Annotated in this window: 58 protein-coding genes (2 of these 58 cut by a window edge); 28 read left to right on the top strand and 30 right to left on the bottom strand. The window is 70.4% G+C overall.

Annotation, left to right across the window (positions count from 1 at the left end; genetic code table 11):
• Positions 1-252, bottom strand: partial view of an ALF repeat-containing protein gene (locus ABD346_RS35480; protein ID WP_344380435.1) — the beginning only. The gene continues 789 nt to the left of window position 1, outside the view; the window shows 252 of its 1,041 coding nt (coding positions 1-252); its start codon is at positions 250-252; the stop codon falls past the left edge of the window.
• 70 nt (positions 253-322) lie between these two features.
• The gene (locus tag ABD346_RS35485) at positions 323-763 is read right to left on the bottom strand and encodes an ATP-binding protein (RefSeq protein WP_344380436.1); all 441 of its coding nucleotides are present in this window, start codon (positions 761-763) and stop codon (positions 323-325) included.
• Between the two features lie 121 nt (positions 764-884).
• Here ABD346_RS35485 and ABD346_RS35490 point away from each other — a divergent pair, with 121 nt between their 5' ends.
• Complete coding sequence (locus ABD346_RS35490; protein WP_344380437.1) at positions 885-1,742, top strand: helix-turn-helix domain-containing protein; 858 nt, start codon at positions 885-887, stop codon at positions 1,740-1,742.
• The gene (locus tag ABD346_RS35495; RefSeq protein WP_344380438.1) at positions 1,739-1,981 is read left to right on the top strand and encodes a DUF397 domain-containing protein; all 243 of its coding nucleotides are present in this window, start codon (positions 1,739-1,741) and stop codon (positions 1,979-1,981) included. The genes ABD346_RS35490 and ABD346_RS35495 overlap by 4 nt, the downstream gene beginning before the upstream one ends.
• 6 nt (positions 1,982-1,987) lie before the next feature.
• On the opposite strand, the gene ABD346_RS35500 is transcribed toward ABD346_RS35495, so the two are convergent.
• The 7 genes from ABD346_RS35500 to ABD346_RS35530 form a co-directional block, all read right to left on the bottom strand.
• Positions 1,988-2,839 carry an SCO4651 family lipoprotein gene (locus ABD346_RS35500; protein ID WP_344380439.1) on the bottom strand — a complete coding sequence of 284 codons (852 nt, stop codon included), beginning with the start codon at positions 2,837-2,839 and terminating at the stop codon, positions 1,988-1,990.
• Between the two features lie 153 nt (positions 2,840-2,992).
• Positions 2,993-3,418, bottom strand: a complete 426-nt coding sequence (locus ABD346_RS35505; RefSeq protein WP_344380440.1) for an RICIN domain-containing protein — start codon at positions 3,416-3,418, stop codon at positions 2,993-2,995.
• A gap of 388 nt (positions 3,419-3,806) precedes the next feature.
• Positions 3,807-5,150, bottom strand: a complete 1,344-nt coding sequence (locus tag ABD346_RS35510; protein ID WP_344380441.1) for a dicarboxylate/amino acid:cation symporter — start codon at positions 5,148-5,150, stop codon at positions 3,807-3,809.
• A gap of 468 nt (positions 5,151-5,618) precedes the next feature.
• Complete coding sequence (locus tag ABD346_RS35515) at positions 5,619-5,915, bottom strand: DUF4229 domain-containing protein (RefSeq protein WP_344380442.1); 297 nt, start codon at positions 5,913-5,915, stop codon at positions 5,619-5,621.
• Between the two features lie 80 nt (positions 5,916-5,995).
• Positions 5,996-6,538, bottom strand: coding sequence for a GNAT family N-acetyltransferase (locus ABD346_RS35520; RefSeq protein ID WP_344380443.1), 543 nt, complete (start codon positions 6,536-6,538; stop codon positions 5,996-5,998).
• Between the two features lie 14 nt (positions 6,539-6,552).
• Positions 6,553-7,716 carry an aminofutalosine synthase MqnE gene (gene mqnE, locus ABD346_RS35525; RefSeq protein ID WP_344380444.1) on the bottom strand — a complete coding sequence of 388 codons (1,164 nt, stop codon included), beginning with the start codon at positions 7,714-7,716 and terminating at the stop codon, positions 6,553-6,555.
• 55 nt (positions 7,717-7,771) lie between these two features.
• Entirely contained in the window at positions 7,772-8,221 is a 450-nt protein-coding gene (locus tag ABD346_RS35530; protein WP_053728817.1) for an Lrp/AsnC family transcriptional regulator, read from the bottom strand.
• Positions 8,222-8,363: 142 nt separating this feature from the next.
• On the opposite strand from ABD346_RS35530, the gene ABD346_RS35535 reads away from it, so the two are divergent.
• Positions 8,364-8,489 (top strand): hypothetical protein, encoded by a 126-nt coding sequence (locus tag ABD346_RS35535; RefSeq protein WP_264199000.1) that lies wholly within the window; start codon positions 8,364-8,366, stop codon positions 8,487-8,489.
• Here ABD346_RS35535 and ABD346_RS35540 read toward each other — a convergent pair.
• From ABD346_RS35540 to ABD346_RS35550, 3 genes are read right to left on the bottom strand one after another with little or no spacing between them, the layout of a single operon-like run.
• Positions 8,486-9,172, bottom strand: a complete 687-nt coding sequence (locus ABD346_RS35540; RefSeq protein ID WP_344380445.1) for a UbiX family flavin prenyltransferase — start codon at positions 9,170-9,172, stop codon at positions 8,486-8,488. The genes ABD346_RS35535 and ABD346_RS35540 overlap by 4 nt on opposite strands.
• A gap of 46 nt (positions 9,173-9,218) precedes the next feature.
• Positions 9,219-10,121 (bottom strand): menaquinone biosynthesis prenyltransferase MqnP, encoded by a 903-nt coding sequence (mqnP, locus tag ABD346_RS35545; RefSeq protein ID WP_344380446.1) that lies wholly within the window; start codon positions 10,119-10,121, stop codon positions 9,219-9,221.
• Entirely contained in the window at positions 10,121-11,578 is a 1,458-nt protein-coding gene (locus ABD346_RS35550) for a menaquinone biosynthesis decarboxylase (protein WP_344380447.1), read from the bottom strand. Before ABD346_RS35550 ends, mqnP begins: the two co-directional genes overlap by 1 nt.
• An 88-nt stretch (positions 11,579-11,666) precedes the next feature.
• Here ABD346_RS35550 and ABD346_RS35555 point away from each other — a divergent pair, with 88 nt between their 5' ends.
• Positions 11,667-12,014: a PLD nuclease N-terminal domain-containing protein gene (locus tag ABD346_RS35555; protein ID WP_344380448.1), complete on the top strand. Its 348-nt coding sequence runs from the start codon at positions 11,667-11,669 to the stop codon at positions 12,012-12,014.
• Between the two features lie 169 nt (positions 12,015-12,183).
• Here ABD346_RS35555 and ccsB read toward each other — a convergent pair whose 3' ends face one another.
• The 7 genes from ccsB to hemL form a co-directional block, all read right to left on the bottom strand.
• The gene (gene ccsB, locus ABD346_RS35560) at positions 12,184-13,272 is read right to left on the bottom strand and encodes a c-type cytochrome biogenesis protein CcsB (protein ID WP_344380449.1); all 1,089 of its coding nucleotides are present in this window, start codon (positions 13,270-13,272) and stop codon (positions 12,184-12,186) included.
• Entirely contained in the window at positions 13,269-14,972 is a 1,704-nt protein-coding gene (resB, locus tag ABD346_RS35565; protein ID WP_344380450.1) for a cytochrome c biogenesis protein ResB, read from the bottom strand. Before resB ends, ccsB begins: the two co-directional genes overlap by 4 nt.
• Before the next feature lie 3 nt (positions 14,973-14,975).
• On the bottom strand, positions 14,976-15,713 hold the full coding sequence (locus ABD346_RS35570) for a cytochrome c biogenesis CcdA family protein (RefSeq protein ID WP_078966737.1): 738 nt from the start codon (positions 15,711-15,713) through the stop codon (positions 14,976-14,978).
• A gap of 31 nt (positions 15,714-15,744) precedes the next feature.
• Positions 15,745-16,353 carry a TlpA family protein disulfide reductase gene (locus ABD346_RS35575; protein ID WP_344380451.1) on the bottom strand — a complete coding sequence of 203 codons (609 nt, stop codon included), beginning with the start codon at positions 16,351-16,353 and terminating at the stop codon, positions 15,745-15,747.
• A gap of 77 nt (positions 16,354-16,430) precedes the next feature.
• The gene (locus ABD346_RS35580) at positions 16,431-17,675 is read right to left on the bottom strand and encodes a polysaccharide deacetylase family protein (RefSeq protein ID WP_344380452.1); all 1,245 of its coding nucleotides are present in this window, start codon (positions 17,673-17,675) and stop codon (positions 16,431-16,433) included.
• Positions 17,676-17,933: 258 nt separating this feature from the next.
• Positions 17,934-18,629, bottom strand: a complete 696-nt coding sequence (locus ABD346_RS35585) for a histidine phosphatase family protein (protein ID WP_344380453.1) — start codon at positions 18,627-18,629, stop codon at positions 17,934-17,936.
• Entirely contained in the window at positions 18,626-19,948 is a 1,323-nt protein-coding gene (gene hemL, locus ABD346_RS35590; RefSeq protein WP_344380454.1) for a glutamate-1-semialdehyde 2,1-aminomutase, read from the bottom strand. Before hemL ends, ABD346_RS35585 begins: the two co-directional genes overlap by 4 nt.
• Positions 19,949-20,122: 174 nt before the next feature.
• Between hemL and ABD346_RS35595 the strand changes: the two genes are divergently transcribed.
• From ABD346_RS35595 to ABD346_RS35630, 8 genes are all read left to right on the top strand, one after another.
• Positions 20,123-20,707 carry a hypothetical protein gene (locus ABD346_RS35595; protein ID WP_189968883.1) on the top strand — a complete coding sequence of 195 codons (585 nt, stop codon included), beginning with the start codon at positions 20,123-20,125 and terminating at the stop codon, positions 20,705-20,707.
• A gap of 209 nt (positions 20,708-20,916) precedes the next feature.
• Positions 20,917-21,312 (top strand): TOBE domain-containing protein, encoded by a 396-nt coding sequence (locus ABD346_RS35600; RefSeq protein WP_344380455.1) that lies wholly within the window; start codon positions 20,917-20,919, stop codon positions 21,310-21,312.
• Between the two features lie 184 nt (positions 21,313-21,496).
• The gene (modA, locus tag ABD346_RS35605) at positions 21,497-22,324 is read left to right on the top strand and encodes a molybdate ABC transporter substrate-binding protein (protein WP_344380503.1); all 828 of its coding nucleotides are present in this window, start codon (positions 21,497-21,499) and stop codon (positions 22,322-22,324) included.
• A 103-nt stretch (positions 22,325-22,427) separates the two neighbouring features.
• Entirely contained in the window at positions 22,428-24,467 is a 2,040-nt protein-coding gene (locus tag ABD346_RS35610) for an ABC transporter permease (protein WP_344380456.1), read from the top strand.
• A 71-nt stretch (positions 24,468-24,538) separates the two neighbouring features.
• Positions 24,539-24,892 carry an ArsR/SmtB family transcription factor gene (locus ABD346_RS35615; protein WP_053728831.1) on the top strand — a complete coding sequence of 118 codons (354 nt, stop codon included), beginning with the start codon at positions 24,539-24,541 and terminating at the stop codon, positions 24,890-24,892.
• A complete protein-coding gene (gene mgtA / locus ABD346_RS35620) occupies positions 24,798-27,458 on the top strand; it encodes a magnesium-translocating P-type ATPase (RefSeq protein ID WP_381224704.1) in 2,661 nt (886 codons plus the stop codon). The genes ABD346_RS35615 and mgtA overlap by 95 nt, the downstream gene beginning before the upstream one ends.
• 100 nt (positions 27,459-27,558) lie before the next feature.
• Complete coding sequence (locus ABD346_RS35625; RefSeq protein ID WP_344380458.1) at positions 27,559-28,383, top strand: DUF6597 domain-containing transcriptional factor; 825 nt, start codon at positions 27,559-27,561, stop codon at positions 28,381-28,383.
• 40 nt (positions 28,384-28,423) lie between these two features.
• Entirely contained in the window at positions 28,424-28,963 is a 540-nt protein-coding gene (locus ABD346_RS35630) for a GNAT family N-acetyltransferase (RefSeq protein ID WP_344380459.1), read from the top strand.
• Between the two features lie 37 nt (positions 28,964-29,000).
• Here the strand turns inward: ABD346_RS35630 and ABD346_RS35635 are convergent, their stop codons facing one another.
• Entirely contained in the window at positions 29,001-29,432 is a 432-nt protein-coding gene (locus ABD346_RS35635; RefSeq protein WP_344380460.1) for a GNAT family N-acetyltransferase, read from the bottom strand.
• Between the two features lie 354 nt (positions 29,433-29,786).
• Between ABD346_RS35635 and ABD346_RS35640 the strand changes: the two genes are divergently transcribed.
• Both ABD346_RS35640 and ABD346_RS35645 read left to right on the top strand, forming a co-directional pair.
• Positions 29,787-30,626 carry an NAD(P)H-binding protein gene (locus ABD346_RS35640; protein ID WP_344380461.1) on the top strand — a complete coding sequence of 280 codons (840 nt, stop codon included), beginning with the start codon at positions 29,787-29,789 and terminating at the stop codon, positions 30,624-30,626.
• A 155-nt stretch (positions 30,627-30,781) separates the two neighbouring features.
• Entirely contained in the window at positions 30,782-31,537 is a 756-nt protein-coding gene (locus tag ABD346_RS35645; RefSeq protein ID WP_344380462.1) for a Mut7-C RNAse domain-containing protein, read from the top strand.
• An 86-nt stretch (positions 31,538-31,623) separates the two neighbouring features.
• Here the strand turns inward: ABD346_RS35645 and ABD346_RS35650 are convergent, their stop codons facing one another.
• Complete coding sequence (locus ABD346_RS35650) at positions 31,624-32,070, bottom strand: MarR family winged helix-turn-helix transcriptional regulator (protein WP_381224750.1); 447 nt, start codon at positions 32,068-32,070, stop codon at positions 31,624-31,626.
• Positions 32,071-32,251: 181 nt separating this feature from the next.
• Positions 32,252-32,833: a TetR/AcrR family transcriptional regulator gene (locus tag ABD346_RS35655; protein ID WP_344380464.1), complete on the bottom strand. Its 582-nt coding sequence runs from the start codon at positions 32,831-32,833 to the stop codon at positions 32,252-32,254.
• A gap of 102 nt (positions 32,834-32,935) precedes the next feature.
• Between ABD346_RS35655 and ABD346_RS35660 the strand changes: the two genes are divergently transcribed.
• On the top strand, positions 32,936-34,456 hold the full coding sequence (locus ABD346_RS35660; protein ID WP_344380465.1) for an FAD-dependent monooxygenase: 1,521 nt from the start codon (positions 32,936-32,938) through the stop codon (positions 34,454-34,456).
• Between the two features lie 46 nt (positions 34,457-34,502).
• Here ABD346_RS35660 and ABD346_RS35665 read toward each other — a convergent pair whose 3' ends face one another.
• A complete protein-coding gene (locus ABD346_RS35665) occupies positions 34,503-35,192 on the bottom strand; it encodes a hypothetical protein (RefSeq protein WP_344380466.1) in 690 nt (229 codons plus the stop codon).
• Between the two features lie 169 nt (positions 35,193-35,361).
• Here ABD346_RS35665 and ABD346_RS35670 point away from each other — a divergent pair, with 169 nt between their 5' ends.
• Positions 35,362-35,697: a YnfA family protein gene (locus ABD346_RS35670; protein WP_344380467.1), complete on the top strand. Its 336-nt coding sequence runs from the start codon at positions 35,362-35,364 to the stop codon at positions 35,695-35,697.
• 124 nt (positions 35,698-35,821) lie between these two features.
• Positions 35,822-36,586: an SDR family NAD(P)-dependent oxidoreductase gene (locus ABD346_RS35675; protein ID WP_189968750.1), complete on the top strand. Its 765-nt coding sequence runs from the start codon at positions 35,822-35,824 to the stop codon at positions 36,584-36,586.
• A 39-nt stretch (positions 36,587-36,625) separates the two neighbouring features.
• Here the strand turns inward: ABD346_RS35675 and ABD346_RS35680 are convergent, their stop codons facing one another.
• Positions 36,626-37,453, bottom strand: coding sequence for an MmyB family transcriptional regulator (locus ABD346_RS35680; RefSeq protein WP_344380468.1), 828 nt, complete (start codon positions 37,451-37,453; stop codon positions 36,626-36,628).
• Positions 37,454-38,053: 600 nt separating this feature from the next.
• On the opposite strand from ABD346_RS35680, the gene ABD346_RS35685 reads away from it, so the two are divergent.
• Positions 38,054-39,094, top strand: coding sequence for a phospholipase D-like domain-containing protein (locus tag ABD346_RS35685; RefSeq protein WP_344380469.1), 1,041 nt, complete (start codon positions 38,054-38,056; stop codon positions 39,092-39,094).
• Positions 39,095-39,580: 486 nt separating this feature from the next.
• Here the strand turns inward: ABD346_RS35685 and ABD346_RS35690 are convergent, their stop codons facing one another.
• Positions 39,581-40,774: an RtcB family protein gene (locus ABD346_RS35690; RefSeq protein WP_344380470.1), complete on the bottom strand. Its 1,194-nt coding sequence runs from the start codon at positions 40,772-40,774 to the stop codon at positions 39,581-39,583.
• 201 nt (positions 40,775-40,975) lie between these two features.
• Between ABD346_RS35690 and ABD346_RS35695 the strand changes: the two genes are divergently transcribed.
• From ABD346_RS35695 to ABD346_RS35705, 3 genes are all read left to right on the top strand, one after another.
• The gene (locus ABD346_RS35695) at positions 40,976-41,821 is read left to right on the top strand and encodes a DUF3558 domain-containing protein (RefSeq protein ID WP_344380471.1); all 846 of its coding nucleotides are present in this window, start codon (positions 40,976-40,978) and stop codon (positions 41,819-41,821) included.
• A 34-nt stretch (positions 41,822-41,855) separates the two neighbouring features.
• A complete protein-coding gene (locus ABD346_RS35700) occupies positions 41,856-42,617 on the top strand; it encodes a DUF3558 domain-containing protein (protein WP_344380472.1) in 762 nt (253 codons plus the stop codon).
• 104 nt (positions 42,618-42,721) lie between these two features.
• Positions 42,722-43,879, top strand: coding sequence for a DUF2637 domain-containing protein (locus ABD346_RS35705; protein WP_344380473.1), 1,158 nt, complete (start codon positions 42,722-42,724; stop codon positions 43,877-43,879).
• Positions 43,880-43,886: 7 nt separating this feature from the next.
• On the opposite strand, the gene ABD346_RS35710 is transcribed toward ABD346_RS35705, so the two are convergent.
• Both ABD346_RS35710 and lysS read right to left on the bottom strand, forming a co-directional pair.
• Positions 43,887-44,111: a hypothetical protein gene (locus ABD346_RS35710; RefSeq protein WP_344380474.1), complete on the bottom strand. Its 225-nt coding sequence runs from the start codon at positions 44,109-44,111 to the stop codon at positions 43,887-43,889.
• Between the two features lie 128 nt (positions 44,112-44,239).
• Complete coding sequence (gene lysS / locus ABD346_RS35715) at positions 44,240-45,970, bottom strand: lysine--tRNA ligase (RefSeq protein WP_344380475.1); 1,731 nt, start codon at positions 45,968-45,970, stop codon at positions 44,240-44,242.
• 157 nt (positions 45,971-46,127) lie between these two features.
• Between lysS and argS the strand changes: the two genes are divergently transcribed.
• Positions 46,128-47,888: an arginine--tRNA ligase gene (gene argS / locus ABD346_RS35720; protein ID WP_344380476.1), complete on the top strand. Its 1,761-nt coding sequence runs from the start codon at positions 46,128-46,130 to the stop codon at positions 47,886-47,888.
• 40 nt (positions 47,889-47,928) lie between these two features.
• Here argS and ABD346_RS35725 read toward each other — a convergent pair whose 3' ends face one another.
• Positions 47,929-49,314 (bottom strand): helix-turn-helix domain-containing protein, encoded by a 1,386-nt coding sequence (locus ABD346_RS35725; protein WP_344380477.1) that lies wholly within the window; start codon positions 49,312-49,314, stop codon positions 47,929-47,931.
• Between the two features lie 339 nt (positions 49,315-49,653).
• Between ABD346_RS35725 and ABD346_RS35730 the strand changes: the two genes are divergently transcribed.
• A complete protein-coding gene (locus tag ABD346_RS35730; protein ID WP_344380478.1) occupies positions 49,654-50,370 on the top strand; it encodes a DUF4232 domain-containing protein in 717 nt (238 codons plus the stop codon).
• A gap of 65 nt (positions 50,371-50,435) precedes the next feature.
• Positions 50,436-51,038: a helix-turn-helix domain-containing protein gene (locus tag ABD346_RS35735; protein WP_344380479.1), complete on the top strand. Its 603-nt coding sequence runs from the start codon at positions 50,436-50,438 to the stop codon at positions 51,036-51,038.
• 38 nt (positions 51,039-51,076) lie between these two features.
• On the opposite strand, the gene ABD346_RS35740 is transcribed toward ABD346_RS35735, so the two are convergent.
• Both ABD346_RS35740 and ABD346_RS35745 read right to left on the bottom strand, forming a co-directional pair.
• Positions 51,077-52,279 carry an aminotransferase-like domain-containing protein gene (locus tag ABD346_RS35740; RefSeq protein WP_344380480.1) on the bottom strand — a complete coding sequence of 401 codons (1,203 nt, stop codon included), beginning with the start codon at positions 52,277-52,279 and terminating at the stop codon, positions 51,077-51,079.
• 67 nt (positions 52,280-52,346) lie between these two features.
• Entirely contained in the window at positions 52,347-52,790 is a 444-nt protein-coding gene (locus ABD346_RS35745; protein ID WP_344380481.1) for an ATP-binding protein, read from the bottom strand.
• A 112-nt stretch (positions 52,791-52,902) separates the two neighbouring features.
• Here ABD346_RS35745 and ABD346_RS35750 point away from each other — a divergent pair, with 112 nt between their 5' ends.
• From ABD346_RS35750 to ABD346_RS35765, 4 genes are all read left to right on the top strand, one after another.
• Positions 52,903-53,727, top strand: a complete 825-nt coding sequence (locus ABD346_RS35750) for a helix-turn-helix domain-containing protein (protein ID WP_344380482.1) — start codon at positions 52,903-52,905, stop codon at positions 53,725-53,727.
• Positions 53,724-53,957, top strand: coding sequence for a DUF397 domain-containing protein (locus ABD346_RS35755; protein WP_344380483.1), 234 nt, complete (start codon positions 53,724-53,726; stop codon positions 53,955-53,957). The genes ABD346_RS35750 and ABD346_RS35755 overlap by 4 nt, the downstream gene beginning before the upstream one ends.
• Before the next feature lie 76 nt (positions 53,958-54,033).
• Positions 54,034-54,795 carry a DUF4253 domain-containing protein gene (locus tag ABD346_RS35760; RefSeq protein ID WP_344380484.1) on the top strand — a complete coding sequence of 254 codons (762 nt, stop codon included), beginning with the start codon at positions 54,034-54,036 and terminating at the stop codon, positions 54,793-54,795.
• Positions 54,796-54,999: 204 nt separating this feature from the next.
• Positions 55,000-55,266: the start of an NAD(P)/FAD-dependent oxidoreductase gene (locus ABD346_RS35765; protein WP_344380485.1), read on the top strand. The gene runs 927 nt beyond the window's last position; 267 of the gene's 1,194 nt are visible here — the first part of the coding sequence; it begins with the start codon at positions 55,000-55,002; the stop codon falls past the right edge of the window.

Below are 55,266 nucleotides of genomic sequence, written 5' to 3' on the forward strand. Positions count from 1 at the left end.
CATGGCAGCCGGACCACCAGAGATGGCCTTGGCCCCCTCTTCCTTGATGCCCGTCCCCGCGCCCTTGGCCGCCATCAGCCGCAGGATCTCCGCCTTGTCGGCTTCCGCCTGCCCGTCGGCCGTCTTCGTCCCCGCGTCCGGCGCCGAGACGGCGGGCGCCTTGGCGTCGGCAGCGTACGCAGGAGAGGCGAGCAGAACAGCCGGCGCGATGGCCGCGGACGCGACGAGCGCCGATATGCGCGTGAACTTCATGTGATTCCCCCGGTTACCCAAGAAAGCCAGAAATAGTCACCCGCATGCTATGCCGCCCTTGACCGTCCCTTTACATGACCCCCACCCCTTCATCACGCGGATGGAGCTCCGCCCAGACGACCTTGCCGACACCGGGCCGCGCCTTCACGCCCCAGGCCACGGCGACGGCGGCCACGAGCAACAGCCCGCGCCCGCGTTCGGAATCCTCCGTGACCGGCCCAGATCCGACGGGCTCGCTCTCTCCGCGCGCGTCACTCACCTCGATCCGCAACAACTCCCCCAACGTGAGCCGCAACTCGAAGTCCCGCCCCGGCACATGACCGTGGGTCACGGCATTGGCAGCGAACTCGGCGACGACAAGAGCGGCGGCATCGGAACGCGGGCTCCCGTAAGGGATCCCCCACGCGTCCAACTGCTGCACAGCCAGCCACCGGGCGAGCCGCGCGCCGCGCCGCGTGCTGCTGACTCTCTGGACGAACTCGGTTGCCGTGACGGCGGATTGGGGATTCATGTCACCGAGCGTGACGAGGTGTGCGTAGCCTGAACAGGGGTACAACCACGACCCCGGCGGGCTGTACGCCCCCGGGCCGGGCGCTGTACGGGACGTCGGCCGTAACCGGGAGGTGCGGGGCATGAACCAGGAGGCTCGACCGGAGCGCCCGGTCGAATCGGACGGCACGGCCCACCTCTTCAAGGCGCTGGGCAAACAGATCAAGGTGCTCCGCGAACAGGCGGGACTGAGCCAACGAGAGCTCGGCGCGATGGTCAGCTACGGGGAGGACCTGATCTCGGCGATCGAGCGCGGCGTACGCACCCCGCAGCCGGAGTTTCTTGAGCGAGTAGACGAAATCCTGGGCGCCGACGGCGTGTTGAAGGCAGCCGTACCGGACGTACGAGAGGCCCTGGCCAGGTCCCGGACCCGACACCCGGACTGGTTCCGGGACTATGCGGAGGCCGAGGCGAAGGCTGTGGCGCTGTATGACTACAGCACGCAGGCGGTTCTCGGGCTGCTCCAAACCGAGGACTATGCGAGGGCAGTCTTCACTCACCGGCGCCCCCTGCTGGATGACGCGACTATCGAGAAGCGCGTTACGGACCGCTTGGCGCGGCAGCAGATCTTCGAGCGCTGGCCTGCGCCTACGTTCAGCTTCATTCTGGAGGAGAGCGTTCTGCAACGACCTATCGGCGGCCGAACCGTCCAAGCAGGACAGCTACGCCAGTTGCTGCGGATCGGAGATCTGAGGACTGTCCAGCTACAGGTGATGCCGACCGATCGCGAGGAACACCCGAGCCTGAGCGGCGCGTTCACCCTGCTCAATCCCAAGGGTCGCCAGCAGGTGGCCTACATGGAGATCCACGGGCATCCGCGCCTGATCACTGAGCCTGAAGAAGTCCGCGTCTTCAGCGAGCGTTATGGGATCATGCAGGCGCAGGCTCTAACGCCCCGGAGATCAATGTCTCTGATCGAGGAGATGCTGAAAGCACTATGAAAACCAAGGAACTTGCCTGGTTCAAGAGCAGCTACAGCGATGGCGAGGGCGGCCAGTGCATCGAGGTCGCCTGCCACTGGCGCAAATCGAGCCACAGTAGCGGAGGTGGCGGCGAGTGCATAGAAATCGCCGCCCACCCCACCACGATCCACATCAGGGACTCGAAGAACCCCCAGGGCCCCCAACTGGCGGTGGCGCCCGCCAGCTGGGCGGCGTTCACCGCCTACGCCAAGCAGTAGGGACGCTCAGCCCTTCGAAAGGGCAGCCATGTACTCGTCCCAGGTGAGGACTGCCGACGCGGGCGGGGCCTCGACCTTGGGGTCGACGCCGTAGTCCGAGTACTCCTCGGTCACGACCTCGTCGCCCTGCTTGCCCTTGCCCGATTCCTGGGACTTCAGGACGAGGTCGTCCTTGCCGACCCACACGTCGAGGACGACCTGTGTCTTGCCGGCCTGCTTGGCGTCGGCGACGTACCCGTCCCGGCTGACGTCGTCCATGGCGGGCCCGTCGTACTTGGCCAGGTCGGCCATGACGACGGTCGCCTGGTAGTGGTCGGCGGGGTGGCCGCCGACGGCCTCGTCGCCGACCCACTTCGTGGCGCTCGTGGCGCCGAGGGCGCCGAGGTAGTCGGGGAGCAGGCCCTCGACCCGGTTCGGATCCGTACCCGCCTTGGTCTCGATCTTGAACCAGCTCTTGCCGGTCGCGGGCACCTGGTCGGTCTTGGTGTAGACGAACCCGCCGGTGACGATGCTGTACGTCTCCTTGCCCGGCGTACCGGGCTTGTTGTCGGTGGCCCTGACGGCGGTGAGCGGCGCGGGCTTCTTGCGCCAGGCCTGCTCGGAGCGCTTGTCGTCCTGAGGATTCTTCGTCGTCCGGACGGTCTTGAACGCCGTCACCTGGGACGTCTTCTTGGCGGCGGCCGAGATCACGGCTTTCGCGTCGCGGCGGTCCGCGCTCTTAGGCGCGCTGCTCGCGGCACTCTTGGCGTCCTTCTTGCCGTCGGCACCCTTGCCGCCGTCCCCGCCCCCGCAGGCCGAAAGGCTCACGGCAAGCACCGCCCCGAGAACCGGTACGGCGTACTTTCCTGCAGTCCCCACCACTTTTTACCTTTGCTCGCTTTTGTATAACCGTGGTGAGGTTACCCGGCGAATTCCGGCCCGGCGAATGGGATTTCCGGAGGTCCGTGCCTGGGCACAACAGCGCGGCCGCACCCCCTTCGGGTAAAGGTGCGGCCGCGCTGTCGGCCCGACTCAGGCCTGCTCGAAGATCCACTTCTGGAAGCGGAGGCCCTCGAAGGGCTGCAGGGTGAGCTGCGTGCCCTTCTGGCCGTCGGGGAGTGTCACGACGCCGTCCATGTACGGGAAGGCGATGCGGTACAGGTGCTCACCGACGGGTTCGATCGACCAGCGCTCCGGGAACGGCTGCACCGCGATGCGCGGCGGGAAGATGCGCAGGGCGCTCAGCGCGAAGAACGCCTCACCGGTGCTGAGCGAGCTCCTGATGTGGAACTCGTTGATGCCGTTGATGCAGGTCAGCCGCCACTTCTGGTTCGGCTCCTTGCTGAGCGGCCAGCCGATGACGGGCGTGTTGGGGTGCGGGCTCCCGCCCGAGACGTCCGCGTACAGGTCTTCGGCCGCGTTCTTGATCAGGTACTCGCCATCGGGCAGGATCGGCATGAAAGCCTCCAGGTCAGGACGGTGTACGGGTCTGATCGAGCTCCCTCACCCTAGGCGTGGAGCGGTCGGAGCGTAACGGATGCGTCCGGCCGATCCGGCACAATTCAACTTGGCCTGGCCATAAGGGATTTGGGTACGTATTTGCGTTCGGCGGCCGCATCGGTACGGCAGGAATCCGGCCCTTCCGCGCTTCCGGATACGGCGTCGCGCGCGGCTTGAGCGGCACACTCATGTCCGTCAAGTGGGCTCCGCGCCAGGGTGCGAGAGGGCGGTCGGGACCGGCCGCCCGGGCGCTTGGCCATCCGCCCTGAAAGGGTCTGAGACACCAGACGCCCGCACCCCGACAAGCGGGGCGCGGGCGTCTCGGAAGCGAGGTCGAGCGAGGTGCTCAGGCCGCGGCCGCGACGGCCTCCTTCGGCTCCGCCTCGCGAACGCCGTAGTCGTCCTCGCCCGGCGAGACGTGCACCGAGTTGAAGGCGTCGTGGTCCAGGATGTTCTCCCGGGCCGACACGATCACCGGCACCAGCGCCTGGCCCGCCACATTCGTAGCCGTACGCATCATGTCCAACACCGGGTCGATGGCCATCAGGAGGCCGACGCCCTCCAGGGGCAGGCCCAGCGTGGAGAGGGTCAGGGTCAGCATGACCGTGGCGCCGGTGAGGCCCGCCGTCGCCGCCGAGCCGATGACCGACACGAAGGCGATCAGGACGTAGTCGCCGACGCCCAGGTGCACGTCGAAGATCTGGGCTATGAAGATCGCCGCCAGCGCCGGGTAGATCGCGGCGCAGCCGTCCATCTTGGTGGTCGAGCCGAACGGCACCGCGAAGGACGCGTACTCCTTGGGCACGCCGAGCCGTTCGGTGACCTTCTGCGTGAGCGGCATCGTGCCGACCGACGAGCGGGAGACGAAGGCCAGCTGGATCGCGGGCCAGGCACCCTTGAAGAACTGGATCGGGTTGACCTTGGCGACGGTGGCGAGCAGCAGCGGGTACACCCCGAACATCACCAGGGCGCAGCCGATGTAGACGTCGGCGGTGAAGGTGGCGTACTTGCCGATGAGGTCCCAGCCGTAGTCGGCGATGGCGAAGCCGATGAGGCCGAGCGTGCCGAGCGGGGCGAGCCGGATGACCCACCACAGGGCCTTCTGGAGGAGTTCGAGGACGGCCTCGCTGAGCGTGAGGATCGGCTTGGCCTTCTCGCCGAGCTGGAGCAGCGCGATGCCGGCGACGGCGGCCATGAAGACGATCTGCAGGACGTTCAGTTCGGTGAAGGGGGTGACCACGTCCGTCGGGATGATGCCCGTCAGGAAGTCCAGCCACGAGCCCGTGTGCTTCGGGAGCTTGCCGTCCTTCGGGGTCAGGCCCGTGCCCGAACCCGGGTTGGTGAGCAGGCCTATGACCAGGCCTATCGCCACCGCGATCAACGACGTGATCATGAACCAGAGCAGGGTGCGCGTGGCGAGCCTGGCGGCGTTGTTGACCTTGCGCAGGTTGGTGATCGACACCAGGATCGCGAAGAAGACGAGCGGCGCGACGGCCAGCTTCAGGAGCTGGACGAAGATGCTGCCTATCTGCTCAAGGGTGTCCTTGAGCCAGCCGACGTCCTGGCTGCGGGCCAGCCAGCCGAGCAGGCCACCGAGCACCAGACCCGCGATGATCTGGGCCCAGAAGGGGAACTTGGACGATATGGAGAAGCCTCGCTTGGGCTTCTCCTGGGCGGTCGCGGAGGACACGGAAACACTCCCTGGTGAGCGAAGACGGGGACGTTCGGACGTTCCGCGCGTGCGGACACGCGGACGTTCGGTTCGGATGAGCGCGGCGCCCGTTCACAAGGGACTGGTCGGCGTGGACCGGTCACGTAACGCTGGGGACACCGCCGCATGATGCCGGGGTCAGACGTCGCGGCAACAGACCGCGGACATGCAGCGGCAGAGGTCGACATGCAGACGCGCCACGAGCGGAACGGCTCCGCCGGTGGGGTGCTGGTGCACAGCTGCTGTCGTCATGTCGAACACGTTAACACTTGAACTTTGAGAACCTCAAAGCAGTTCTTTTACCCCGGGATGACCGCAAGCCACTCCGCAACGGACCGCGAGGGCTGGAAAACAGCGACGGCCCGGGTCCGGAGCGGTGTGCTCCGGACCCGGGCCCGCCGGGGTTGTGAGGTGGCTGACGCGAGGCGTCCCGCCTACCGGTCGCGCCTACTGGACGACGCCGTCCTCCTGCGACCGGTTCGCCTCCAGCTTCGCCTTGGCGTTCTCCACCTTGTTGACGAGCTGGGCGGACATCGCGTCGCGCTGCTTGCGCAGGAGTACGAAACTGAGCGGCGCGGAGATGACGAGGGCGAGCAGGATCACCCAGATGAAGTTGGAGTGGCCGAGCCCCTTCGGCAGCACGCCGAACTGGACCAGCAGGCCGACGAAGACCAGGCTGCCGATGAAGATCCCCACGCGCAGCATGGTGTACCAGATGGTGGCGCTCGGCTTTGCGGCGTTCACGACTGACCTTCTCTCTACGGTGGCCCCTGCCCGACTAGTGAAGCACGCCCACAAATGGATCAGTTCAGCGGGCACGGGCCTCAGGTCAGGGGCAGCAGCATGATGATGTCGTCCCGGTCGTCCCCGTCGGCGACCCGGATCGCGCCGGGCACCCGCCCGACCTCCTTGTAACCGCAGGAGCCGTAGAAGCGGTCGACGCCGGTGCCGCCCCGGCAGGTGAGCCGGATCGCCTCGATGCCGCCGGAGCCGCCGGGCCCGCCGAGCCCCCGTACCGCGTCGGCGGTCGCCGCCATCAGGTCGCGGCCGTACCCCTTGCCCTGGTGCGCGGGATGCACCATGACCGTGTACAGCCACACCCAGTGCGTCATGAGCCGGTGCGTGTTGTACGCGATGAACGCGGTGGCGGCGACCCGACCGGCCTCGTCGAACCCGACGAGCAGCCGCATCCGGCCCTCGGCCATCGCCACGAAGTGCTTGACCAGTTCGGGCCGTACGTCCTCGACGGAGACCGGCGGGACGAACCCGACGGCCCCGTCCGCGTTGGACACGTCGGTCCACAGGCCGAGCAGCCCGTCGCGCAGGGCGGGCGTGACGGGCGGGTCGAGCCGGAACGTGAGTGCCATGGAGGAGAACCGGTTCAGAAGCGCATGGCCTGCGGCGTCTCGCGCAGCTCCGTGTCCGGGCCCGGGTACTCGCGGATGATCTCGTACCGCGTGTTGCGCTCGACGGGGCGGAAGCCGGCCTCGCGGATGAGGTCGAGCAGGTCGTCCCGGGTCAGCTTGTTCGGCGTGCCGTAGTTGTCGGCGTCGTGCGTGATCTTGTACTCGACGACCGAGCCGTCCATGTCGTCCGCGCCGTGCTGGAGCGCGAGCTGGGTGGTCTGCAGGCCGTGCATGACCCAGAAGCACTTCACATGCGGCACGTTGTCGAACAGGAGGCGGGAGACGGCGAAGGTCTTGAGCGACTCGGCGCCCGTCGCCATCGTCGTACGCGCCTGGAGCTTGTTGCGGACCTTGCCGTCCTGCATGTCCACGAAGTCGTGCTGGTAGCGCAGCGGGATGAAGACCTGGAAGCCGCCGGTCTCGTCCTGGAGCTCGCGCAGGCGCAGCACGTGGTCGACGCGGTGCCGCGGCTCCTCGATGTGCCCGTACAGCATGGTCGAGGGGGTCTTGAGGCCCTTCTCGTGGGCGAGGCGGTGGATGCGCGACCAGTCTTCCCAGTGCGTGCGGTGGTCCACGATGTGCTGGCGGACCTCCCAGTCGAAGATCTCCGCGCCGCCGCCGGTCAGCGATTCGAGGCCCGCGTCGATGAGCTCGTCGAGGATCTCGGAGGCGGTGAGCCCGGAGATCGTCTCGAAGTGGTGGATCTCGGTCGCCGTGAACGCCTTGAGGCCGACGTTCGGCAGCGCCTCCTTGAGGGCCTTGAGCGAGCGCGGGTAGTAGCGCCAAGGGAGCGTGGGGTGGAGCCCGTTGACGATGTGCAGCTCGGTGAGGTTGTCGTTCTCCATCGCCTTGGCGAGGCGGACGGCCTCCTCGATGCGCATCGTGTACGCGTCCTTCTCGCCCGGCTTGCGCTGGAACGAGCAGTACGCGCACGACGCCGTGCACACGTTGGTCATGTTGAGGTGACGGTTCACGTTGAAGTGGACGACGTCGCCGTTCTTACGCGTGCGCACCTCGTGGGCGAGCCCGCCGAGCCAGGCCAGATCGTCCGACGCGTAGAGCGCGATGCCGTCCTCGCGGCTGAGCCGCTCACCGGCCCGGACCTTCTGCTCCAGCTCGCGCTTGAGTCCCGCGTCCATCAAGGCCGCCTCCCATACGTGTGTCTTTCAGGCTCCACCAAAGGTACGCCCCGCCCTACTCGGGAAGTTCCCCGACCCGGTTCTCCCACTTCGTGGAGAGCACGATCGTGGTGCGGGTGCGCGAGACGCCCTTGGTCGAGCCGAGGCGGCGGATCGTCTTCTCCAGGCCGTCCACGTCGCCGGCCCGGATCTTGAGCATGTACGAGTCGTCGCCCGCGATGAACCAGCAGTCCTCGATCTCGGCGAGGTCGCGCAGGCGCCGGGCCACGTCCTCGTGGTCGGCGGCGTCGGAGAGCGAGATGCCGATCAGCGCGGTGACACCGAGGCCGAGCGAGGCCGCGTCGACCGTGGCGCGGTATCCGGTGATGACACCGGCGGCCTCCAGCCGGTTGATGCGGTCGGTGACGCTGGGGCCGGAGAGCCCGACGAGCCGGCCCAGTTCCGCGTACGAGGCCCTGCCGTTCTCGCGCAGTGCCTGGATGAGCTGCCTATCGACGGCGTCCATATGCCTGAAGCCTTCCATTGTTCAGCGATACCGCGAGTTTAAGTGTAGAATCTAAGGCATGCAGGGCCAACACCCTGCGAATCATTCAGCTGCTTGCATAATTTTCCAGCAGATCAAAGACGATCTTTCAGGAGTTGTCACCGTGTACACGATCGAGATGGCCTACGCCCGGATGCGCGAGCTTCAGGACCTGGCCAACCGGTCCCGTGCCCACCAGCCCTCCGCGACGAAGCCCCGCGCCGCCAAGCGCACCGCCAAGAAGCGCTAGTTACCGCGAGAGCCTCCACCTAGCTCTCCCTCCCAACGGCGGTACAGGCCGTGCGGCACCCCTGCCGCATCCAGTACGCGCCCCGCGACGAAGTCCACCAGATCCTGGATGTGCGTCGCCCCCGCGTAGAACGCCGGAGAGGCGGGCAGCACCACTGCGCCCGCCTCGTCCAGCGTCACCAGGTGCCGCAGCGTCTGTCCGTTCAGCGGCGTCTCGCGCACCGCGACCACCAGCTTCCGCCGCTCCTTGAGCGTCACGCTCGCGGCCCGCTGCAACAGGTCCTTCGACAGCCCGAGCGCGACCCCGGCCACACAGGCCGTCGACGCCGGCACGATCAGCATCCCCTTCACGGAGTACGAGCCCGACGAGGGCCCGGCCGCCAGATCCCCGGCCGCCCAGTGCCGTACGTCCGACAAGTCGAGCGCCCCGAAGGTGTCCGGCTTTCCGTCCGCGCCCCGCGCCAGCCACGCCCGCAGGTCGTCCTGCCAGTGCGCGTCGCGGAACGCGATGCCGGTCTCGTCGAGCAGCGTCAGGCGCGAGGCGCGCGACACCACCAGGTCGACGCTCTCCCCGGCCGCGAGCAGCGCACGCAGCACCGCCGCCGCGTACGGCGTCCCCGAGGCACCCGACACGCCGACGACCCAGGGCGTGCGCTGCTGACTGTGTACGTTCACGTGCTCCACGTGTCCGAGCCTATCCGGCGGCCCGCCCGCAGGTCTGGGCCAGGTGTCAGACCGTCAGACCTCGCACCAGCAGGTCGAGCAGCGCGCAGAGGAACAGGGCGATCCCGATGAAGCCGTTGACCTGGAAGAACGCCCGGTTGAGGCGCGACAGGTCGTGCGGCTTGACCAGGGTGTGCTCGTAGAGGAACGCCGCGAGCACGATGAGCAGGCCCAGCCAGAAGAAGAACCCGGCGCCGGTGGCGAGGGCGTACCAGACGAGCAGCGCCATCGTCAGGGAGTGGCAGCCGCGCGCACCGTGGATCGCGGCCGGGATGCCGAAGCGGGCCGGGACCGACTTCACGCCGTGGCCGCGGTCGGCCTCGACGTCCTGGCAGGCGTAGATCAGGTCGAAGCCGCCGATCCAGATGCCGATGGAGAGACCGAGGATCACCGCGTCCCACGACCACGAGCCGGTGATCGCGATCCAGGCGCCGACCGGGCCCATCGCCTGCGCGAGCCCGAGAATGGCCTGCGGGAAGTTGGTGAACCGCTTCCCGTACGGATAGACCACCATCGGGATCACCGCCACGGGGGCGAGCGCCAGGCACAGCGGGTTGAGCGCGGCGGCCGCGCCGAGGAACACGACGAGGGCGATGAGCGCGCCCGTCCACGCGGAGCGCACCGACACGGCCCCGGTGACGAGCTCGCGGCCCGCGGTGCGCGGGTTACGGGCGTCGATCTCGCGGTCGATGATCCGGTTGCAGGCCATCGCGAAGGTGCGCAGGCCCACCATGGCGACGGTGACCAGGAGCAGCCGCCCCCAGTGGATGTTCTTGTCGAGCTGGAACATCGCGGTCAGCGCGGCGGTGTAGGCGAAGGGCAGCGCGAAGACCGAGTGCTCGATCATGACGAGGCGCAGGAAGGCTTTGGTGCGGCCCGGCTGCGGGACTGCTGCGGCTGAAGCGCTCACTAGAGCCCGTACTCCTTCCAGCGGCGGTCGACCTTCGCCGCCGTATCCGCGTCCGACTCGACCATCGCCGGCCAGCCGCCGTCGCGCGTGTAGCCCTCCTCGGGCCACTTCGCGGTCGCGTCGATGCCCGCCTTGCCGCCCCAGAACTGCTGGTAGGAGGCGTGGTCGAGGTGGTCGACCGGGCCTTCGACGACGGTGAGGTCGCGGGCGTAGTCGGTGTTGCCGAAGGCCCGCCAGGACACTTCGTGCAGGTTGTGGACGTCGCAGTCGGCGTCCACGATCACGATCAGTTTGGTGAGCGACATCATGTGCGCGCCCCAGATCGCGTGCATCACCTTCTGTGCGTGCTTGGGGTACTTCTTGTCGATCGAGACGATCGCGCAGTTGTGGAAGCCGCCCGACTCCGGCAGGTGGTAGTCCACGATGTCCGGCACGATGATCTTGAGGAGCGGCAGGAAGAACCGCTCGGTGGCGCGGCCGAGGGGGCCGTCCTCCGTCGGGGGCCGGCCGACCACGATGGACTGGAGCAGCGGGCGCCTGCGCATCGTCACGCAGTCGATCGTCAGCGCGGGGAACGGTTCCTGCGGGGTGTAGAACCCGGTGTGGTCGCCGAACGGGCCCTCCGGCAGCATCTCGCCCGGCTCCAGCCAGCCCTCGATGACGACCTCTGCGTTGGCCGGGACCTGGAGCGGCACCGTCTTGCAGTCGACCATCTCGATCCGCTTGCCCTGGATGAACCCGGCGAAGAGGTACTCGTCGATGTCGCCCGGCAGCGGCGCGGTCGAGGCGTACGTGACGGCCGGCGGGCAGCCGAAGGCGATCGCGACCGGCAGCCGCTCCCCCTTCTTGGCGGCGACCGCGTAATGGTTGCGGCTGTCCTTGTGGATCTGCCAGTGCATGCCGATGGTGCGCTTGTCGTGGCGCTGGAGGCGGTAGAGGCCGAGGTTGCGGACGCCGGTCTCGGGGTGCTTGGTGTGGGTGAGGCCCAGGTTGAAGAAGGAGCCGCCGTCCTCGGGCCAGGTGAACAGCGCGGGCAGCTGGTCGAGGTCGACGTCGTCGCCCTTCAGGACGACTTCCTGGACGGGCGCGGCCTCCTGCTTCACCTTCTTCGGCGGCACGTGCACCATCGAGCCGAGCTTGCCGAACGCCTCGCGGATGCCGACGAAGCCCTGCGGCAGCTCCGGCTTGAGCAGCCCGCCGATCTTGTCGCTGATCTCCTCGTACGACGTGAGGCCGAGCGCCTTGAGCAGGCGGCGGTCGGTGCCGTACACGTTCATGGCCAGGGGCATCGAGGCGCCCTTGACGTTCTCGAAGAGGAGGGCGGGGCCGCCGGCCTTGTTGACCCGGTCGACGATCTCGCCGACTTCGAGATACGGGTCGACCTCGGCCTTGATGCGCTTGAGGTCGCCCTCGCGCTCCAGCGCCCTGAGCAGCGATCGGAGATCGTCGTAAGCCATGGGGTCAAGTATCGGGCACCCGATACCCTGGCCGGGTCACCGGGGCCGAGGCACGGCCCGCAACCGTTCCCGGGGGGACCCTCCAACCATGCTCAGGTATCTGCCATTCCTGCTGGTCCTGGCGCTGTGGATCTACGCGTTCATCGACTGCCTGAACACCCCGGAGGAAGAGGTCAAGGGCCTCCCCAAGGTGGTGTGGATCATCATCATCCTGCTCTTCGGCGAGGTTCTGATCGGGCCGGTCGCGTGGCTGGCGGCGGGAAAGGTGCGCGGCGGGAACCCTGGGGGGCGCTGGACCGCCCCCGACGACAACCCGGCCTTCCTTGCCTCCCTCGGGGAGGAGAACAAGAAGGACGAGGCGCTGCTGAAGGACTGGGAGGCGGACCTTCGGCGCCGGGAGGAAGAGCTGAAGCGGCGCGAACGGGGCGAGGAGTAGGGCCGGGTACGAGTGCGCTGGGGCTCCGCCCCAGACCCCGCTTTGGCCCCTCCCCGCCCCTTCCCTCAACCCTCCGGGGGATTCGTTCGGCTGCGGACCGTGGCTGGCTGGGCGCGCAGTTCCCCGCGCCCCTGGCTGCATTGGTGCTGGCCCGCACCGGGGTACCGACTCACACCCCGGCGTAGGAGTGCTTTCCGTTCACGAAGATGTTCACGCCGTAGTAGTTGAACAGCCAGCACCCGAACGCGATCAGCGCCAGCGTCGCCGCCTTGCGGCCCTTCCAGCCGGCCGTGGCGCGGGCGTGCAGGTAGCAGGCGTACGCGACCCAGGTGATGAAGGACCAGACCTCCTTGGGGTCCCAGCCCCAGTAGCGGCCCCAGGCGTCGCCCGCCCAGATCGCGCCCGCGATGATCGTGAAGGTCCAGAGCGGGAAGACCGCCGCGTTGACCCGGTACGCGAACTTGTCCAGCGAGGACGCGGCCGGCAGGCGCTCCATGACGGACGTCGCGAAGTTGCCCGGCTTGCCGCCTTCCGCGAGCTTCGCCTCGTACCGGTCGCGGAAGAGGTAGAGGATCGTGGCGACCGCGCCCACGTAGAAGACCGCGCCGCAGAAGATCGCGGTGGAGACGTGGATCCACAGCCAGTACGAGTGCAGCGCCGGGACCAGCTGGTCGCTGGCGGTGTAGAGGACCGTGACCGCGAGGCCGAGGTCGAGCAGGACCGTGGTGACCAGCGGAAGGCCGAGCCAGCCGACGTTCTTCTTCAGCGCGAGGAGCGTCAGGTACACGCCGACCGCGACCGTGGAGAAGGTCAGGTTGAACTCGTACATGTTGCCCCACGGCGCCCGCTGCACGGACAGCGCGCGGGTGAGCACACCGGAGAACTCGATGAGGAAGGCGAGCACCGTCAGGGAGACGGCGATACGGCCGTAGAGGTCGCCCTTCTCGTCACCGCCGGAGGCACCGGGGCCGTCCGGCACGTCGCGGGTGCCGCTCGTGGAACGCGTAACGATCTTGGGGCGCTCCAGGACGGCGGTGCCGCCCTTGGTGGCGACCTCGACCTTGACGGTGCCCACGTCCTTGGCGTCCTGAGCGCCGCCGGTCAGCGCGGCAGCCGTACGGGCGACCTTGCTGCGACTGCCGAAGAGCCACTCGGCCATGCTGGCGAAGAAGGCCAGCATGTACACGGCCATCGACGAATAGATCAGGTAGTTGCTGGTGTGCGCCAGGCTCTCATTGGTGGTGGCGGCGAGATTCACTTCTCAGCCCCTTCGGCAGGAACAACTGAGGATTCGGGTTGGGGATCCGGCGCGGTCGGCGCCTGCGGGATGAGCGTGACCGCGAGATCGGCCAGCTCCTCGGGAAGCTTCGCGGACTCGCTGCGGCCGAGCCCGGCCATCTCGACGACGGTCACTCCGTCGTCGCCCTTGACGGCCCGGACCCAGACCCGGCGCCGCTGGATGAACAGCGAGCCGGCGAGGCCGGCGATGGCCCCGATCGCGCCGGTGAGGGCGAGACCGTTGGCCGGCTGGTGGGAGATCTGGAAGCTCGCCCACTGCTTGATGGGGCCCTTGTCGAAGGTGATCGACCCGGCGCCGTCGGGCAGTTCGAGGCTCTCGCCCGGCAGCAGCAGCTTCTTCAGGATGTTGCCCTGGGCGTCCTTGAAGGGCTTGATGGAACGGCTGCCGGTGTCCAGCTGGTACACGTTCTTCGGCAGGCCCGAGTCGAGGCCGAGGTCGCCGTGGTACGCGCCGATGTTGAGCACCGGGAAGTCGGGCGCGGGGAACTTCGAGAACATCTGGGTCGCGCCGGTGCCCTTGCCGCCGAAGGTCGGCACGAAGAACGCGGCGAAACCGAGCTGGTCCTTGTTGCCCTTGGCGTCGCGGTAGCCGTCGAGCACCTTGATGGCGCCGCTGGACGTGAGGTTGTTGTCCATCGGCAGCAGCGGCACCGAGCCCTGGAAGACGACCTTGCCCCGGCCGTCCTTGACGGTGACCGTCGGCGCGTAGCCGTGCGAGAGCAGGTAGACCTTGGAACCGTCGACGACGAGCGGCTTGTTGACCTCGACGACCTTCTGCTGCGGCTTGCCGTCGGCGCCCTCGGAGTAGGTGAGGTGCGCCTTGAACTCGCGGGCCGTGCCCAGCTCGGGCCCGCTGCGCTCGTACGACGCGTCGAACCGGTCCAGGGTGAAGCTGAACGGCGCCAGGTCCTCGGTGTCGAACAGCGAGCCCGACTTGAAGTCGTCGTACTGGGTGAGCGTGTTGGAGAACCCGTCGCCCTGGACGATCAGCTTGCCGCCCTCGGACTTGAAGAGCTGGCCGGTGGCGAACGCCACCAGGATCACGATCAGCGAGACATGGAAGATCAGGTTGCCTGCCTCGCGCAGATAGCCCTTCTCGGCGGCAACCGCGTCCCCGCTGATCCGGGAGCGGAAGCGGCGCCTCTTGAGCATGGCGAGCGCGGCCTCGCGGACCTGCTCGGGCTCGGCCTCGGTGCGCCACGTCGTGTAGGCGGGCAGCCGGGTCAGGCGGCCGGGCGCGGCCGGCGGCAGGCCGCGCAGCTGGCCGACGAACTGCCAGGTGCGGGGCACGATGCAGCCGATGAGCGAGACGAACAGCAGGATGTAGATCGCGGAGAACCACACCGAGCTGTAGACGTGGAAGAGGCCGAGCTTCTCGTAGATCGGCGAGATGGTGTCGTGCCGCTTCTGGAAGTCGGCGACCTTCATCTCGTCCACGCTGGTCTGCGGGATCAGCGAGCCGGGGATGGCGCCGAGCGACAGCAGGAAGAGCAGGATCAGCGCGACCCGCATCGAGGTCAGCTGCCGCCAGAACCAGCGGATCCAGCCGAGGACGCCGATGCCGACCGGCCCGTTGGACCGTTCCTCGGTGGGCGCGGTCGAGAGCTGCGCCCCGGCCGCGCCGAGGTCCGGCTCGGGAGTCGATTCGGTCTTGCTCATGCGTCAGACACCCACCTGAAAGCCTTGGGACCAGCCCTGTACCTGCTGGACGAGCTCCGCCCAAGCCCCGGTCAGCAGCAGCACACCGGTCACGATCATCATGCCGCCGCCGATCCGCATCACCCATACGTAATGCTTCTTGACCCAGCCGAAGGCGCCGAGCGCCTTGCGGAAGGCGACCGCCGCGAGCACGAACGGAAGCCCGAGGCCGAGACAGTACGCGACCGTCAGTATCGCCCCGCGGCCGGCGCTCGCCTGGTCCATCGCCAGCGCGTTCACCGAGGTCAGCGTCGGGCCCAGGCACGGCGTCCAGCCGATGCCGAAGAGCGCGCCGAGCAGCGGCGCTCCCGCCAGACCCGTCACCGGCCGCTTGTGGACGCGGAATTCGCGCTGCGTCATCCACGGCATGAGGCCCATGAAGAAGACGCCCATCAGGATCATCAGGACGCCGAGGACCTTGGAGAGCGTGTCGCCGTACTCCTGGAGGTTCCGGCCGAAGTAGCCGAACAGCGCGCCGCCGGACACGAAGACCGCGGTGAAGCCGAGCACGAACAGGCTCGCGCCCGCGACCATGCGGCCGCGCCGCGCCTCGGCCAGATCGGTGCCGGTGACTCCGGTGACGTACGAGAGATAGCCGGGGACCAGCGGCAGTACGCAGGGCGAGAAGAACGAGACGAGGCCGCCGAGTACGGCGACCGGCAGGGCCACCAGAAGGGCCCCGCTGAAGACCGTCTCATTCATTCCGCCGACGGCGGCCAGTGCCATCACGCGATCACTTCTCCGCGATCAGCGGGTCGATCATCTGGTGCAGCTTGGTGTCGTCGAGCGCCATCAGGGCGCGTGCGGCGATCTTCCCGTTCTTGTCGAGAACAATCGTCGACGGAATGGCCTGCGGATTCAGGCTGCCCTTCGGGAAACGCAGAATGAGCTTGCCGATCGGGTCGTACAGGCTCGGATAGTCGACCCCGAATTCCTTCTCGAACTGCTGGGCCGGGCCCTTGTCGGTGTCGCGGGTATTGATCCCGACGAACTCGACGCCCTTGGCCTTCATCTCCTTGGAGACCTTGGCCAGATACGGCGCCTCGGCGCGGCAGGGCGCACACCACGAGCCCCACACATTCAGCACGACGATCTTGCCCTTGAGGGAGGCGACGTCGAGCTGCTTGCCGTCGACGGTCTCGCCGGACAGCTCCGGGGCGTTCTGGCGGTCGCCCTTGGCGACGGTGGCGATGCCGCCGGTACCGGTGACGAACTTGGTGTCACCGGAACCACCGGACGTACCACCGGAACCGCAGGCCGTCAGGGTCAGCGCACCGGCGGCCGCGGCAGCCGCGGCCAGCGTCAGGGTGCGACGGCGTCGGAAGGCAGGACTCACGGACATGTGAAAAGTTTCGCATGGCGGTTTCGGGGATCTTCCGCGCCCCCCTGAGTGCCCGTAAAGCCCCTTGTCAGGAAGGTCTAAACAGCCTTCATGAACGCGTTCCAGCCACCGGCGGGGGCCTCTCCCACACCGAGCGTACGGAGCTTGGCGAGCACCTTCGGGTCCTGTACGTCGAGCCAGTCGCAGTACTGCTTGAAGGAGACGAGCCTCACATCCTTCTTCTCGTCCCGCTTCGCCACGATGCCCTTGAACGCCTCCTCGACGGCGTCCATGTAGATGCCGCCGTTCCACTGCTCGAAGTGGTTTCCGATGTAGAAGGGCGCGCGATTGGTTTCGTAGGCGCGCTTGAATCCGGCGAGATAGGCCTCGGTGGCCTGCTTGCGCCAGCCGGGATAGTTGGCCGGCGGCGCCTTGGTCGAATTCTGCGACTGGTTGGCAAGGATGTTGTAGTCCATCGACAGGACCTGGAAGGAATGCCCGGGGAAGGGTATTTGCTGGAGCGGCAGGTCCCACAGGCCATGTCGCTTGACCGGCCAGACCTGGGTGCCGCCGGGCGAGGAGGCGTCGTAGCGCCAGCCCAGCTTCTGCGCGGTGGGCAGCAGGTTGTCCTGGCCGAGCAGGCAGGGGGTGCGGCCGCCGGTGAGCTCGCGCTTGTAGTCGAACGGCAGCGGGTCCTCGTCCGTCCAGCCCGTGTTGGTCTTCCACTTGGTGACGAAGTCGATCGCCTGGTCTATCTCGCTCTGCCACTGGGCCGGGGTCCAGTGCTCGACGGTGCCGCGCCCGGTGCAGAAGTGACCGTTGAAGTGGGTGCCTATCTCGTGTCCGTCGGTCCAGGCCTGGCGGACGTACTTCAGCGTCTCCTTGATGTGCGGGTCGGAGAGGTAGCCGATGTCGGAGGCGCCGACCGGGTTGTTCGGCGGCTGGTAGAGCCGCTTCTTGCCCTCGGGCAGCAGGTAGAGGCCGGAGAGGAAGAACGTCATGCCCGCGCCGTGGTCCTTGGCGAGCTGGAGGAAGCGCGGGAAGAGGCCGTTGCCGACTTCTCCGGCGCCGTCCCAGGAGAAGACGACGAACTGGGGCGGGGTCTGGCCGGGTTCGAGCGGAACGGGCTTGTCGGGCTGGTGCGGCTGCTTGCCGGTGTCCGAAGTGGAACCGTCGCCTATCAGCTTCGCGTCGGCCTTCTTGGCGGCCTGATCGTCGCCGCCCTTGCCGCCCGATCCGCTACCGCCCGAAGTGCCGCAGCCGGACAGCCCGGCCGCGGCCGCGGCCCCCAGACCCAGTCCCAGCACGCCCCTTCGGCTGACATTCCGGCCGATCTCCCGCATAAGCCCGTCCGTTCCCATCGCTTTGCACCGTCGTCTCGTCGTCCTCGAAGCCCAAGTACGTCACCGCAGTTGGGCAATCTGTGAGATGCCGGGAGGAACAGGGATGGTTCCCCACGGCTCGCACAAATCTTCGTAAACCGTACGAGGTGTGGGGTGCGGGGTGGCGAGGCGGGGGGTGTGCGGGCGGGCTGACCTGCTGGATTCGCTGGGCAGCACGGGCCGGCTGGCCGGCCGGGGACGTCCGGCCGGCCGGACGCGTCAGGCGCCGAAGGCCTTCGACTTGCCCTTGACCGGCTTGGCACCGGCCAGCAGATGCGCCGGTACGAGATCGCGGGCGGGCTCGCTGTAGCCCACGGACACGATCCGGTCACCCTGATAGGTGAAGCTGGTCAGCGAGGCCAGGGTGCACTGCCGCTTGCGCGGGTCGTGCCACAGGCGCCGCTTCTCGACGAAGCTGCGCACGATCCAGATCGGCAGCTGGTGGCTGACGCACACCGCCTCGTGCCCGCGGGCCGCGTCGCGCGCCGCTTCGAGCGCGCCCATCATCCGTACGACCTGCTCGACATACGGCTCGCCCCAGGACGGGCGGAACGGGTTCGTCAGGTGCTTCCAGTTGGCGGGCTTGCGCAGGGCGCCGTCGCCGACCCCGAAGGTCTTGCCCTCGAAGACGTTGCCCGCCTCGATGAGCCGCGGGTCGGTGGCGAGGTCCAGGCCGTGCGTCTTGGCGATCGGGCTCGCCGTCTCCTGGGCGCGCTCCAGGGGGGAGGCGACGACATGCGTGATGTCGCGGCCCGCGAGGTGCTCGGCGACCCGGTCGGCCATCTGCCGGCCGAGCTCGGAGAGGTGGTAGCCCGAACGGCGCCCGTAGAGCACGCCGTCGGGGTTGTGCACCTCGCCGTGGCGCATCAGGTGCACGACGGTGAGGTCGCTCGCGCCGTTGCTGTTCTCGCTCATGCGGTGGCCTCCGCTGCGGCACGGGCGGCGGCGGGCAGCGCGGCCGCGATGCGCTCGATCGCGCGCTCGTCGTGGGCGGTCGACACGAACCAGGACTCGAACGCCGACGGCGGCAGGTACACGCCCTGCGACAGCATCGAGTGGAAGAACCCGTTGAAGCGGAACGCTTCCTGCTTCTTCGCGTCGTCGTAGTCACGGACCTCGTCGGCCGTGAAGAAGACGGAGAACATGTTGCTCGCCGTCTGCAGCCGGTGGGCCACGCCCTCCTTGCTGAGCGCTCCGGTCACCAGCGCCTGGATCTCGCGCGAGACGGCGTCGACCTTCGCGTACGCGGCGTCGTCGAGCAGCCGCAGCTGGGCGAGGCCGGCGGCGGTCGCGATCGGGTTCCCGGAGAGCGTGCCCGCCTGGTAGACGGGGCCCGCCGGGGCGAGATGGCCCATGACGTCGGCGCGGCCGCCGAACGCCGCGGCCGGGAAGCCGCCGCCCATGACCTTGCCGAACGTCATGAGGTCCGGTACGACGCCGTCGACGCCGAACCAGCCCGCCTTGGACGTACGGAACCCGGTCATCACCTCGTCCGAGATGTACAGCGCGCCGTTCTTGGCGCAGGCCGCCTTCAGGCCCGCGTTGAAGCCGTCCGCCGGCGGGACGACGCCCATGTTGCCGGGCGAGGCCTCGGTGATCACACAGGCGATCTCACCCGGGTTGGCGTGGAACGCCGCGTGCACCGCGTCAAGGTCGTTGTACGGCAGCACGATCGTGTCGCCGGCCTGCGCGCCGGTGACCCCGGGGGTGTCGGGGAGGCCGAACGTGGCGACCCCGGAACCGGCGGCGGCCAGCAGCGCGTCCACATGGCCGTGGTAGCAGCCCGCGAACTTGATGACCTTGGCACGGCCGGTGAAGCCGCGCGCCAGGCGGATCGCGGACATGGTCGCCTCGGTGCCGGAGGACACCAGGCGGACCTGCTCGACCGGCTCGACCCGGGCCACGATCTCCTCGGCGAGCGCGACCTCGCCCTCGCCGGGGGTGCCGAAGGAGGTGCCGCGGGCGACGGCCTCCTGCACGGCGGCGACGACCTCGGGGTGCGCGTGCCCGAGGATCATCGGGCCCCACGAGCACACCAGGTCGACGTACTCGCGGCCGTCGGCGTCGGTCAGGTACGGACCCGTACCGGACACCATGAACCGGGGCGTACCGCCCACGGCCCGGAAGGCACGGACGGGGGAGTTCACGCCGCCGGGCGTCACGGCGGACGCGCGGTCGAAGAGGTTCTGCGAAACTGGGGCGTCGTATTCGTACGGATAGCTCACACACGCCATGGTGGCAGAGGGCCGGGCGATCTTGCGGACTGGTGTTTCACCGCACCCGCGCGGGGGAGGTCAATGACACGATGATCCGCAGATGATCGAGTTGCATCGGCGGATGATCGGGTTGCGCGGTGGGGGCCGCGCCCTCTACAAAGCAGTCGGGCTACAAGCAGTCGGGTGAAGGATATGCATCGCGGTGGCGGACTGGGCGAAGGGACCGATGACCGGGGTCCCGAGCGCGCCCACCGTCGGGGACGGCACCGGCGACGCGACGCCCAGGACCGGATCGACCGGGTCGGGGACGGCGCAGGGGCGGGGAACGGAAGTGGCCGGGTGGGGGTGACCTACAAGTACTTCGGCGCCCCGGACGGCGCGACCGCTGCCCGGGTGCCCGTGACCATGCGCCCCGAGGAGCTCGGCGGTGACGAGCTGGGCATGGGCGGCATGTTCACCAAGATCAAACCGGAGACGATGGCCGCGATGGTCCTCACCGGCATCCAGGGCATACCGCTCCACAAGGTCCCGCCGCTGGAACTCGTGGTCCTCCACCCCGACTACGCGGTGGTCAAGCTCCCCATGACGGTGGTCGACCCGCTGCGCGGCGTCGGCGAGGAGACGGTCGGCGCCGCCGCCTTCATCTGGTCCACGGTCCCGGACCGCGGCGGACCGCGCGACGCCTTCAACGTCTATCAGCTCCTGCACGAATGGCAGGACTTCTCGCATCGGCTGCACGAGGCGGGGCACCAGCCGTACTGCCTGGTCTGGCCCTGATCCCTCGCCCGCCCGGCCGGGACGCCCGCCGCGCGGGGCGGGGCACAAGGTCCCGCGGGCCGCGGGCCCACGGCTGAGGCGCCGGGGCGCAGGGCCCACACCGGGCGGGACGATCAGCTTGGACCTTCATCCATTCGGCTCTGCACCTACGGCGTACGTTCCGCCGGACCCTTTGTATATGCGGCGTGAAGCCGCCTATCTTGTCGCACATGCAGTCCTACACCATCGGCCAGGCAGCGCGTCTGCTCGGCGTCAGTCCCGACACCGTGCGCCGCTGGGCCGACGGCGGCCGCGTCGCGACCCATCGCGACGAAGGCGGCCGCCGACTCATCGACGGGCGGGATCTGGCCGCCTTCTCCATCGAAGTCGGCCAGTCCTCCAACAGCGAGGAAGAGGTGCCCTACACCTCTGTCCGCAACGCCTTCCCCGGCATCGTCACCGCCGTCAAGCTCGGTGACGTCGCCGCCCAGGTCGAGATCCAGGCCGGTCCGCACCGGCTGGTCTCCCTCCTGACCCGGGAGGCCGTCGAAGAGCTGGGCCTTGAGGTGGGCATGCAGGCCACCGCGCGGGTGAAGTCCACCAGCGTGCACGTCGACCGCACCTAGGTCGATATCCGGCCACTCACGAACGTCCCCGCGGCGTCGCCCTTCCCCACCCCTGGCTCCTCGCAGGACATCCGGCCAATCGGACATCCGGCCGTCGGACATCCACCGAGGGCAGCAAGCAGGGGAAGCCCTCACCTCCGGCGCGGCTCGTCAAGCATCCGAAGGAGCACCATCCATGTCTGTCATGGCTCTCAGCACCAAGCGCCGCCGCGCCGCCACGGCCGTCGTCTCCGCCGCCCTGCTCATCCCGCTGGCCGCCGCGTGCAGCAGTAGCAGCAGTAGCGGCAAGGACAGCGGAAGCGACAAGACCGCGTCCCCGTCCGGGAGCTCCGGCTCGGCGCCGAAGGCGGCCCAGCTCACCGTCCTCGCGGCGTCCTCGCTCACCGACGTCTTCAAGGCGGCGGGCGCGGCCTACGAGAAGGAGCACCCGGGCACCCACGTGAAGTTCTCCTTCGCCGGTTCGCAGGAGCTCGCCGCCCAGGTGAAGCAGGGCGCGCCCGCCGACGCCCTGGTGACCGCGGACACCAAGACCATGGACGGCCTGAAGGCCGACGTGAACGACTCGTCGATCATCGCCAAGAACCGTCTGGTCATCGCCACCGGCAAGGGCAACCCGAAGAAGGTCGAAGGCCTCAAGAACCTGTCCGACACCAACCTGAAGGTCGTCCTCGCGGCCCCCGAGGTGCCGGTCGGCCGCTACAGCAAGCAGGTCCTCGACGCCCAGAAGATCACGGTCAAGCCGGTCTCCCAGGAGCCGAACGTCCGCGCCGTACTCAGCAAGGTCGAGCTGGGCGAGGCCGACGCGGGCATCGTCTACAAGACCGACGCCGCCTCCGCGAAGGGCAAGGTCGACACGGTCGACATCCCGGACGCGCAGAACGCCGTCGCCAAGTACCCGGCCGCCACCCTCAAGACCTCGAAGAACGCCGACGCCGCGGCTGCCTTCGTGAAGTGGCTGTCCACCCCCGAGGCGCAGAAGATCCTCCAGGACGCCGGCTTCCAGCAGCCGTAACCCCTGCGGCTCCCTCGTCCGCAACCGCTCCAACTCCCTTGCGGGGCCTGCCTGTTCGCGCCGGACGGGCAGGCCCCGCGCCCTCAGGCCACCGGGGACCTCCATGACTCGCAGCCGTTCCCGCACCCGCCAGCGCCCACCCGCCGCGCTGGCCCTGCCCGCGCTGCTCGCCATCGCGTTCCTGCTGATGCCGCTCCTCGGCATCCTGGCCCGCACCTCGTGGGGCGAACTCGGCACGCACCTGACCGGCCCCGATGTCACCGAAGCCCTGCGGCTCTCGCTGGTCGTCTCGTTCTGGGCGCTCGGCCTCTCCCTTCTTCTCGGTGTGCCCCTGGCCTGGCTGCTCGCCCGCGTCGACTTCCCCGGCAAGGCCCTGGTGCGCTCGCTCGTGCTGCTGCCGATGGTGCTGCCGCCCACGGTCGGCGGCGTCGCCCTGCTGCTGGGCTTCGGGCGGCGCGGCCTGCTGGGCCCCTGGCTGGAGGGCACCTTCGGGATCACCCTCCCCTTCCACACCTCCGGCGCCGTGGTCGCGGCCACCTTCGTCGCGATGCCGTTCCTGGTGATCAGCCTGGAGGGCGCGCTCGGCGGACTGCGGCCCCGCTACGAGGAGACCGCCGCCTCGCTCGGCGCCTCCCCGTTCCGCGTCTTCCTCACCGTGACCCTGCCGATGGTCGCGCCGGGTCTCGCGGCGGGCGCGGCACTCACCTGGGCCCGCGCGCTCGGCGAGTTCGGCGCCACCATCACCTTCGCCGGCAACCTCCCCGGCACCACCCAGACCCTGCCGCTCCAGGTCTACCTCCTCCTCCAGGACTCCCCCGAGGCCGCCACCTCGGTCTCGCTGCTCCTGCTCGCCATCGCCATGGCGGTGCTCGTGGCCCTGCGCGGCCGCTGGACGGGCTCCGCCTCGGTGCGGAGCGGCTCGGTACGGGGCGGGGCTCCTGCCGACGCCGCACTTGCGGATCCCTCCACGCCGGATTCCGCCCCGGGGCTGACGGCTCCGGCCGGCTCCGGCTCCGTAACCCAGGGAGGCTCCCCCCTGAGCGAGCCGGAAGAGGCCGGGCGGGCCCCACAGCCCGCCGAAGTCCTCAACTCTGCTGATTCCGCGGCGAGTTGGTCGCTGCACGCCGAAGTGACCGGGTTCAACGAGCTGACACTGGAGGCGGACCCCGGCATCACCATCGCCGTCGTCGGCGAGAACGGCGCCGGCAAGACCACCCTGCTGCGGGCCCTGCTCGGCCTCACCCCGCGCGCCCACGCCGAACTGCGCCTCGGCGACCTCGACGTCACCGCGCTGCCGCCGCACAAACGCGGGGTCGCCTGGGTGCCCCAGGACGGCGCGTTGTTCCCGCACCTGACCGCGCTCGCCAACACGGCGTACGGGCTGCGCGCCCAGGGTGTGGCCCGCGCCGAGGCCCGCGCCGCCGCCCAGCGCTGGCTCGACCGGCTCGGTGTCGGCCACCTCGCCCACCGCAGGCCCGCCCAGCTCTCGGGCGGACAGGCCCAGCGCGTCGCCCTGGCCAGGGCGCTCGCCGCCCGCCCCCGGCTGCTGCTCCTGGACGAGCCGCTCGCGGCCCTCGACCAGACCACCCGGGCCCATGTCCGCCACACCCTGCGCACCCACCTGGCCGGGTTCGCCGGGGTCTGCCTGATCGTCACCCATGACCCGGTCGAGGCGGTCTCGCTGGCCGACCGCGTCCTCGTCCTGGATGCCGGGCGCACCCTCCAGGACGCGCCGCCCACCGAGGTCACCCGGAATCCGCGCTCCCCCTGGGTGGCCCGGATGCTGGGCCGCAACGCGTGGGCCGGGGAGGCGAGCGGCGACGGTCTCGTCCTCGCCGGCGGCGGGCGGATCGTCGCGGCCGAGCAACTGCGCGAGGGCAGCCGGGCTTTGGCGATCATCGCGCCGGAGTCGGTGTCCGTGCACCGCAAGCGCCCCGACGGCAGCCCCCGCAACGTCTGGTCCGGCACCGTGCGGGAGATCACGGCGAGCGGGAGCAGGCTGCGGGTGCTCATCGGGTCCGCCGAGTCGCCCGACCTGATCGCGGAGGTCACCCCGCAGGCGGCGGCCGAGCTGGGCCTGGTGGAGGGCGCGGCCGTGTGGTCGAGCGTGAAGGCAACCGAGGTGACCCTCGTATCCCTGTGAGCCTGCGCCCCTAGACTGGCTGCCCGGGGGCGACAGGAACGGCCGCCACGCCTAGGAGACGGGAGACGACGGTGACGACCACGAGCAGCACCGACCCGTCGGCCGAGGTGCTCGGCGAGGCAGCGGGCGTCTTCGGACTCCTTGCCTCGCCCGCGCGGCTGCACATCATGTGGACGCTGAGCCACGGCGAGTCCGACGTGTCGGGGCTGGCCGAGAGGGTCGGCGGTGCGCTGCCGGCCGTCAGTCAGCATCTGGCGAAGCTGAAACTCGCGGGGCTCGTCCGGTCCCGGCGGGAGGGGCGCCGGGTCGTCTACCTCGTCGACGACCCCGATGTGGCTCAGATGGTGCGCTGGCTGGTGGCCCGGCTGGGCGGGGGCGTCAAGCTGCCGGGACCCTCAGGACTCGTTCGTGACCTGGGCGCCTGAGCGGATCTCCACTCTGCAGTTGTCAAGGAGCACTCCTCTGCAGCTGCTGCGTTCGCTCGGCTCCGGCCCCCGGGGGCTGGTGGAGTCGGAAGCCGAGAAACGACTCACGCGGTATGGGGAAAACGTCCTTCCCGCGCGCCAGGTTCCCTCCCTCCCGATCATTTTTCTCCGGAGTCTGCGCGACCCGTTCACGGCCGTCCTCGCCTGCCTGGCGCTGGTCTCCGCGGCGGTCGCCGCCTGGGCCACGGCCGGGGTCATCGCGGTCCTGGTGGTGGTGAGTTGTGCGTTGCGGGCGGCCGGCGAGCACCGCGCCGACCGGTCGGCGGCCGGGCTGCGGGAGCTGGTGGCGAGCACCGCGACCGTGCTGCGCAGGGCGGACGACGACGCGGCGACGGTGGCGCGCGAGGTGCCCGTGGACGAGGTGGTGCCGGGCGACGTGGTGCGCCTCGCGCCCGGCGATCTCGTACCGGCGGATCTGCGGCTGCTGCGGGCCACCGGTCTGACGATGCATCAGGCCGCGCTGACCGGGGAGTCCGCGCCGGTCGCCAAGTACCCGGTGGACGAGCCCTTCGCGCAGTCTCCGGCCCGCCCCCTCGACGCCCAGGACTTCGACCGGCCCGAAGTCTGCTTCCAGGGCAGCAGTGTCGCCTCCGGCAGCGGCACCGGTGTGGTGGTGGCGACCGGCGCGGACACCCGGTTCGCGCGGGCCGACCGGCTGCCGGGCAACGACCGGCGCACGACCGCCTTCGACCGGTCGGTGTACGGCGTCTCGTGGATCCTGATCCGGTTCATGCTGCTCACCCCGCCGCTGGTCCTCATGGCCAACGCCGCGCTGCGCGGCCGCGGCCTGGAGACGCTGCCGTTCGCGGTGGCGGTCGCGGTCGGGCTCACGCCCGAGATGCTGCCGGTCATCGTGACGACCACCCTCGCGCGGGGCGCCTCCGCGCTGGCCCGCACCCACCAGGTGATCGTCAAGCGGCTGCCGGCGCTGCACGACCTGGGTGCCGTCGACGTCGTGTGCCTCGACAAGACGGGCACCCTCACCCAGGACCGGCCGGTCCTGGACTGTGCGCTGGACGCGTCCGGCTCCCCCGACGACTCGGTGCTGCACTGGGCCGCCGTCAACAGCCTGTGGACGTTGCAGCTCGCCGAGCTGCCCGGCGCCGACGCCCTCGACGAGGCTCTCCTCGACGCCGCCGAGGAACGCTTCCCCGAGGGCCTGGACGCCCTGGAGTACGACGCCGTCGCCGCCCTTCCCTTCGACCCGGTACGCCGCCTGTCCACCGCCGTCGTCAACACACCCCACCGGCTCGGCCGCCACACCCTGGTGGTCAAGGGCGCCGTCGAGGACGTCCTGGAACGGTGCGCGCTCACCGGCGACGAACGGGACCGGGCGCTCGCGCTCGCCGAGCACCTCGCCTCCGACGGCCTGCGCGTCCTCGCGGTGGCGCTCGCCGAACGGCCCGCCGCCAGGCGCCCGTACACCACCACGGACGAGCGCGGGCTGACCCTCCAGGGGCTGGTCGGGCTGCGCGACGCGACGGCGGAGACGGCGGCCGACGCGCTCACCGCCCTCCTCCACAGAGGTGTCGCCGTGAAGGTCCTGACCGGTGACCACCCCGGCACGGCCGCGCGTGCCTGCCGTGAGCTCGGCCTGGAGCCCGGCGAGGTCGTCACCGCCGCCTCGTTCGACGGCCTCAGCGGAGCCGAGCTGGGCGAACTCGCCGACCGTAGTACTGTCTTCGCCCGCTGCTCCCCCGAGCAGAAAGCCCGGATCGTACGGGCCCTGCGCGAGCGTGGGCACGTCACCGGATTCCTCGGCGACGGCGTCAACGACCTGCCCGCCCTGCGCGCCTGTGACGTCGGCATCTGCCCGCCCGAGGCCGTGGACGTGGCCCGCGAGACGGCGGACGTCGTGCTCGCGGCGAAGGATCTGACCTCGCTCGACCACGCCATCGTGGCGGGGCGCAGCAGCGGCGCCACCATCGCGGGCTATTTGCGGATCACGCTCTCCTCGAACCTCGGCAACGTCATCGCGATGCTGACCGCAGGTCTGCTGCTGCCGTTCCTGCCCATGCTGCCCGCCCAGGTCCTGGTCCAGAACCTGTGCTTCGACGCCGCCCAGCTGGCCTTCGCCTACGACCGTCCGCCGGCCGGGGCGCTGCGCCGCCCGCTGAAGCTGCGTCCACGCGAAGTCCTCGCCTCCGTGACCGGGTTCGGCGTGCTCAATGCCGTCGCCGACCTCGCGACTTTCGCGGTACTCGTCTGGGCGGTGAGCGACACCCGGGCCGAAACGGCCTTCCACGCGGGCTGGTTCACGGAGAACCTGCTGACCCAGGCCCTGGTCATGGTCCTGCTGCGCACGGGCCGCGGCGGCGGGATCCCCGTCACCGCCGGCGTCCTCGCGCTGACCGGCCTGCTGCTTCCACTCTCGCCCCTGGGCCCGCTCATCGGCATGACCGCACTGCCCCTGGCCTACTACCCGCTGCTCGCCCTGGTGCTCGCCCTGTACGCGGGCGCGCTGTACTGGTTCGCCCGACGGGCCCGGCGGACGCCCGCTCCTTAAGGAGGCGACCGGTCCGGAAACGGCCGCCCACCCCGTAGGCAGCGGGCGCCGCGCAAAGCCCACCCTCCTTGAAGAGGCGGCCGCTTCATAGGATCGGCCCATGTCAGCGCAGAACTCCGGCCCGCGGCGCGACACCCGCGGCATCGTCGACGCCGCCGATCTCTTCGCGCACGTACGGTTCCGCCGCCATGAACCGGCGCCCGAGCTGCGCCCCTACCTGGAGCACTACTGGCTGATCGACTGGGACCTGCCCCAGCCGTACGCCTCGCACGTGGTGCCGCACCCGTCCGTCAACCTGGTCTTCCAGCGGTACGACGACGGCCGGCCCGACTTCCTGGAGCTCTCGGGGGTCGGACTCACCCTGGACACCCGGAAGTTGGCGGGCCGCGGGCGGGTGTGCGGGATCCAGTTCCGGCCGGGCGGGTTCCGGCCCTTCGCGCCGGGGTTCCCGGTCTCGGAGTGGACGGACCGGGTGATCCCCGCCGACCCCGTGTTCCCCTCGGCCGACCCCACGGCGGTGCTCTCACCGGACCGGGACGAGGACCGGGTCGCCGCCCTCGACGCCTTCCTGCTCGGCCTCGGTCCCCGGCCCGACCCGCAGGCGGAGCTCGCGAGGGAACTGGTCGACCGCATCCGCCACGACCGCACGGTCCGCCGGGTCGACGCACTCGCCCGCGAGGCGGGGCTCTCCGCGCGCTCCCTGCAACGGCTCTTCGCCGCCTGTGTGGGCGTCGGCCCGAAGTGGGTGGTGCTGCGCTACCGCATCCACGAGGCCCTCGAACACGCCGAATCCACCGAGGCCGTCGACTGGGCCCGGCTGGCCGCCGAGCTGGGCTACGCCGACCAGGCCCACCTCGTACGGGACTTCACCGCCACGCTCGGCGCGCCGCCCTCGGCCCTGCGCCCCGGGGCCTCCCGCGCCTGATCAACGGCCGTTGTCAGACCCGGCGTTTACTGTTTTCGACATGAGCGACACGACCCGTGAAGTTCCCCCGCACATCCGTCTAGAAGCCTGGTCGGACGGCGACCTCGGCCTGCTCCGGAGGCAGAACGCACCGGAGATGACCGCCCACGTCGGCGGCACGGAGTCCGACGAGAAGGTGCTGTCCCGGCACGACAGATACAAGGCGATGAGCGCCCGCCCGGCCACCGAGGGCCGGATGTTCAAGGTCGTCCTCGACGGGACGGGCGAGACCGTCGGATCGGTCGGGTACTGGCCGCGCATATGGCAGGGCGAGGCGGTGTACGAGACGGGGTACGGCATCCTCCCCGAGTTCCAGGGCCGCGGCCTGGCCGTCGCGGCGCTCCTGGCGGTCGTGGAGGAGGCCCGTGCCGCGGGCGGCCGGTGCCGGCTGCACGCCTACCCGTCCGTGGACCACACCGCGTCCAACGCCACCTGCCGCAAGGCCGGGTTCGAGTGGGCCGGGGAGGTCGAGTTCGAGTACCCGCCGGGCACGCGGATCCGCTCCAACGACTGGCGGATGGACCTGGGAGCCGGGGGCTGACCCACCACCGGCCGCCCTCGCCCGGGAGCCCCGACCGTCAGTCCAGCTGCTTGTCGAAGTTGAAGGCCGTCACGGCCATGCGCTCGCGGAAGTAGAAGCGGTGCGCGTCGGTGCGGTGGGTGCCGGAGTCGAGGTTGAGGGAGGTGCAGCCGGCCGCCCTCGCGTGGCCCTCCAGGTGCGCGAGGAGGGCGTGCCCCACGCCGGTGGAGCGGGCGGTGGCGGCGGTGACCAGGTCGTCGACGTACAGCTTGCGGACCGCGCTGGTGTTGACGACGATCCGCCATCCGGCGGCGCCGACGCAGGCCCCGTCGTCGCCGTACGCGGCGGTGAAGCGCAGCCCCTGGGCGTGCCCCTCTCCGTAGATCTCGGCGAAGAGTTCATCGGTGAGGTGCGGGCGGAGTTCGCTGAGTACCGGCAGCAGGTCGTCCGTCAGACGCGGGTCGCCCGGCTCAAGGTCAATGATCTTCATGCGGGAAGGGTAAGGCTCCGCCCTGCCCCGTGCCGCTTCACCCTGCCCGGTACGGCCGGCCCCGACCGGGCCCGTCGAAACGCGGTTGACGACTGCGGCCTCGTCGAGGATATTTATCTGCGTAACACAGATGATGCGCAGTGCAGCTTAGTGACGGGCCCAGCCCCCCGGGACTCCCCCGACGCCTCGCCGTCACCCGTCGACGCCCAGGCGGCCCCGCCGGGACCGACCCGCGCGTCGCGCGCCCACCACACCGGCCCCGCCCCGACCAGGCGGCTGCGACGTAGGCTCGCTCCTTGCGTGTCAGCACTGCCGTAGTCCCTCAACTTCCTTTGCTTGAAAGGCATTTCCACCATGACGGTTCTGATCACCGGCAGCCGCGGCAAGGTCGCCGCCACTCTCATCCCACTGCTTCGAGAGCGCGGTCTCGCCGTTCGTGCGGCCTCCGCCAGCCCCGACAAGCTGACTCTTCCGGACGGTGTGGAGCGCGTCGTCCTCGACCTCGACGACCCGGCGACGTTCCCGGCCGCACTGGCCGGCGTCGAGTCGGTCTTCCTGTACGCCAACCCGAAGCACATCGAGGCGTTCCTCGCCGAGGCGAAGGCCGCCGGGGTCCAGCACATAGCGCTGCTCTCCTCCAGCTCCGTGCTCGACCCCGACGCCGACACGAACGCCATCGCGGCCATGCACCTGGCCGTCGAGCGCGGCCTGGAACGTTCCGGCATCCAGTCGACCTTCCTGCAGCCCGGCGCCTTCGCGGGCAACGCGCTCGGCTGGGCCTGGGCGGCCAAGTCGTCCGGCAGCGTGGACCTCCCCTACCCCGAGGCGCAGACCAGCCCCATCCACGAGGCGGACATCGCGGAGGCCGCGTTCGCCGTCCTCACCAGGCCCGAACTGCGAGGCCGCGCCTACCACCTCACCGGGCCCGCGTCCCTCAGCGCCGCCGAGCAGGTCGCGGTCGTCGCCGAGGCCACCGGACGGCCGATCAGTGTCAACGCCGTGAGCGGAGCGGCCTGGAAGGAGTCGATGGCCGACTTCATACCCCCGACCGTCGCGGACGCGCTGCTCGGCTACTTCGCCGCGCACCAGGGCCGCCCCGACGCCGTCACCACCGCCGTCGAAGAGCTGACCGGCCACCCGGCCCGCACCTTCGCGGCCTGGGCCGGCGAAAACGCGGACGCCTTCCGCCCGTAGGGCACAGCCGGCGAGCCATGGCCGGGGCCGCGCCCACCGGACACCTCCTGGCGCATGCCCGCACCATGAACGAGCCCCCGGTGCTCCGGCGCGAGCACCGGGGCGCGCCCCGAAATCCCTGGCCCCCGCCCCCGCAGCAATGCGATCCTGACCGCGTGAACGGACCGGAGATCCATATCGACTTCGCCCCTGAGCTGCGGCTCTTCGTTCCGACGAAGCGCCGTGAGGGGCGCAGCGCCGTCGTGACCGACGGCGTGTCCACCCTCGGCCACGTCGTCGAATCGCTGGGCGTTCCGCTCACCGAGGCCGGCCGGCTGCTCGCCGACGGCCGCGAAGTCCCGGTCTCGCACATCCCGGTGGCGGGCGAGTTCATCGAGGTGCTCGCCGTCGAGCGCCCGCAGAAGGTGCCGGGCGCCCCGCTCCGCTTCCTGCTCGACGTCCATCTCGGCACGCTGGCGCGCCGGTTGAGGCTGCTCGGCGTCGACGCGGCGTACGAGAGCGAGGACATCGGGGACGCGGCGCTCGCCGCACTCTCCGCGCGGGAACAGCGCGTCATGCTCTCCCGGGACCGCGGGCTGCTGCACCGCAGGGAGCTGTGGGCCGGCGCGTACGTCTACAGCCACCGCACCGACGAGCAACTCCGGGACGTGCTCGGCCGGTTCGCGCCGGGCCTCGCGCCCTGGACGCGCTGCACCGCCTGCAACGCGCCGCTGCGGGAGGCCGACAAGGAGACGGTGCGCGAGCGCCTGGAGCACGGCACCCGCACCTCGTACGACGTCTTCGCCGAGTGCAGTTCCTGCGAGCGCGTCTACTGGCGCGGCGCGCACCACGCGAGCCTTGAGGCGATCGTCGACGAGGCCGTCCGCGAGTTCGGCACGGCGGGGACCTGCCCGGTGGACCGAGCCGGATAGCGGAACCCGGTCCTGCCCGGTCCGGGCGACAGCCTTTCAACTCCTCACCAGATACGCCCTGTTGGAGCCCCCACCGGATACCGGCTTCAGAGCTGCCCGCTCCTGAGGCGTTCGATCTGAGCCGCGCCGAGCTCGACGGTCCGGCGCATATGGGTGGCGATGAGGGCGATCTCGTCGTCCTCGTACGCGTCGAACATCTCCCACCAGGCACCGTTGAGCCGGCCCCAGACCTTGCCGAGCTCCGCCATCCGCCCGGGCACCACCTCGACGAGCACCTTCCTGCGGTCCTCGGTGTCCCGGCGCCGCGTCACATACCCGGCCTTCTCCAGCCGGTCGACGAGCCGGGTAGCCGAACCCGTGGTGAGCCCGGTCAGCCCGGCGATCCGCCCCGTGGTGACGGGCCCGGGTTCGAGACCCAGCAGGTTGAGGCACTGGAGATCCGTCGGGTGCAGCCCCAGATGGTCGGCGAGCGCCTGGTTGAAGAGCGCGTACGACGCCATGTAGCGGCGCGAGACGGCGCCCAGGTCACGCATGAGCTCGGCCCGGTCGGCAGGGGCCCGCTCTCCGGTGCGCTTCTTCTGTGCCATGCAGAAAGCGTACGGCGCAGAGGATCCGCAGGCGCGAAGCGCGGCAGAACCCCAACCGGCAACCCGTGCCCGGCAGAACCCCTGCCCGGGAAAGCCATGCCCGGCGGACCCCGTGCCGGGCGGAGGCCTACGCCCCCTCGGCCGTGAGGTAGCGCTGCAGCGTGGGGGCCAGCCAGGCGACCACCTCGTCGCGGGACATGGCCACCGCGGGCGGGAAGCGCAGTACATAGCGGGCTATCGCCATGCCCAGGATCTGCGAGGTGACCAGCGCGGCGCGGCGCGGGGCGTCGGCGGGGTCGGGGCAGACACCGGCGGCGACCGGGATCATCTGCTCGGCGAATATCGTCCGCATCCGCTCGGCGCCGGCCGGGTTGGTGACGCCGACCCGCAGCAGGGCGGTGAGCACGTCGTCGGCCTCCCACCGGTCGAGGAAGTGCGTGACGAGTGCGGCTCCGATGTGCTTGCCGGGCAGCCCCCCCAGCCCAGGAAGGCCCAGGTCCATCTCGGAGGCGGCGGCGAACAGGCCCTCCTTGTTCCCGTAGTAACGCATCACCATCGACGGGTCGATCCCCGCGTCCCGGGCGATGGCCCGGATGGTCGCGCGCTCATAGCCGTCGGACGCGAAGCGCTCGCGGGCGGCTTCGAGGATCGCGGCCTTGGTGACTTCGGAGGTGCGGCGAGGGCCTCCGGCGGGGGTTTCGGTCGTCATGCCAACGACTGTAGGCCAACAAGTGTTGACATGCCAGCCGTGAGGGTTCTACATTTGCCAACAAGCGTTGACCAACAACCGTTGGCACCTGAGGAGGAAGCCATGAACGACACCACCAGCTCGTCCGGCTCCACCAGCTCGCCCACCCCCGAGAGCGCCACGAAAACACCCCGGCCCGAAGGCCCCTTAATCAGCGACGTCCTCGTGGTCGGCGCGGGGCCGACCGGGCTGTTGCTCGCGGGTGACCTGGCCGCCGCGGGCCTGAGCGTCACCGTCGCCGAGCGCCGGCCGCACGGGATCAGCAACATGACCCGCGCCTTCGGCGTCCACGCGCGCACGCTGGAGATGCTCGACGCCCGCGGCCTGGCCGACGAGCTGGTCAAGCGGGGCAGGGTCATGGAACAGATGAACATGTTCGGCCGCCTCACCCTCGACCTGACCAGGCTGCGCACACGCTTCCCGTACGTCCTGATCGCTCCGCAGTACGAGGTGGAGCAGCTCCTCGAGCGGCGCGCCCTGTCCGAAGGGGTCCAGTTCCGTTACGGCACCGAGCTGTTGAACCTCCGTCAGGACGGCGAGGGGGTGACCGCCGAGCTGCGCGGCGAGGACGGGGGGCCCGTGTCGGTCCGGGCCCGCTACCTCGTCGGCACCGACGGCGTGCGCAGCAGGGTCCGCGAGGAGCTCGGCCTCCCGTTCCCCGGCGTGGCCGTGATCCGCTCGATCGTGCTGGCGGACGTGCGGCTCACCGAGGAGCCGGAGGACATCCTCACCGTCAACGGCTCGGGCGACTCCTTCGCCCTCGTCGCCCCCTTCGGCGACGGCTACCACCGGGTCATGGGATGGAGCCGGAAGCGCCAGGTCCCCGACACGGCCCCGGTCGACCTCGACGAGCTCCGCGCGATCGCCCGCGAGGCCTTCGGCACCGACTACGGGATGCACGACGCCCGCTGGATCTCCCGCTTCCACAGCGACGAGCGGCAGGCTCCGGCCTACCGGGTCGGCCGCGTCTTCCTCGCCGGGGACGCGGCACACGTCCACTCACCCGCCGGCGGCCAGGGCATGAACACCGGCCTCCAGGACGCCGCGAACCTCTCCTGGAAACTCGCCGCCGCACTACGGGGCCGCACCACCGACGCCGAGGCCCTGCTCGACAGCTACCAGGCGGAGCGCCACCCGGTCGGCGCGATGGTGCTGCGCAGCAGCGGCGCGCTCGTGCGGCTCGCCATGGCCCACAACCCCCTTCAGCGGGCGGTACGTTCAGCGGTCACCCGATTCCTCAAGGCCGTACGCCCTGCCGCCGACAAGGCGATCGGGATGATCAGCGGCCTCGGCATCGCGTACGGAGCCGAGCGCGGATCGCACCCGCTCACCGGCAAGCGCGTCCCCGACCTGGAGCTCGCGGAAGGGCGCCTCTACGAGGTGCTGCGGCGGGGCGAGTTCGTCCTGGTGGCACCGCGGGACGGCCGGGTGGCCGCGCCGGAGGGGGCGATATGCGCGCACTGGAAGAGCGGGCGCGGCAGCACGCTCCTTGTCCGCCCCGACGGGTACGTGGCCTGGGCGAGCGACCGCCCGGACGCGCCCGGCCTGCACGCGGCCCTCACCGGCTGGACCGGGCGCGCGTAACGGCCGGCCGGCCCAAAGGCCCAACCCGCCCCGCACGCCCTGCCGTTCAGAACGTGTACGGGTCGCCCGTGGCCAGCGTCAGCACGCGGTGGGTGTTGTTCGCCGGGTTGCGGTCGCTCGCGCCGCCGTTCCAGACGGTGTCGATGTCGAGGCCCATCTCAGCCCGGGTGCCGACGGTCGCCACGTCCATGGCGAGCTGCACACCGGTCCCGGCCGCCCGCATCGAGCCAGTGCCGCAGTGCACCTCCGCCGGGCCGGTGCGCAGACAGCTCGGCGGCAGGGTGGCGCCGGAGGCGAGAGGCACCGAGAACCGGAGCCTCAGGGTGGCTCCGGAGACCGGCGCCGGACCGTGGTTGGCCGTCGTGAGCCAGATGCCGACGTGGCCGTTCCAGAAGGAGACATGCCCGTGATACGACACATCCGCCTCGGCCGCGGCGCTGCCGGCCGCAGTGTCGCCGGCCAGGGGTGGAGCGGGCCTGACAACAGGGCCGGGGTCGTCGCCACCACCGTCGGACCCGGCAGCGCCGCCGACGGGCCCGGCATTCCGCTCGGGCCCGGCCGCCCCGCTCGGTGTGCCGGTCGCGATCAGCGTCGCCGCCACCAGGACGGCGACACCGACCGTCGCCAGAGTTCCGCGGGCCCGGGCGGGGCGGCCCCCGGCCGGACGAGCACCGGCCCGGCGGGGCGCGCCGGCTCCACCCGCCCTGCCAAATCTGTTCATCACACGAACCACCATGAGCGAAAGGTACCTTTCACCCCTTATTTCCAAGGAACGCCACCCCGTACGTCATCCCGAACTACGCCCCGTACGTCGTTGCGAACGCCATCCCGTACGTCATCCCGTGCGCCACCATCCCGGACATCACCGTCCCGAAGGAGGTCCGGCTCCATGCCACCCTGAGCCCATGCTCGTCGCACGCTCAGCCCTTCTCTTCGTCCTGGCCGCCCTGTTCGAGATCGGCGGGGCCTGGCTCGTCTGGCAGGGCGTCAGGGAGCACAGGGGGTGGGTCTGGATCGGCGCCGGAGTCGTCGCGCTCGGCATCTACGGCTTCGTGGCGACGCTCCAGCCGGACGCCGAGTTCGGCCGGATCCTCGCCGCGTACGGCGGCGTCTTCGTCGCGGGCTCGATCGCCTGGGGCATGGTCGCGGACGGCTACCGCCCCGACCGCTGGGACGTCACCGGCGCCCTGATCTGCCTGGCCGGGATGGCCGTGATCATGTACGCCCCGCGCGGCCGCTGACCATCGCCCCGCCCGCGCGCACCCTGCCCCGCCTATCCTGGCCGCGTATCGGTTTCGATCACCCCTTCGACCGCCGCCACACCTCGACCGCAGCGCCGGTCGCCACACGCGCGAGGAGCACGACATGACTGCCGCCGGGACCCCGATCGCCGTCGTCACCGGAGCGAGCAGCGGGATCGGTGCCGCCACCGCCCGCCAGTTGGCCGCCGCCGGCTACCGCGTGGTGGTCACCGCCCGCCGCAAGGACCGCATCGAGGCGCTGGCAGCCGAGATCAACGAGGCGGGCCACCAGGCGACGGCGTATGCGCTGGACGTGACGGACCGGGCCGCGGTGGACGAGTTCGCCACCGCCTTCCGCACCATCGGGGTGCTCGTCAACAACGCGGGCGGGGCGCTCGGCGCGGACCCGGTCGCCACCGGCAGCCCGGACGACTGGCGGCAGATGTACGAGACGAACGTCATCGGCTCGCTCAATGTCACCCAGGCCCTGCTGCCCGCGCTCGAAGCCTCGGGCGACGGCACGGTCGTCATCCTGTCCTCCACGGCGGGCCACGCCACCTACGAGGGAGGCGGCGGCTACGTGGCGGCGAAGAACGGCGCCCGGGTGCTCGCCGAGACGCTGCGCCTGGAGATCGTCGGCCGCCCGGTGCGGGTCATCGAGATCGCGCCCGGCATGGTGAAGACGGAGGAGTTCGCGACGACGCGCTTCCGCGGCGACACCGAGAAGGCCGCCAAGGTGTACGCGGGCGTGGCCGAGCCGCTGACCGCCGACGACGTCGCCGAGACGATCACCTGGGCGGTCACCCGGCCCAGCCACGTCAACATCGACCTGCTCGTGGTCCGGCCCCGTGCCCAGGCCTCCAACACCAAGGTCCACCGCGAGCTGTAGCCGGAACCGGGCCGGGCCCACCCCGGCCCGCGCCCGGGCCTACCGCACCCGCGCCCGAAGCATCGGGGCCCGCGTGTGCCGCCGCTTCTCGCCCGCGTGGAACACCAGGATGATCATGCGGGCGCCCGGCGCCGCCATCGGCTGGGCGGCGCACATCGTCACCCAGCCGGGCCCCTGGGCCGCGTGGTTGAGGGGGCGTTCGTCGCCGTCGAGGTGGAGGTAGGAGCTGGCCCGGTTGTAGATCCCGGAGGCGAGCGGGTCCTCCAGGACCTCCTTCTCGATCTGCGCCAGCGTCTCGTCGGTGGGGTCGGCGGCCAGCGCGGCCCGCAACTGGGGCAGCACCAGCGGCGCCCAGGAGTGCTCCCAGTCGGTCAGGGTCTCGCGGGCGGCGGGGTCGAGCGCCATCCACCGCATGGTGTTCTGCGGCACCCGCCCGCCGGGGAACATCTCGGTCCAGCGCTGGTTGTGGGCGAGCAGGTTCCACGACCGGTCATTGACGTAGGCCATGTGTCCGATGCCGTCGACGGCCTCCTGCCACACGCCGGGGATCTCCTCTCCGGACTGCGAATGCAGCGGGAACGGGGGGTCCTGGCCCAGGCAGTACCGCCACAGGGCTATCCACTCCTGCTCGTTCATGCCGAGCAGGCGGGCCACGTCCTGGAGCAGGTCCGCGGGCGGGTTGGGGTAGCGGCCGGACTCCAGGCGGCCGTAGGTGTCGGGGGCGCGGTGCAGGATCTGGTCGATCTGGGCCTGGGACAGGCCGGGAGCCCGCCGGCCCTGCCGGGTGGGTCTGCTCAGCCCATGGCTCTCGGGCGTGATCAGCGCGCGGCGCTCGCGCAGCAGAGAGCGCAGAGCGGGCTTGTCCATCTGTGGTTCTCCCCCGGTAACGGGCGGCCGGCGACTTCGCCATTGGCCGCGCGGTTGGAACAGCCGCTCCCGACGTTCGGTCCCGACTCTGCCATCGGCTCCGGGCCGGTTGATCGGCGTGCACCGGCTTCCCGGTGCGCATCCCATGGTCGGCGTACGCTCCATTGTCGGCGTACGTCCCATTGTCGGAGCGGATCGATTCCTCGGAGCGCACGGGGTGGCCGCGGGGCGCCGGGCGGCCGGTGCGGGCCGGCGGGGGCACGGCCCGCCGACAGCACAGCGGCCCCGGACGGAGACGAGCGCGTCAGGGGCTGGGAGCACAGCGGTCACCGCGGGCGGAGCGAGGACGGTGTCGGCCATCACGGCCGGAACGCGGGCCGGGAGGTGATTGGCGAGGTGTGCCCTTTCGTGGACGGGTCGGGTACGGTCGGCCCCCTCCGGGCACAGCTTTGGCGCCCGCCCCCTTCGGGGTGGCCACCGAGGCACCCGCCAGGAGAGACCCCACAGGTACGCTGGCTGATGAGCCGTGCAGGGATCAAGCGGTAGCGGGGTGCGCACGTACGCCGGGCGCACACACGCAGCGTCGCAACGGGGGCATACATGGGCGAACCGGACAGCCGGGCGGCCAACGCCGGAGCGTTGTCACCCGAGGCCGTCGATGTCTACGGCCGGGTCACCCGCCATGAGCACATCGACCCGGAGCGGGACGCCCGGCCGCTCGCGGAGCTCGCCGAGTGGGGCCTGGTCAGCACCGATCCGCGGCTGCCGCACCTGCCCATCGCGCTCGACCCCCAGGAGGCCGGCCGGCGCCGCCTGGACGACGAGCTGCGCCGGATGGCGGCCAAGGCCGCGCTCGCGGCCCGTATCCCCCAGGTCACCGACGAGCTGAGCCTGCACTTCGAGCGCGCCAAGTGGCGTTCGGGCCGCGGCTCGGAGTTCCTCGGCGAGCCCGAGCTCGTCGACGCCCGGATCGAGCAGGCCGTCGGCCGGGCCCGCGCCGAGCTCCTCACCGCCCAGCCCTGCGGCCCGCGCACCGAGGCCCAGCTCGCGGCCGTCGAGGAGCGGGACCGCGCGGCGCTCGCCCGCGGCGTCCACATCCGCGGCCTGTATCTCGACACCACCCGCGACGACGCGGTGACCCGCGCCTATGTGAGCGCGATGACGGGCCGCGGAGCCCAGTTCCGTACCCAGGTCACCCAGTTCCAGCGCTGCGTGGTCATCGACCGGCGCCAGGCGTTCATCTCCGACCACGTCGTGAACTCCGCGCCCGGCCATGCCTCCTGGCACGTACGGGACAGGGCCGTGGTGGCCTTCATCGCCGAGGTCTTCGAGGAGTGCTGGCGGCGCGCCGACCCCTGGAACGGCGACCCGCACAGCGGCGCGCCCCGCTCGGCCGGGTCCGGCGGTACGCGCACGACGCTGCTCCAGCGCGAGATCCTGCGCGACATGGCCCGCGGCATCGAGCAGCGGCTCACCGCGCAGCGCCTCGGTATCGGCCTGCGCAGCCTTTCCAAGGAGGTACAAACCTTGCGGGAGCTGTTCGGAGCGTCCACGCTTCAAGAACTCACCTATCAGTGGGCCCTGTCGGACGAGCGCCTCATCGACGACCGTCCGCCGCACCACGGTCAGGCCACGGCCTGACAGCGCGTCACCAGGTCAGAGCCCTTCCGGCCACGTGACCACGGCTTCCCGCCCGCCGGGCCGGATCTTTTCCCACCCCGCTTTTCAGCGGATAAATCTTCAGCGGAAAACTACCGCCGCTTCCTGCATGCTGGTTGAGGACGATCAATGGCACACCCCGTAACAGGGGTGGCGCCGGACCGTCCAGACGTCCGCTGTCACGAGGACGTTGTCCGCGTACGCCAGAACCGGCAGTGCAGGGCATGGGCAGACGATGCCCTGCCGGGCGTCCCGCGGACACCGGGCGGCTTCTGCCACCGCCGCCCGGACAAAGCCGGACCCCTCCCCGGTACGTCCTCGTGATACGGGCAGTGCCCGGCAGGCCTTCGGCTCGCCGAAGGCACAGCCGCGCGCCCCTTCCGGCGCTTTCCCGGCATGCGGGCCGGGAAGAGGCGGCGGCCGGGGGCGAGAGCCCCCGGCCCGGCCGCGCTCCCCCGCACCGGCGCCTCAGCCCTTCACGCACACCACCTGCTTCAGCTTCGCCACGACCTCCACCAGGTCGCGCTGCTGGTCCATGACCTTCTCGATCGGCTTGTAGGCGCCCGGCGCCTCGTCCACCACACCCGCGTCCTTGCGGCACTCCACGCCCCGCGTCTGCTCGGCCAGGTCCCGCGTCGAGAACGTCCGCTTCGCCGCGCTGCGGCTCATCTTGCGGCCCGCGCCGTGCGAGGCCGAGTTGAAGGACGCCGCGTTGCCGAGGCCCTTCACGATGTACGAACCCGTGCCCATCGAGCCCGGGATGATCCCGAAGTCGCCTGAGCCCGCCCGGATCGCGCCCTTGCGGGTGACCAGCAGGTCCATGCCGTCGTACCGCTCCTCCGCCACATAGTTGTGGTGACAGGAAATGACCGGTTCGAAGGTCACCTTGGCCTTCTTGAACTCCTTGCGGACCACGTCCTGGAAGAGCGCCATCATGATCGCCCGGTTGTACTTCGCGTACTCCTGCGCCCAGAACAGGTCGCCCCGGTATGCCGCCATCTGCGGCGTGTCCGCGATGAAGACGGCCAGGTCACGATCGACCAGGCCCTGGTTGTGCGGCAGCTTCCGGGCCTCGCCGATGTGGAAGTCGGCGAGCTCCTTGCCGATGTTCCGGGACCCGGAGTGCAGCATCAGCCAGACCGAACCCGACTCGTCCAGACAGAACTCGACGAAGTGGTTTCCGGATCCGAGCGTTCCCATCTGCTTCGCGGCCCGCTCCTCGCGGAACCTGACCGACTCGGCGATCCCCCCGAACCGCTCCCAGAACCCGTCCCACCCCGACGTCGAGAAGCCGTGCAGCCGCCCCGGGTCCACCGGGTCGCCGTGCATGCCCCGGCCCACCGGGATGGCCTGCTCGATCTTCGAGCGGAGCCGGGAGAGGTCGCCCGGAAGATCGTTGGCGGTCAGCGACGTCTTGACCGCGGACATGCCGCAGCCGATGTCCACGCCCACCGCCGCCGGGCACACCGCGCCCTGCATCGCGATGACCGAGCCGACCGTGGCGCCCTTGCCGTAGTGGACGTCCGGCATCACGGCCAGGCCCTTGATCCACGGCAGGGTGGCCGTATTGCGCAGCTGCTGCAGCGCGCCCGAGTCCACCGACGCCGGGTCCGTCCACATCCTGATGGGCACCCGTGCCCCGGGCATCTCCACGTACGACATAATTCCTCGATCCCCCGAGAGCAGAAAACGGCACCAAAGCGCCTGAAAGTGCACGAAAGGCAAAACTGGCGCCAACATCCACATCCAGGACAGTGGACCGGCGTTCACAGGTGCGCGTGCGATACACATTGTGTCCGGCCACCGCCCTCGGGCGGCAACCGCTTTTTCTTGCGTCGTCCTGCTGAAAGGAGCCTGGAAGCCGTGCAGCGAAAGGCGTACGTGCCCGGTCTCGCGCTGCTTGTGGCGCTCGCTTCGGGCTGCTCGGCGGCCTCGGGCGACGACGGCTCCACCGACGATTCCAAGGCGGGCGTGCCCAAGTCGGCCGCCGCGCAGCCCGGCAAGTACCGCACCCTTCCCGAGCCCTGCCGGGCCGTGAGCAAGAGTGTGCTGAAAGACATGCTGCCGGGCGCGGCCGCCCTCGCGGAGGCAGACGCCACCAAGGAGTACGGGGGCACCGCCGACCTGACCTACGACACCGACCGCCGGGTCGGCTGCCGCTGGAAGGACGAGACGGCCGACGGTGTGCGAAGGCTCACGGTCGACTTCGAGCGGGTCGTCTCCTACGACCCCGCGGTGAGCGACGACGACCAGACCAAGGAGCTGTACGGGAAGAAGGAGACGGCGGCGAACCTGCCCGCCCCCAAGAGCTCCGCACCCGCTCCGACCTCGTCCGCTGCCCCGACCCCGTCCGGCGCGCCGGCCTCCGGCGCCCCCGGCACCCCGTCCGTCCCGGCGGTCCCGCCGAGCGGTTCCCCGGTCTCCCCGAGCCCCTCGGAGAGCAGTGACGCGGACGGCCTCCGGCCGCGCCGGCTGAGCGGGCTCGGTGACGCCGCCTTCGTGAACGACGTATTGTCCCCGTCCGGCTCCGACAGCAGTTCGGGGGCCGGACAACGTACCGTCACTGTGGTCTTCCGTACGTCCAATGTGATCGTGACCATCGAGTACACCGCCCAGGCCGCGGCATCCGCCGTGGTCCCCGACAGCAAGGAGCTGCAGGAGCAGGCCCAGGCCTTGGCCGGCAAGCTCGTCGAGCAGTTCAGCGAATAGCGCGCCAGCGCGAAGAACGAAGAGCGAAGGAATCATGCACCGATCAGCCCCGGCCACCCCCGAAAAGGCCCACGCCCCGGCCCCGCGCATCCGGCTCGCCCGCGTCCTCGCCTGTGCCGCCGTCCCTGTGATGCTCGTCGCAGTGGGCTGCTCCTCCGACTCGGGCGGCGACAAGAAGTCGGACTCGGCGTCCTCGTCGGCCTCCGGCGGCAAGCAGGCCTCCTCGTCGCCCTCGCTCGCCCCGGCGAAGTTCAAGAAGCTCCCCGAGGCGTGCCAGTCGATCGGCGCGGGGTCGATCGACAAGTACGTCCCCAAGGCGAAGACGAAGGCGGGCGAGGTCGGCAAGACCTCCGACCCGCAGTCCCAGGCGAGCTGCACCTGGAACGGCCTCGACGACAAGGGCGTCCAGGGCTCGCTCTACCGCTGGCTCGACGTCGACCTCAAGCGGTACGACTCCACGCAGGGCCTCGGCGCCGGTGACGCGCTGGCCCAGAAGCAGTTCGACCGGGCCGTCTCGGCCGCCCAGTCCACGGCGGACGCGAAGAACGTGAAGACCTCGCCGGTCTCCGGCCTCGGCGACCAGGCGACCGCGATCACCTTCGACCTGAAGAAGACCGACGCGGACTTCAAGTACGGCGTCGTCGTGGTCCGCACCGCCAACGTCGTGGTCGCCGTCGACTACAACGGCACCGGCTACCAGGGCGCCGACGCCCCCCAGACCAACGAGGTCCAGGAGGGCGCCACCGTCACCGCCAAGGAGGCGGTCGCCGCGGTGGCCACCGCGAACAACAAGTAGCACTCGCGCAACGATACGGAGTCCGGCCCTCCCCTGTGGGCCGGACTCCGTACACATGTGCCAGGCTGTGCCCGCCAGTTGCTTGACAAGGGGAGGGGGCGCGGGTGGCCGCGACTCAGCTGACACGCACGCACCGCATTCTGATCGGGTTGGTGGTCGCGGGTGCCGTGGTGATCGCCGGGATCGGTTTCGCGGGTTCGTACGCGGCGGTCCGCGAGCTCGCGCTCAAGAAGGGCTTCGGGAACTTCTCCTACGTCTTCCCGGTCGGAGTCGACGCGGGCATCTGTGTGCTGCTCGCCCTCGACCTGCTCCTGACCTGGATGCGCATCCCGTTCCCGCTCCTTCGCCAGACCGCCTGGCTGCTCACGGCCGCCACCATCGCCTTCAACGGCGCGGCCGCCTGGCCGGACCCGCTGGGTGTGGGCATGCACGCGGTCATCCCCGTCCTGTTCGTCGTCGCCGTCGAAGCGGCCCGGCACGCGGTCGGCCGGATCGCCGACATCACCGCCGACAAGCACATGGAAGNCTACGGCCGCGCCTGGCGCCGCAAGGCCCCCGTCGAATCCCTCATGCCGCTGCGCCTGGCGAAGTTCGGCGTCCCGCTCGCCGAGACCGCCCCGGCCGGCCTCGCAGCCGCCGGCATGGACCCGGTGCTGCTTCCGCCCGCGCCGGTGATCGTGCAGCACGAGCCGCAGCCGGAACTGCCTCCGGCCCACACCCACTCGGCCCCCGAGGAGCCCCCGCTCCAGGCTCAGCCCCAGGCCCCGCAGCCCGGGCAGGAGCAGGCGTACGCGGAGCAGGAGCAGCCCACCACGCACGAGAGCCCCTGGTTCGCCGCCCAGCACGTCTCGCCCGAGGAGTACGCGGGCACGTACGACCCGGCCTTCGCGCAAGCGGAAGCGGAAGCGGACATGCAAGCGGAAGCCGGGCTCCAGCCGGAGCAGGAGCCCGTGATGGTCCCGGCGGGCCCCGGCCGCGAACGCCGCCTCGGTGTACCCGGCCCGCGCGCGGCCGGCCCGCAGCCCGTGCCGGAGGCCGGGGAATCCTCCCTGGAGGACGCGGAGTTCGCCCAGGTGGCGTACAGCGTGTTCCGCCAGTACGCGCACCAGCACAATGACTACCCCAGCGTCGAGGTCCTCGAAATACACCTCTCCGACGGCCACGGAGTGACCCACCCCCGCAGCACCGCCCTGCTGCGCGGCCTGATCCCCGGTTTCAAGCAGCGCTACGACGCGGAACTCGCCGAGGACCACATCGCCTGACGGCGCGTCAAGATGCTTTCCGCCGGGCCTTCTTGGCCATCTCACCCCAGACGGCAAGGGCGGCGCCGACGACAGCCAGGGCGAGGTAGCCGACGGCCGGGATGTCGGCGAGCTTGTGCAGGAAGCCCCAGGGTCCGTTGCCGAACCGCGCGCCGGCGAACCCGAGTGCGCCCTGGATGCCGATGACCCAGCCGATGGCCCCGACGACCTGCTTGGTGATGTACGCGTTCATGACTCCATGGTCACCAGGCGACGGGCCCGGCGGTTCCTGCCCGGGACGGAATCCGCGGTCCACCGAAAGATGGAACGAGGGCCGCCACCCGCGATCGGGTGGCGGCCCTCGGCCTTGCGGTACGTACGTCAGGCGGCGAGCAGCTTGCGCACCCGGTCCGCGCCGACGGCGAGGAGCAGGGTGGGCAGGCGCGGCCCCGTCTCACGGCTCACCAGGAGCTTGTAGAGCAGCGCGAAGAACGAGCGCTGGGCGACCTTCAGCTCGGGCGTCGGCTTGGCGTCGGGGGCCAGGCCCGCCATCACCTTCGGCACGCCGTAGACGAGCGTGGTGAGCCCGTCAAGGGACCAGTGCGAGTCCAGGCCCTCGGCCAGGAGCCGCAGCGACTCGCGGCCCTCGTCGTCGAGCGAGCCGAGCAGCTCGGTGTCCGGCTCCTCGCGGACCAGGGTGCGCTGGTCGGCCGGGACCTGGGTGGTGATCCAGTTCTCGGCGCGGTCCAGGCGCGGGCGCACCTCGTCGAGCGAGGTGACCGGGTTCGCCGGGTCCAGCTCGCTGAGGATGCGCAGGGTCTGGTCCTCGTGGCCCGCGGTGATGTCCACGACCGAGGCCAGCGTGCGGTACGGCAGCGGGCGCGCGGTGCGCGGCAGCTCACCGGCGGCCGTGCGGGCGGCCCGGGCGTACGCGGCGGCGTCGGCGGGCAGCACCGAGCCGTCGGCGACCTTGGCCTCCAGCTTGTCCCACTCGTCGTAGAGCCGCTGGATCTCCTGGTCGAAGGCGATCTTGAACGACTGGTTCGGCCTGCGGCGCGCGTACAGCCAGCGGAGCAGCTGCGGCTCCATGATCTGCAGCGCGTCGGCCGGGGTCGGGACGCCGCCCTTCGAGGAGGACATCTTGGCCATGCCGCTGATGCCGACGAAGGCGTACATCGGGCCGATCGGCTGGACGCCGTCGAAGATCGACACGATCTGGCCGCCGACCTGGAACGACGAGCCCGGCGAGGAGTGGTCGACGCCCGAGGGCTCGAAGATCACGCCCTCGTACGCCCAGCGCATCGGCCAGTCGACCTTCCAGACCAGCTTGCCGCGGTTGAACTCGCTGAGCCGGACGGTCTCCGAGAACGCGCACGCGGAGCAGGTGTAGGTCAGCTCCGTGGTGTCGTCGTCGTAGGCCGTCACGACGGTCAGGTCCTTGCCGCAGCCGCCGCAGTACGGCTTGTACGGGAAGTAGCCGGTCGAGCCCGTGCCGTCGTCCTCGGCCGCCGCGCCGGAGCCCTCGGCGGCCTCCAGCTCGGCCTCGTCGAGAGGCTTCTGCGACTTCTTGCCCGGGGCCTTCTTGGTCCGGTACTGCTCCAGGATCGCGTCGATGTCGCCGCGGTGCTTCATCGCGTGCAGCACCTGGTCGCGGTAGACGCCGGTCGTGTACTGCTCGGTCTGGCTGATGCCGTCGTACTCGACACCCAGCTCGGCGAGCGCCTCGATCATGGCGGCCTTGAAGTGCTCGGCCCAGTTCGGGTGCGCCGAGCCCACCGGCGCCGGGACCGAGGTCAGCGGGCGGCCGATGTGCTCGCTGAAGGAGTCCTCGTCGACGCCCGGGATGCCCTTCGGCACCTTGCGGTAGCGGTCGTAGTCGTCCCACGAGATCAGGTGACGGACCTCGTACCCGCGCCGGCGGATCTCGTCCGCGACCAGGTGCGGGGTCATGACCTCGCGCAGGTTGCCCAGGTGAATGGGGCCGGAGGGGGAGAGTCCGGACGCGACGACGACCGGTTTGCCAGGCGCACGTCGCTCCGACTCGGCGATGACATCGTCCGCGAAACGGGAGACCCAGTCGGTCTCGGTGCTGCTCTGAGCCACGGTCGGCACGTCCTTCTTTCTCGTATGCCTTGGAGAGGCTGGCAAGCCCATTCTCCCAGACGGAACGAGCTCCTCCGGGGTTGCCCGTAACTCGGGAGAAACGGGCAGGGGCCGCATGGGAGAATCGGAGGGCAATCGTCCTCACTCCCGACAGGAACGGCACCTCATGGCCTCGGTCCATTCCCTCGCTTCCACTGTCCAGCAGCGCCTGGCGGACGCCCTCTCGGCTGCCCTGCCGGAGGCCGGCTCCACCGACCCGCTGCTGCGACGAAGCGACCGGGCCGACTTCCAGGCCAACGGCATCCTGGCGCTCGCGAAGAAGCTCAAGGGCAACCCGCGCGAGCTCGCGACCAAGGTCGTCGACCAGGTCCAGGGCGAGGCGATCAAGGACATCGAGGTCTCCGGACCCGGCTTCCTCAACATCACGCTCGCCGACCGGGCGATCATCGAGACGCTCGCGGCCCGTGCGGCCGACGACCGGCTCGGCGTGCCGCTGAAGGAGCACCCGGGCGTCACGGTCATCGACTACGCCCAGCCCAACGTGGCCAAGGAGATGCACGTCGGCCACCTGCGCTCGGCGGTCATCGGCGACGCGCTGCGCGGCATGCTCGACTTCACCGGCGAGAAGACGATCGGCCGGCACCACATCGGCGACTGGGGCACCCAGTTCGGCATGCTCATCCAGTACCTGATCGAGAACCCCGGCGAGCTGGCCCCGGCCGACGACGTCGACGGCGAGCAGGCCATGTCGAACCTGAACCGGGTGTACAAGGCCTCGCGCGCCGTCTTCGACTCCGACGAGGAGTTCAAGGAGCGCGCCCGCAAGCGGGTGGTCGCCCTCCAGTCCGGCGACAAGGAGACCCTGGAGCTGTGGCAGCAGTTCGTGGACGAGTCGAAGGTCTACTTCTACTCGGTCTTCGAGAAGCTGGACATGGAGATCCGGGACGACGAGATCGTCGGCGAGTCGGCGTACAACGACCTGATGCCGGAGACGGCCCGGCTCCTTGAGGAGTCCGGTGTCGCGGTGCGCTCCGAGGGCGCGCTCGTGGTCTTCTTCGACGAGATCCGGGGCAAGGACGACCAGCCGGTCCCGCTGATCGTGCAGAAGGCGGACGGCGGCTTCGGCTACGCGGCGTCCGACCTCTCGGCGATCCGGAACCGGGTCACCGACCTGAACGCGACCTCGCTGATCTACGTCGTGGACGTGCGCCAGTCGCTGCACTTCAAGATGGTCTTCGAGGCGGCCCGCCGGGCGGGCTGGCTGGGCGACGATGTCACGGCGCACAACATGGGCTACGGCACGGTGCTCGGCGCCGACGGCAAGCCGTTCAAGACCCGTGAGGGCGAGACGGTCAAGCTGGAGGACCTCCTGGACGAGGCCGCCGAGCGGGCCACCGCGGTCGTCCGCGAGAAGGCCGAGAAGGTGGGCCTGACCGAGGAGGAGATCGTCGAGAACGGGCGGTACGTCGGCATCGGCGCCGTGAAGTACGCGGACCTGTCGACGTCGGCGAACCGGGACTACAAGTTCGACCTGGACCAGATGGTGTCGCTGAACGGCGACACGTCCGTGTACCTCCAGTACGCGTACGCCCGGATCAGGTCGATCCTGCGCAAGTCCGAGGGCGACACCGCCGCCGCGCACCCGGAGCTCGAACTCGCCCCGGCCGAGCGGGCGTTGGGCCTGCACCTGGACGCGTTCGGCGATCTCGTCTACGAGGCCTCGGCCGAGTACGCGCCGCACAAGCTGGCGGCGTACCTGTACCAGCTGGCGTCGCTGTTCACGACGTTCTACGACCAGTGCCCGGTGATCAAGCCGCGCCCGGCGCAGGACGTGGTCGAGAACCGCCTCTTGCTGTGCGACCTGACCGCCCGGACGCTGCACCAGGGCATGGCCCTGCTCGGCATCCGGACGCCCGAGCGCCTCTAGTATCGCCAACTCCCGTGCGGGGCCGCCTGGTTCACCCGGTTCACCCGGTTTCCAGGTGGTCCCACACGTTGGTGTCCAGGCGGTACTCGTACGCCGGGCGGCCCTTGATCGCGCTGGTGCGGAACGGCTTTCCGTTGCTGTCGTAGACGGGGATCTTCCCCGAGCGGTCACCGCTGCTCCAGGCGACCTCCAGGTACCAGCTGACGTCGTGCGCCTCGGTGTGCACCTCCAGGTCGAAGACCTCGGGGTCGGTCGTGGACACCTTGAAGGGGAAGTCCTTGGCCGGCACGACCGCGTCGGCCTGCTGGCCGGCGACCGGCTTGCTGACCGGCTGGGCCGCGTCCAGATCGATGTCGAAGGACCGCGGGACGATGTTGCCGCCGCAGCCCGAACCCATCGAGTACGCGGTCCACTTGAGCGGCGCCTCGCGGCCCACCACCCGCACGTTGATGCCGGTGATCACCACCGAGTCCTGGCTCTTGCCGGTCGCGGTCAGCTCCAGCTTCAGGTCACCGCCGTCGACCCCGCCGAGGGCCCGCGCCCAGGAGCGCCGGTCCTGCTCGTTCGTCGGGGGCGGCGGCACCGCGCCGGGCTTCTGGTCGAGCAGGTAGAACTTGAAGCACGGCGCGTCCCAGTCGTACGAGCTGATGCCGACGCTCAGCGGAACACCCGCCTCCGGAGCGTGCTTCTGCTGCCCCTTCGGGGCCGGGGAGCCCGACGACACGGACAGGGAGGGTGAGCCGGACGGGCTCGGGCGCGCGCTGGGTGAGCCGCTCGGCGGGCGGGCGGACGGGCTCTTGAGGGCGGGGCTGCTCTCCTTGGCGTCGGCGACCGTGGAGCTCTTGTCGTCGTCCCGCCCGGACAGGCTCGCGACGGCGACGGCGGGCACGGCGAGCGCGACGACGGCCGCCCCGATGAGCCCGAGCCGCATCTTCCTGCCGCTCAGCTTCCCGCTGTCGAACCGGCCCGTGCGTCTCGGGGCGTGCGGGACGGCGGGGCCGACGTCGGGGAGCGAGACGGCGTCGGAGTCCTCCTCGGACTCCTGCGCGGGCTCGGGCCGGGTTTCCTGAACCGGAGCGGGCTCGGTGGCCGGCTCGGGCGCCTGGACCGGCGGGGGTTCGACGGCCACGGGCGCGGTCGCGGCCGCGACCGGCCCGGCGTTCGCCCCTCGCGCACGGCGCCGCGCCTCGTCCGCGAGGATCCAGCGCCGGTGCAGTTCGACGGACTCCTCGGGGGTCGCCCCGCACAGCCGGGCGAGCCGCTCGACGGGTGCGTACTCGTTCGGGACCGCGTCTCCGTTGCAGTAACGGTGGAGCGTGGACGTACTCATGTGGAGCTTGCCCGCGAGCACTCCGTAACTGCGCCCCGAGCGGTCCTTCAACTCCCTCAGCAGCGCCGCGAACTGCTCGGACTCCGTTGTCGCCATGCCCCGGTTCCCTCCCCATCCATCCCAGGAACGCATTCCAGGGACAGGTCGTTCCCCCAGGTCACAGCCCTTCCAGCGTTCCAGCTTCCCCCATTGTCCCCCGTCGATTGCGGGCCGCTCCGGGCGCCCCACAAGGTAGTTGCAGCAACCAGCCGAACAGCTCGTTCCGGGAGCAGTCCATGCGATTCCGCATCCGGTTCAACGTCGCGGATTCGATGGCCGTGGTCGTCCTGGCCGCATCCATCGCGACCCTCATCACGCTGATCCACCACTACCGCGCCTGACGCCACCACGGCGTCCGGGACAGCTACTTACCGACACACGGGGAGCATCACCATCATGCGTACCACCTTCCGCATCGCCACCGCCGCGACCACCACGCTCGTCGCCGCCCTCGCCCTGACCGCCTGCGGCAGCGGCAGCGGTTCCGACGCGGCGCTGTCGGGCGACCAGCCCTCGGCCTCCGCCCCGGCGACCGCCGCGCCCGCTCCGACGGCGGGTGACGCGGCGGGCAGCAAGGGTTCGGACTCGGGCAAGGGAGCGGGTACGGGCTCCGGCAAGCACACCGGCGCCCCGGCCAAGTCGACCGGCAAGACCGCGAAGAAGCCCTCCGGGGACGGCGGCGGCACCGACGCACCCTGCACCGGCGCCAACGTGAAGCTGACCGCGACCGAGGTGAACCGCCCGGTCAACCACATCCTGCTGACCGTCACCAACACCGGCAAGACGATGTGCAACGCCTACGACGCCCCCGCCGTCTCCTTCTCCAACGCCCAGCAGTCCCCGATCGCGGTCGACAAGGACACGATCCCCCAGGCGGTGGTGTCGCTGGCTCCGGGCGCCTCCGCGTACGCGATGGTCCGCACACAGGGCGAGGACGACGGCAGCGAGTCGTACAACACGGGCCAGGTCGTCGTGTACTTCCGGGGCAAGGTCGGCATGGAGTCCACGGGCCCCTCCGCGTACGCCAAGCTCTCCAAGAGCGTCGCGGTCGTGGACAGCCAGGCCATGGCCACGTACTGGCAGTCGGACCTGTCCTCGATCGAGGCGTGGTAGCGGGCCGGAGTCCGCAGCGGCAACCCGTGTTGCCGATTCCGGGATACGGGAGTGGACTGGCCCCCATGAACACCCCACCGCCTCCCGCCGGGCCCTCTCCGCATCAAGCAGTACTCGACGAGGTGGGCCCGAGGCTCAAGCGCCTCCGAGCCCAGCGCGGCCTCACCCTGGCCGCACTCGCCGAGACGACCGGGATCTCGAAGAGCACCCTGTCCCGCCTCGAATCAGGACAGCGCCGCCCGAGCCTGGAACTCCTGCTTCCGCTGGCGAGCGCGTACGGAGTGCCCCTGGACGATCTGGTCGGGGCACCCGAAGTGGGCGACCCCCGGGTCCGGTTGACCCCGCGCCCCATGCCGAACGGCGGCACGTTCGTCCCGCTGACCCGGAGCCCCGGCCCCCTTCAGGCGTACAAGATGCTGATCCCGCACCGGGGCACCGAGCCGGACCTGCGCTCGCACGAGGGCTATGAGTGGCTGTACGTCCTGGACGGCCGGCTGCGGCTCGTCCTCGGAGCGCACGACCTGGTTCTCGGCCCGGGTGAGGTCGCCGAGTGGGACACGAAGGTGCCCCACTGGTTCAGCAGCGCGGACAGCCGCCCGGTGGAGGTGCTGAGCCTCTTCGGACGGCAGGGCGAGCGGATGCACGTGAGGGCGAAGCCGAAGGAGTAACCGGCTTGCGCATCAAGGGAGTTCGCCCCTCGGAGGGCTCAGGCCCCGAGAGCGCGCCCGAGCCGCCCGAGCCCCTCCCGGATTTCATCCGGGGCGGAGGTGACGAAGCACAGGCGCAGTGCGGCGGCGTCCGGCACGCCGGCGAAGAAGGGCGCACCGGGAACGTAGGCGACATCGTGCTCGACCACCTTCGGCAGCAAGGCAGTCGCGTCGCTCCCCTCCGGCAGCCGGACCCACAGGAACATGCCGCCCTCGGGCCGGTTCCACGTCGACCCCTCGGGCAGTGCGTCGGGCAGGCCCGCGAGCATGGCGTCGCGGCGCTCGCCGTAGGCGGCGCGGACCCTGGCGACGTGGGCGTCCAGGTCGCGGTCGGCGAGGTAGCGGGCGGCGGCGAGCTGGTTGACGGTCGGAGTGTGCAGGTCGGAGGCCTGCTTGGCGATCACGCAGGCCCGCAGCAGCGCGCGGGGAGCCCGCACCCAGCCGAGGCGAAGACCCGGCGCCATGATCTTGGAGTAGCTGCTGAGCAGCACGGTGCGGTCGGCGGCATCCTCGTAGGAGGAGATCCAGGGCACGTGCTCGCCCTCGTAGCGCAGTTCGCCGTACGGGTCGTCCTCGACGATCCACAGCCCGCGCCGCACGGCCACGTCGGCGACGGCGCGGCGGCGCTCGGCGGTCATGGTGCGGCCGGTGGGGTTCTGGAAGGTGGGCACGCAGTAGAAGAGCTTGGGCCGCTCGCGGGCGACGAGTGCGTCGAGGGCGGCGGGGTCGGGACCGTCGTCGTCGCAGGGCACGGCGACGACGCGGGCCCCGGCGAAGCCGAAGACCTGCAAGGCGGCGAGATAGCAGGGATCTTCGACGAGGACGACGTCGCCGGGTTCGACCAGCGCGGCGGCGAGGAGGGTGAGGCCCTGCTGGGAGCCGGTGGTTATCAGGAGGTCGTCGGCGCCGGTGGCGAGCCCGCGCGCGCTGAGCCGGGCGGCCGTCGCGGCCCGCAGCGCGGGGCTGCCCTCGGTGGTCGAGTACTGCAGAGCGGTCGCCGCCTCCCCCTCCATCACGGCGCGGAACGCGGCGGCCATGCCCTCGCCGTCGAACAACTCGGGCGCGGGGAGCCCGCCCGCGAACGAGATCACCTCGGGCCGGGCGGTCAGCGCGAGGATCTCCCGCACGGGCGAGGACCCGACGGACGCGGCACGCGCGGCGAGCGCGGGCACGGCGGCGGCGGCCGGTGAGGGGGCGGTCATGGTGCGGCTCCTGTCAGTTACGCGGACGTCCAACTACCCCCGCACCCTACGCAGCCCTCACGCACCCCTACCTCCCCATTCCATGATCCGAACCGGGCCCCGGGCACCAGAACTCGCACCACACAGCCTTCCCGGGGTCCCGCTCCCCCACGCCCCACTTGTCGGCGAGAGCCCCCACGAGCACCAGCCCGCGCCCACCGCAGTCCTGGACGTCCGCGACCCGGGGCACCCCGTCCCCGCTGTCGTGCACCTCGACCCGCAATACGGCCCCCTCACAGAGCCGGAGCCGCAGCAGAAACCCCCGCCCGGGCGGGACCCCGTGCAACAGGGCATTGGTGGCGAGCTCGCTGACGCAGAGCAGGATGTCGTCGATGCGATGGAAAAACCCCCAGTCGGCAACGGCCCCGGCGGCGAAGTTCCGCGCGGCGGGGACGGATGGGCGGCAGCGGGGGTAGAAGCGCTCGCGCATTTCGTTGCCGGTTGTGGTGAGGGTGGTGGTGTTGTCGGTCATGGGGGGAGGGTTGCGGAGTACCCCTTGCGTGCCGCAGTGGCCCGACCCGTACACAAATTCTGTACGGGTCCGCGATGCGTAACGTACGGGTACGTATGGGGAGTTGGCAGGCATGCACCCCAGGAAGCGACCCCGGAAGAACACGTCGGCGATGAGGATGGTCGGCGCCCTCGTGGCGACCTTCCGGATTGCCGCAGGCCTGACCCAGCGCCAGCTGGGCGAGCGTGTGCTGCTCCACGAGGAGATGATCGCCTCGATCGAGCAGGGCCGCCGCCCCCTGAAACTGGACCTGGCCGCCCTGCTGGACCAACTCCTCGACACAAAGGGGGCGTTGACGACGGCGGTCGAGAACATGCCGGAGATCGACCTGATCCCGGCGTGGGCGGAGGAGTACATGGACTTGGAGCGCGAGGCCATCGCACTGTCCTGGTTCGAGAACCAGGCACTGCCGGGCCTGCTCCAGACGGAGAACTACGCGCGAGCGGTGTTCCTCAGCAAGGTACCCGCGATGAGCGAGGACGAGATCGTCGCGCAGGTCGAGAAGCGGTTGGAGCGGCAGGAAATACTGCACCGGAAGGAGCCGCCGACCCTCAGCTTCGTCATCTCCGAAGCCATCCTGCGGGACCGCTTGGGCAGCGACACGGTGTACGTCGAGATGCTGCGGCACCTGCGCGCCTGCGCGGATCTACCCGGGCTGACCCTCCAGGTCATGCCGTTCGGAAGGCACACGCACGCCGGGCTCTCAGGCCCCTTCGTGCTCCTGGAGACTCCGGACCACCAGCACCTCGCCTACGTCGAGTCCCAACGCGGCAGCCATCTCGTCTCCGACCCCAACGAGGTCAGTCTCCTTGGGCAGAAGTATGCGATGCTGCGGACGCAGGCCCTCAACTCCGAGGAGACAAGAGGGCTGTTGGACCGGCTGCTAGGAGAGCAATGAGCATCGCACTTACGTGGTTCAAGTCCAGCTACAGCAGCGAAGAGGGCGGCGCCTGCGTCGAAATCGCCTGCGCGTGGCGCAAGTCGAGCCACAGCGGCGACGAGGGCGGAGCCTGCGTCGAGGTGGCAACCCACCCCTCCGCCATCCACATCCGTGACTCCAAGGCCCCCGAGGGCCCTACCCTCACCCTGAACCCCACCACGTGGCAGGGCTTCCTCGCGGGACTCTGAACCCCGCAGCCTCACACTCCGCCCCCCAGAACGCGACGGCGGCGGCGTTGTCAGTGGTGGGATTTACATTCGGGGCATGGCGATGCTTGCGAATCCACTCCCGCAATTGACCGATGACCCGACCGGCAAGGTGCTGGGGCTCGACCTGCCGCCGGGCAGGGTGATCGGCCCGGCGGCCGAGCCGCTGCTCTGGTGCGCGGACGAACCGGCCGGCCCGCAGGACTGGGCGCGCCTCGCGACGGCCCGCAGGACAAGCGGGCTGCACCCCGTACTGCTGGGCGGAACAAGGGAGTTGGCGGACTGGGGGCTCGCTCCGGGCGAGGCGTCGTACCCGGGCGACCATGACGCCGAGGACGTGCTGGCCGAGTTCTGGGAGACGTACGCCGAGGGGGAGCTGGGCTACGACCCCGAGGAGTGGCCCGGCCTGGCGGAGGCCCCCGCGCTTCAGGAAGACCCGGACCGCAGGGCGGCCGACACCGCCGGGGCAGCGACGGGCGAGGGGCACCTGAAGGGCGCCCGGATCGCCCTGGTCCCGGCCCGCCGCAGCGCCGACGTCCCGGCGGCCATAGGCTGGCGCGGCACGCAGAACCACGAGCCCGACGTGGCACGCCTGTGCGCGGTGCTGCGCTCGTGGGAGGACAGGTTCGGGGCCAGGGTGGTGGGCCTGACGCCCGACCGCCTCACGGTCTCGGTCGCGGCCCCGCCCACAACGGGGGAAGAGGCCCTGGTCCTGGCGGCGGAACACTTCGCGTTCTGCCCGGACACGATAGAGACCGACCTGCACGAGTACGCCGACTCCCTTCCGGAAAAGCGGAGTTGGACCTTCCTTTGGGAATGACTCGGGGCGGCCTCTCGGGCAGGATCCGGCGCGCCCCCTCGGTGGTTGAATGCTGCGCATCGTGGTGCTCGGGGGGCTGACGCCGCACTCTCTTCACGCTGTGACGTGGGTCATACCGGCCCGATGTCACGAACGGGAGGGCTGCTTGCGTCTGCTGGTCGTCCGCACGGCGGGAACGACCGACACGATGGAGATGACAGAACGATGAACGCGACAGCAGCGCAGCGGCACGAGGTCCTGGTCCTGGGCGCCGGCTATGCCGGGCTCTCCGCAGCGGTCCAGCTCGCGGCCCGCACCAGGAAGCGGGGGAACGTACGGGTGACGCTGGTCAACCCCTACGACACCTTCACCGAGCGGCTTCGCCTGCACATGACCGCCACCGGCCAGGAGACGGCCGAGATGAACATCCCGGAGCTGCTGGAGGGCACCGGCGCCGTCTTCGTCCGCGGCTGGGTGACCGCCGTGGACGCC

The sequence above is a fragment of the Streptomyces mauvecolor genome, assembly GCF_039532965.1.
Taxonomy (GTDB): domain Bacteria; phylum Actinomycetota; class Actinomycetes; order Streptomycetales; family Streptomycetaceae; genus Streptomyces; species Streptomyces violascens.

Coding starts and splice junctions, on each gene's coding strand:
- ABD346_RS35485 (WP_344380436.1), bottom strand. CDS start 763: ATGAATCCCCAATCCGCCGTCACGGCAACCGAGTTCGTCCAGAGAGTC.
- ABD346_RS35490 (WP_344380437.1), top strand. CDS start 885: ATGAACCAGGAGGCTCGACCGGAGCGCCCGGTCGAATCGGACGGCACG.
- ABD346_RS35495 (WP_344380438.1), top strand. CDS start 1,739: ATGAAAACCAAGGAACTTGCCTGGTTCAAGAGCAGCTACAGCGATGGC.
- ABD346_RS35505 (WP_344380440.1), bottom strand. CDS start 3,418: ATGCCGATCCTGCCCGATGGCGAGTACCTGATCAAGAACGCGGCCGAA.
- ABD346_RS35520 (WP_344380443.1), bottom strand. CDS start 6,538: ATGGCACTCACGTTCCGGCTCGACCCGCCCGTCACGCCCGCCCTGCGC.
- mqnE (WP_344380444.1), bottom strand. CDS start 7,716: ATGGACGCGGGACTCAAGCGCGAGCTGGAGCAGAAGGTCCGGGCCGGT.
- ABD346_RS35530 (WP_053728817.1), bottom strand. CDS start 8,221: ATGGACGCCGTCGATAGGCAGCTCATCCAGGCACTGCGCGAGAACGGC.
- ABD346_RS35550 (WP_344380447.1), bottom strand. CDS start 11,578: ATGGCTTACGACGATCTCCGATCGCTGCTCAGGGCGCTGGAGCGCGAG.
- ABD346_RS35555 (WP_344380448.1), top strand. CDS start 11,667: ATGCTCAGGTATCTGCCATTCCTGCTGGTCCTGGCGCTGTGGATCTAC.
- resB (WP_344380450.1), bottom strand. CDS start 14,972: ATGAGCAAGACCGAATCGACTCCCGAGCCGGACCTCGGCGCGGCCGGG.
- ABD346_RS35570 (WP_078966737.1), bottom strand. CDS start 15,713: ATGAATGAGACGGTCTTCAGCGGGGCCCTTCTGGTGGCCCTGCCGGTC.
- ABD346_RS35575 (WP_344380451.1), bottom strand. CDS start 16,353: ATGTCCGTGAGTCCTGCCTTCCGACGCCGTCGCACCCTGACGCTGGCC.
- ABD346_RS35580 (WP_344380452.1), bottom strand. CDS start 17,675: ATGCGGGAGATCGGCCGGAATGTCAGCCGAAGGGGCGTGCTGGGACTG.
- ABD346_RS35585 (WP_344380453.1), bottom strand. CDS start 18,629: ATGAGCGAGAACAGCAACGGCGCGAGCGACCTCACCGTCGTGCACCTG.
- hemL (WP_344380454.1), bottom strand. CDS start 19,948: ATGGCGTGTGTGAGCTATCCGTACGAATACGACGCCCCAGTTTCGCAG.
- ABD346_RS35595 (WP_189968883.1), top strand. CDS start 20,123: ATGCATCGCGGTGGCGGACTGGGCGAAGGGACCGATGACCGGGGTCCC.
- ABD346_RS35600 (WP_344380455.1), top strand. CDS start 20,917: ATGCAGTCCTACACCATCGGCCAGGCAGCGCGTCTGCTCGGCGTCAGT.
- modA (WP_344380503.1), top strand. CDS start 21,497: ATGGCTCTCAGCACCAAGCGCCGCCGCGCCGCCACGGCCGTCGTCTCC.
- ABD346_RS35610 (WP_344380456.1), top strand. CDS start 22,428: ATGACTCGCAGCCGTTCCCGCACCCGCCAGCGCCCACCCGCCGCGCTG.
- mgtA (WP_381224704.1), top strand. CDS start 24,798: ATGTGGCTCAGATGGTGCGCTGGCTGGTGGCCCGGCTGGGCGGGGGCG.
- ABD346_RS35625 (WP_344380458.1), top strand. CDS start 27,559: ATGTCAGCGCAGAACTCCGGCCCGCGGCGCGACACCCGCGGCATCGTC.
- ABD346_RS35630 (WP_344380459.1), top strand. CDS start 28,424: ATGAGCGACACGACCCGTGAAGTTCCCCCGCACATCCGTCTAGAAGCC.
- ABD346_RS35635 (WP_344380460.1), bottom strand. CDS start 29,432: ATGAAGATCATTGACCTTGAGCCGGGCGACCCGCGTCTGACGGACGAC.
- ABD346_RS35640 (WP_344380461.1), top strand. CDS start 29,787: ATGACGGTTCTGATCACCGGCAGCCGCGGCAAGGTCGCCGCCACTCTC.
- ABD346_RS35650 (WP_381224750.1), bottom strand. CDS start 32,070: ATGCGTGACCTGGGCGCCGTCTCGCGCCGCTACATGGCGTCGTACGCG.
- ABD346_RS35655 (WP_344380464.1), bottom strand. CDS start 32,833: ATGACGACCGAAACCCCCGCCGGAGGCCCTCGCCGCACCTCCGAAGTC.
- ABD346_RS35660 (WP_344380465.1), top strand. CDS start 32,936: ATGAACGACACCACCAGCTCGTCCGGCTCCACCAGCTCGCCCACCCCC.
- ABD346_RS35665 (WP_344380466.1), bottom strand. CDS start 35,192: ATGGTGGTTCGTGTGATGAACAGATTTGGCAGGGCGGGTGGAGCCGGC.
- ABD346_RS35670 (WP_344380467.1), top strand. CDS start 35,362: ATGCTCGTCGCACGCTCAGCCCTTCTCTTCGTCCTGGCCGCCCTGTTC.
- ABD346_RS35675 (WP_189968750.1), top strand. CDS start 35,822: ATGACTGCCGCCGGGACCCCGATCGCCGTCGTCACCGGAGCGAGCAGC.
- ABD346_RS35680 (WP_344380468.1), bottom strand. CDS start 37,453: ATGGACAAGCCCGCTCTGCGCTCTCTGCTGCGCGAGCGCCGCGCGCTG.
- ABD346_RS35685 (WP_344380469.1), top strand. CDS start 38,054: ATGGGCGAACCGGACAGCCGGGCGGCCAACGCCGGAGCGTTGTCACCC.
- ABD346_RS35690 (WP_344380470.1), bottom strand. CDS start 40,774: ATGTCGTACGTGGAGATGCCCGGGGCACGGGTGCCCATCAGGATGTGG.
- ABD346_RS35700 (WP_344380472.1), top strand. CDS start 41,856: ATGCACCGATCAGCCCCGGCCACCCCCGAAAAGGCCCACGCCCCGGCC.
- ABD346_RS35710 (WP_344380474.1), bottom strand. CDS start 44,111: ATGAACGCGTACATCACCAAGCAGGTCGTCGGGGCCATCGGCTGGGTC.
- argS (WP_344380476.1), top strand. CDS start 46,128: ATGGCCTCGGTCCATTCCCTCGCTTCCACTGTCCAGCAGCGCCTGGCG.
- ABD346_RS35725 (WP_344380477.1), bottom strand. CDS start 49,314: ATGGCGACAACGGAGTCCGAGCAGTTCGCGGCGCTGCTGAGGGAGTTG.
- ABD346_RS35730 (WP_344380478.1), top strand. CDS start 49,654: ATGCGTACCACCTTCCGCATCGCCACCGCCGCGACCACCACGCTCGTC.
- ABD346_RS35735 (WP_344380479.1), top strand. CDS start 50,436: ATGAACACCCCACCGCCTCCCGCCGGGCCCTCTCCGCATCAAGCAGTA.
- ABD346_RS35740 (WP_344380480.1), bottom strand. CDS start 52,279: ATGACCGCCCCCTCACCGGCCGCCGCCGCCGTGCCCGCGCTCGCCGCG.
- ABD346_RS35745 (WP_344380481.1), bottom strand. CDS start 52,790: ATGACCGACAACACCACCACCCTCACCACAACCGGCAACGAAATGCGC.
- ABD346_RS35750 (WP_344380482.1), top strand. CDS start 52,903: ATGCACCCCAGGAAGCGACCCCGGAAGAACACGTCGGCGATGAGGATG.
- ABD346_RS35755 (WP_344380483.1), top strand. CDS start 53,724: ATGAGCATCGCACTTACGTGGTTCAAGTCCAGCTACAGCAGCGAAGAG.
- ABD346_RS35760 (WP_344380484.1), top strand. CDS start 54,034: ATGGCGATGCTTGCGAATCCACTCCCGCAATTGACCGATGACCCGACC.